This is a genomic window from Streptomyces sp. NPDC002537, assembly GCF_053594975.1.
In genome coordinates this window covers 1-54,675 of the sequence record NZ_JBSFWT010000005.1, presented here as the reverse complement: position 1 = coordinate 54,675, position 54,675 = coordinate 1, and the positions used below count along the sequence as shown (strand labels likewise).

Annotated in this window: 55 protein-coding genes (1 of these 55 only partly in view); 21 read left to right on the top strand and 34 right to left on the bottom strand. The window is 72.3% G+C overall.

Annotated features, from left to right (window positions below; translation table 11 throughout):
- From ACWD4A_RS03830 to ACWD4A_RS03815, 4 genes are all read right to left on the bottom strand, one after another.
- Positions 1–169, bottom strand: partial view of a YdcF family protein gene (locus tag ACWD4A_RS03830; protein WP_451189081.1) — the 5' portion only. It extends 845 nt beyond the left edge of the window; the window shows 169 of its 1,014 coding nt (coding positions 1–169); it begins with the start codon at positions 167–169; its stop codon lies beyond the left edge, outside the window.
- Between the two features lie 118 nt (positions 170–287).
- Positions 288–917 (bottom strand): MBL fold metallo-hydrolase, encoded by a 630-nt coding sequence (locus ACWD4A_RS03825; protein ID WP_451189078.1) that lies wholly within the window; start codon positions 915–917, stop codon positions 288–290.
- Complete coding sequence (locus ACWD4A_RS03820) at positions 917–2,002, bottom strand: S-(hydroxymethyl)mycothiol dehydrogenase (protein ID WP_451189075.1); 1,086 nt, start codon at positions 2,000–2,002, stop codon at positions 917–919. Before ACWD4A_RS03820 ends, ACWD4A_RS03825 begins: the two co-directional genes overlap by 1 nt.
- A 105-nt stretch (positions 2,003–2,107) precedes the next feature.
- The gene (locus ACWD4A_RS03815) at positions 2,108–2,992 is read right to left on the bottom strand and encodes a LysR family transcriptional regulator (protein ID WP_451189072.1); all 885 of its coding nucleotides are present in this window, start codon (positions 2,990–2,992) and stop codon (positions 2,108–2,110) included.
- Positions 2,993–3,250: 258 nt separating this feature from the next.
- On the opposite strand from ACWD4A_RS03815, the gene ACWD4A_RS03810 reads away from it, so the two are divergent.
- Entirely contained in the window at positions 3,251–3,871 is a 621-nt protein-coding gene (locus tag ACWD4A_RS03810; RefSeq protein ID WP_451189069.1) for a hypothetical protein, read from the top strand.
- 123 nt (positions 3,872–3,994) lie between these two features.
- On the opposite strand, the gene ACWD4A_RS03805 is transcribed toward ACWD4A_RS03810, so the two are convergent.
- The gene (locus ACWD4A_RS03805) at positions 3,995–4,237 is read right to left on the bottom strand and encodes a DUF6372 family protein (protein ID WP_451189066.1); all 243 of its coding nucleotides are present in this window, start codon (positions 4,235–4,237) and stop codon (positions 3,995–3,997) included.
- A 197-nt stretch (positions 4,238–4,434) separates the two neighbouring features.
- Between ACWD4A_RS03805 and ACWD4A_RS03800 the strand changes: the two genes are divergently transcribed.
- Entirely contained in the window at positions 4,435–4,641 is a 207-nt protein-coding gene (locus ACWD4A_RS03800; RefSeq protein ID WP_451189063.1) for a cold-shock protein, read from the top strand.
- 57 nt (positions 4,642–4,698) lie between these two features.
- Here the strand turns inward: ACWD4A_RS03800 and ACWD4A_RS03795 are convergent, their stop codons facing one another.
- Genes ACWD4A_RS03795 through ACWD4A_RS03785 form a run of 3 tightly spaced genes read right to left on the bottom strand, consistent with a single transcriptional unit; the run spans position 4,699 to position 9,039 of the window.
- Positions 4,699–5,868: a MalY/PatB family protein gene (locus tag ACWD4A_RS03795; RefSeq protein ID WP_451189060.1), complete on the bottom strand. Its 1,170-nt coding sequence runs from the start codon at positions 5,866–5,868 to the stop codon at positions 4,699–4,701.
- 49 nt (positions 5,869–5,917) lie between these two features.
- Positions 5,918–8,299, bottom strand: coding sequence for a glycoside hydrolase family 65 protein (locus tag ACWD4A_RS03790; protein ID WP_451189057.1), 2,382 nt, complete (start codon positions 8,297–8,299; stop codon positions 5,918–5,920).
- Positions 8,296–9,039, bottom strand: a complete 744-nt coding sequence (locus tag ACWD4A_RS03785; protein WP_451189055.1) for an HAD family hydrolase — start codon at positions 9,037–9,039, stop codon at positions 8,296–8,298. Before ACWD4A_RS03785 ends, ACWD4A_RS03790 begins: the two co-directional genes overlap by 4 nt.
- Before the next feature lie 99 nt (positions 9,040–9,138).
- Between ACWD4A_RS03785 and ACWD4A_RS03780 the strand changes: the two genes are divergently transcribed.
- Complete coding sequence (locus tag ACWD4A_RS03780; RefSeq protein WP_451189052.1) at positions 9,139–9,651, top strand: hypothetical protein; 513 nt, start codon at positions 9,139–9,141, stop codon at positions 9,649–9,651.
- A gap of 66 nt (positions 9,652–9,717) precedes the next feature.
- A complete protein-coding gene (locus ACWD4A_RS03775) occupies positions 9,718–10,191 on the top strand; it encodes a hemerythrin domain-containing protein (RefSeq protein ID WP_451189049.1) in 474 nt (157 codons plus the stop codon).
- On the opposite strand, the gene ACWD4A_RS03770 is transcribed toward ACWD4A_RS03775, so the two are convergent.
- Positions 10,164–11,897: a glycosyl hydrolase family 18 protein gene (locus ACWD4A_RS03770; RefSeq protein WP_451189047.1), complete on the bottom strand. Its 1,734-nt coding sequence runs from the start codon at positions 11,895–11,897 to the stop codon at positions 10,164–10,166. The genes ACWD4A_RS03775 and ACWD4A_RS03770 overlap by 28 nt on opposite strands.
- A gap of 148 nt (positions 11,898–12,045) precedes the next feature.
- Entirely contained in the window at positions 12,046–12,450 is a 405-nt protein-coding gene (locus ACWD4A_RS03765; RefSeq protein ID WP_451189044.1) for a hypothetical protein, read from the bottom strand.
- Between the two features lie 154 nt (positions 12,451–12,604).
- Between ACWD4A_RS03765 and ACWD4A_RS03760 the strand changes: the two genes are divergently transcribed.
- From ACWD4A_RS03760 to ACWD4A_RS03745, 4 genes are all read left to right on the top strand, one after another.
- The gene (locus tag ACWD4A_RS03760) at positions 12,605–13,186 is read left to right on the top strand and encodes a TerD family protein (RefSeq protein ID WP_451189041.1); all 582 of its coding nucleotides are present in this window, start codon (positions 12,605–12,607) and stop codon (positions 13,184–13,186) included.
- Between the two features lie 193 nt (positions 13,187–13,379).
- A complete protein-coding gene (locus ACWD4A_RS03755; protein ID WP_451189038.1) occupies positions 13,380–13,910 on the top strand; it encodes a DUF6542 domain-containing protein in 531 nt (176 codons plus the stop codon).
- Entirely contained in the window at positions 13,903–15,468 is a 1,566-nt protein-coding gene (locus ACWD4A_RS03750) for an LCP family protein (protein ID WP_451189036.1), read from the top strand. The genes ACWD4A_RS03755 and ACWD4A_RS03750 overlap by 8 nt, the downstream gene beginning before the upstream one ends.
- Positions 15,469–15,573: 105 nt before the next feature.
- Positions 15,574–16,227, top strand: a complete 654-nt coding sequence (locus ACWD4A_RS03745) for a transglycosylase SLT domain-containing protein (protein ID WP_451189033.1) — start codon at positions 15,574–15,576, stop codon at positions 16,225–16,227.
- Between the two features lie 54 nt (positions 16,228–16,281).
- On the opposite strand, the gene ACWD4A_RS03740 is transcribed toward ACWD4A_RS03745, so the two are convergent.
- Positions 16,282–17,916, bottom strand: a complete 1,635-nt coding sequence (locus tag ACWD4A_RS03740; RefSeq protein ID WP_451189030.1) for a M4 family metallopeptidase — start codon at positions 17,914–17,916, stop codon at positions 16,282–16,284.
- A 415-nt stretch (positions 17,917–18,331) separates the two neighbouring features.
- Here ACWD4A_RS03740 and ACWD4A_RS03735 point away from each other — a divergent pair, with 415 nt between their 5' ends.
- Positions 18,332–18,763, top strand: coding sequence for a hypothetical protein (locus tag ACWD4A_RS03735; RefSeq protein ID WP_451189028.1), 432 nt, complete (start codon positions 18,332–18,334; stop codon positions 18,761–18,763).
- 252 nt (positions 18,764–19,015) lie between these two features.
- On the opposite strand, the gene ACWD4A_RS03730 is transcribed toward ACWD4A_RS03735, so the two are convergent.
- The 8 genes from ACWD4A_RS03730 to ACWD4A_RS03695 form a co-directional block, all read right to left on the bottom strand.
- A complete protein-coding gene (locus tag ACWD4A_RS03730; RefSeq protein ID WP_451189025.1) occupies positions 19,016–20,221 on the bottom strand; it encodes a ferritin-like domain-containing protein in 1,206 nt (401 codons plus the stop codon).
- A 9-nt stretch (positions 20,222–20,230) separates the two neighbouring features.
- Positions 20,231–22,204: a GMC family oxidoreductase gene (locus ACWD4A_RS03725; protein ID WP_451189022.1), complete on the bottom strand. Its 1,974-nt coding sequence runs from the start codon at positions 22,202–22,204 to the stop codon at positions 20,231–20,233.
- The gene (locus tag ACWD4A_RS03720) at positions 22,201–22,707 is read right to left on the bottom strand and encodes a hypothetical protein (protein WP_451189019.1); all 507 of its coding nucleotides are present in this window, start codon (positions 22,705–22,707) and stop codon (positions 22,201–22,203) included. Before ACWD4A_RS03720 ends, ACWD4A_RS03725 begins: the two co-directional genes overlap by 4 nt.
- Before the next feature lie 187 nt (positions 22,708–22,894).
- On the bottom strand, positions 22,895–23,608 hold the full coding sequence (locus ACWD4A_RS03715) for a L,D-transpeptidase (protein WP_451189017.1): 714 nt from the start codon (positions 23,606–23,608) through the stop codon (positions 22,895–22,897).
- Positions 23,609–23,729: 121 nt separating this feature from the next.
- A complete protein-coding gene (locus tag ACWD4A_RS03710; RefSeq protein ID WP_451189015.1) occupies positions 23,730–24,233 on the bottom strand; it encodes a hypothetical protein in 504 nt (167 codons plus the stop codon).
- A 172-nt stretch (positions 24,234–24,405) separates the two neighbouring features.
- Positions 24,406–24,975, bottom strand: a complete 570-nt coding sequence (locus ACWD4A_RS03705) for a sugar O-acetyltransferase (RefSeq protein WP_451189012.1) — start codon at positions 24,973–24,975, stop codon at positions 24,406–24,408.
- A gap of 147 nt (positions 24,976–25,122) precedes the next feature.
- Complete coding sequence (locus tag ACWD4A_RS03700; protein ID WP_451189010.1) at positions 25,123–25,452, bottom strand: putative quinol monooxygenase; 330 nt, start codon at positions 25,450–25,452, stop codon at positions 25,123–25,125.
- Between the two features lie 171 nt (positions 25,453–25,623).
- Positions 25,624–26,445, bottom strand: coding sequence for an ATP nucleotide 3'-pyrophosphokinase (locus ACWD4A_RS03695; protein WP_451189008.1), 822 nt, complete (start codon positions 26,443–26,445; stop codon positions 25,624–25,626).
- Positions 26,446–26,981: 536 nt separating this feature from the next.
- Between ACWD4A_RS03695 and ACWD4A_RS03690 the strand changes: the two genes are divergently transcribed.
- Entirely contained in the window at positions 26,982–28,688 is a 1,707-nt protein-coding gene (locus tag ACWD4A_RS03690) for a glycosyltransferase family 2 protein (protein WP_451189346.1), read from the top strand.
- Between the two features lie 137 nt (positions 28,689–28,825).
- A complete protein-coding gene (locus ACWD4A_RS03685) occupies positions 28,826–29,485 on the top strand; it encodes an NADPH-dependent FMN reductase (protein ID WP_451189006.1) in 660 nt (219 codons plus the stop codon).
- On the opposite strand, the gene ACWD4A_RS03680 is transcribed toward ACWD4A_RS03685, so the two are convergent.
- Positions 29,463–30,545 carry an ATP-dependent DNA ligase gene (locus ACWD4A_RS03680; protein ID WP_451189004.1) on the bottom strand — a complete coding sequence of 361 codons (1,083 nt, stop codon included), beginning with the start codon at positions 30,543–30,545 and terminating at the stop codon, positions 29,463–29,465. The two genes, ACWD4A_RS03685 and ACWD4A_RS03680, sit on opposite strands and share 23 nt — an antisense overlap.
- A gap of 88 nt (positions 30,546–30,633) precedes the next feature.
- On the opposite strand from ACWD4A_RS03680, the gene ligD reads away from it, so the two are divergent.
- The 4 genes from ligD (at position 30,634) to iscX (ending at position 34,007) form a co-directional block, all read left to right on the top strand.
- Complete coding sequence (ligD, locus tag ACWD4A_RS03675) at positions 30,634–31,665, top strand: non-homologous end-joining DNA ligase (protein ID WP_451189002.1); 1,032 nt, start codon at positions 30,634–30,636, stop codon at positions 31,663–31,665.
- Between the two features lie 130 nt (positions 31,666–31,795).
- Positions 31,796–32,194 (top strand): SH3 domain-containing protein, encoded by a 399-nt coding sequence (locus tag ACWD4A_RS03670; protein WP_451188999.1) that lies wholly within the window; start codon positions 31,796–31,798, stop codon positions 32,192–32,194.
- Between the two features lie 266 nt (positions 32,195–32,460).
- Positions 32,461–33,720, top strand: coding sequence for a hypothetical protein (locus tag ACWD4A_RS03665; protein ID WP_451188996.1), 1,260 nt, complete (start codon positions 32,461–32,463; stop codon positions 33,718–33,720).
- A gap of 86 nt (positions 33,721–33,806) precedes the next feature.
- Positions 33,807–34,007 carry a Fe-S cluster assembly protein IscX gene (gene iscX / locus ACWD4A_RS03660; protein ID WP_451188993.1) on the top strand — a complete coding sequence of 67 codons (201 nt, stop codon included), beginning with the start codon at positions 33,807–33,809 and terminating at the stop codon, positions 34,005–34,007.
- Positions 34,008–34,095: 88 nt separating this feature from the next.
- Here the strand turns inward: iscX and ACWD4A_RS03655 are convergent, their stop codons facing one another.
- The 6 genes from ACWD4A_RS03655 to ACWD4A_RS03630 all read right to left on the bottom strand — a co-directional run bounded on the left by ACWD4A_RS03655 (position 34,096) and on the right by ACWD4A_RS03630 (position 39,141).
- Complete coding sequence (locus ACWD4A_RS03655; protein ID WP_451188990.1) at positions 34,096–34,746, bottom strand: hypothetical protein; 651 nt, start codon at positions 34,744–34,746, stop codon at positions 34,096–34,098.
- A 276-nt stretch (positions 34,747–35,022) separates the two neighbouring features.
- Positions 35,023–35,466, bottom strand: coding sequence for a CBS domain-containing protein (locus tag ACWD4A_RS03650; protein WP_451188987.1), 444 nt, complete (start codon positions 35,464–35,466; stop codon positions 35,023–35,025).
- A gap of 94 nt (positions 35,467–35,560) precedes the next feature.
- Positions 35,561–35,884, bottom strand: coding sequence for a thiamine-binding protein (locus ACWD4A_RS03645; protein WP_451188984.1), 324 nt, complete (start codon positions 35,882–35,884; stop codon positions 35,561–35,563).
- A gap of 64 nt (positions 35,885–35,948) precedes the next feature.
- Positions 35,949–37,097, bottom strand: coding sequence for an MAB_1171c family putative transporter (locus tag ACWD4A_RS03640; protein ID WP_451188981.1), 1,149 nt, complete (start codon positions 37,095–37,097; stop codon positions 35,949–35,951).
- Positions 37,082–37,615 (bottom strand): hypothetical protein, encoded by a 534-nt coding sequence (locus ACWD4A_RS03635; protein WP_451188979.1) that lies wholly within the window; start codon positions 37,613–37,615, stop codon positions 37,082–37,084. The genes ACWD4A_RS03640 and ACWD4A_RS03635 overlap by 16 nt, the downstream gene beginning before the upstream one ends.
- 299 nt (positions 37,616–37,914) lie before the next feature.
- Positions 37,915–39,141 (bottom strand): aromatic acid exporter family protein, encoded by a 1,227-nt coding sequence (locus tag ACWD4A_RS03630; RefSeq protein ID WP_451188977.1) that lies wholly within the window; start codon positions 39,139–39,141, stop codon positions 37,915–37,917.
- Positions 39,142–39,343: 202 nt separating this feature from the next.
- Between ACWD4A_RS03630 and ACWD4A_RS03625 the strand changes: the two genes are divergently transcribed.
- Positions 39,344–40,003, top strand: a complete 660-nt coding sequence (locus ACWD4A_RS03625; protein WP_451188974.1) for a ScbR family autoregulator-binding transcription factor — start codon at positions 39,344–39,346, stop codon at positions 40,001–40,003.
- A 231-nt stretch (positions 40,004–40,234) separates the two neighbouring features.
- On the top strand, positions 40,235–40,777 hold the full coding sequence (locus tag ACWD4A_RS03620) for a hypothetical protein (protein ID WP_451188971.1): 543 nt from the start codon (positions 40,235–40,237) through the stop codon (positions 40,775–40,777).
- 12 nt (positions 40,778–40,789) lie between these two features.
- Here ACWD4A_RS03620 and ACWD4A_RS03615 read toward each other — a convergent pair whose 3' ends face one another.
- Both ACWD4A_RS03615 and ACWD4A_RS03610 read right to left on the bottom strand, forming a co-directional pair.
- A complete protein-coding gene (locus ACWD4A_RS03615) occupies positions 40,790–41,290 on the bottom strand; it encodes a DM13 domain-containing protein (RefSeq protein WP_451188969.1) in 501 nt (166 codons plus the stop codon).
- 119 nt (positions 41,291–41,409) lie between these two features.
- The gene (locus ACWD4A_RS03610; protein ID WP_451188966.1) at positions 41,410–42,006 is read right to left on the bottom strand and encodes an AAA family ATPase; all 597 of its coding nucleotides are present in this window, start codon (positions 42,004–42,006) and stop codon (positions 41,410–41,412) included.
- A 236-nt stretch (positions 42,007–42,242) separates the two neighbouring features.
- On the opposite strand from ACWD4A_RS03610, the gene ACWD4A_RS03605 reads away from it, so the two are divergent.
- Positions 42,243–43,358: an alpha/beta hydrolase gene (locus ACWD4A_RS03605; RefSeq protein WP_451188963.1), complete on the top strand. Its 1,116-nt coding sequence runs from the start codon at positions 42,243–42,245 to the stop codon at positions 43,356–43,358.
- Between the two features lie 61 nt (positions 43,359–43,419).
- Here the strand turns inward: ACWD4A_RS03605 and ACWD4A_RS03600 are convergent, their stop codons facing one another.
- The gene (locus ACWD4A_RS03600; RefSeq protein WP_451188961.1) at positions 43,420–45,285 is read right to left on the bottom strand and encodes a protein kinase domain-containing protein; all 1,866 of its coding nucleotides are present in this window, start codon (positions 45,283–45,285) and stop codon (positions 43,420–43,422) included.
- A gap of 88 nt (positions 45,286–45,373) precedes the next feature.
- Between ACWD4A_RS03600 and ACWD4A_RS03595 the strand changes: the two genes are divergently transcribed.
- Positions 45,374–48,406: a BTAD domain-containing putative transcriptional regulator gene (locus ACWD4A_RS03595; RefSeq protein ID WP_451188958.1), complete on the top strand. Its 3,033-nt coding sequence runs from the start codon at positions 45,374–45,376 to the stop codon at positions 48,404–48,406.
- Here ACWD4A_RS03595 and ACWD4A_RS03590 read toward each other — a convergent pair.
- Both ACWD4A_RS03590 and ACWD4A_RS03585 read right to left on the bottom strand, forming a co-directional pair.
- Entirely contained in the window at positions 48,395–49,522 is a 1,128-nt protein-coding gene (locus ACWD4A_RS03590; RefSeq protein ID WP_451188956.1) for a DUF5005 domain-containing protein, read from the bottom strand. The genes ACWD4A_RS03595 and ACWD4A_RS03590 overlap by 12 nt on opposite strands.
- Positions 49,523–49,540: 18 nt before the next feature.
- Complete coding sequence (locus tag ACWD4A_RS03585; protein WP_451188953.1) at positions 49,541–50,449, bottom strand: LysR family transcriptional regulator; 909 nt, start codon at positions 50,447–50,449, stop codon at positions 49,541–49,543.
- A gap of 109 nt (positions 50,450–50,558) precedes the next feature.
- On the opposite strand from ACWD4A_RS03585, the gene ACWD4A_RS03580 reads away from it, so the two are divergent.
- Together ACWD4A_RS03580 and ACWD4A_RS03575 are read left to right on the top strand one after the other, a co-directional pair.
- The gene (locus ACWD4A_RS03580; protein ID WP_451188950.1) at positions 50,559–50,951 is read left to right on the top strand and encodes a YybH family protein; all 393 of its coding nucleotides are present in this window, start codon (positions 50,559–50,561) and stop codon (positions 50,949–50,951) included.
- Positions 50,948–52,135, top strand: a complete 1,188-nt coding sequence (locus ACWD4A_RS03575) for an FAD-dependent monooxygenase (RefSeq protein WP_451188948.1) — start codon at positions 50,948–50,950, stop codon at positions 52,133–52,135. Before ACWD4A_RS03580 ends, ACWD4A_RS03575 begins: the two co-directional genes overlap by 4 nt.
- A 19-nt stretch (positions 52,136–52,154) precedes the next feature.
- Here the strand turns inward: ACWD4A_RS03575 and ACWD4A_RS03570 are convergent, their stop codons facing one another.
- From ACWD4A_RS03570 to ACWD4A_RS03560, 3 genes are read right to left on the bottom strand one after another with little or no spacing between them, the layout of a single operon-like run.
- A complete protein-coding gene (locus ACWD4A_RS03570) occupies positions 52,155–52,268 on the bottom strand; it encodes an MFS transporter small subunit (protein WP_451188945.1) in 114 nt (37 codons plus the stop codon).
- Complete coding sequence (locus ACWD4A_RS03565) at positions 52,265–53,614, bottom strand: L-lactate MFS transporter (protein WP_451188942.1); 1,350 nt, start codon at positions 53,612–53,614, stop codon at positions 52,265–52,267. Before ACWD4A_RS03565 ends, ACWD4A_RS03570 begins: the two co-directional genes overlap by 4 nt.
- 42 nt (positions 53,615–53,656) lie before the next feature.
- On the bottom strand, positions 53,657–54,130 hold the full coding sequence (locus ACWD4A_RS03560; RefSeq protein WP_451188940.1) for a VOC family protein: 474 nt from the start codon (positions 54,128–54,130) through the stop codon (positions 53,657–53,659).
- Between the last annotated feature and the right edge of the window lie 545 nt (positions 54,131–54,675).

Below are 54,675 nucleotides of genomic sequence, written 5' to 3'. Positions count from 1 at the left end.
GGGTCTGCTGGCCGCGGTCGGTGGCGGTGTCGGCCGTCGCCGCCAGCCCGAACAGCAGGCAGACACAGGCGAGTCCGAGATGGACGGCGTTGCTGAAGCGCCGGCGGTCACGCAGCACGCCGATGCCGAAGAGAACGAGGAACAGGATTGCGGGGGCATAGGCGATCACGCCCGCATGGTACGCAATCGTATGACGGTGTGTCCGGCCGCGGTTTCCGGCGTCAAGGCGGCGACCTGCGGTTTCTCGCGCGAAGGCGCCCCGGGGCGAGCCGGGGCGCCCGTTGCCGTCAGTGTCCCCTGGCGATCCAGTCCCGCAGGGACGGGGCTTCCGCCCCGATCGTGGTGGTGTCGCCGTGGCCCGTGCGGACCACCGTCTCCGGGGGAAGGGACAGCAGCCGGTCCCGGATGGAGTCGATGATCGTGGGGAAGTCCGAGAAGGACCGGCCCGTCGCACCGGGGCCGCCCTGGAAGAGCGTGTCGCCGGTGAAGACCGTCCCCAGCGACGGGGCGTACAGGCAGACACCACCCGGGCTGTGGCCGGGGGTGTGCAGCACCGTCAGCCCGGCACCGGCCACCGACAGGACCTGACCATCCGTCAACTCCCGGCCGGGGGTGACGCCCGGGTGCGTCGCGTCCCACAGCTCACGGTCGGCCGGGTGCAGCAGGACGGGCGCGCCCGTACGCTCCGCGAGCGCGGGAGCCGCGTCGATGTGGTCGTTGTGGGCGTGGGTGCACACGATCGCGACCAGCCGGCGGCCGCCCACCGCCTTCTCGATCGCGGCGGCGTCGTGGGCCGCGTCGACGACGAGGACCTCCTCGTCGTCACCGATGAGCCAGACATTGTTGTCGACCTCCCAGACGCCGCCGTCGAGGGCGAAGGTGCCGGAGGTGACGAGGTGTTCGACGCGGGCCGCCATCACAGCATCACCACCGAACGCAGCACATCGCCCTTCTCCATCCGGTGGAAGGCCTCCTCCACCTCGTCCAGCGCGATGGTCTCGCTGACGAACGCGTCGAGGTCCAGCCGCCCCTGGAGGTAGAGGTCGATGAGCATCGGGAAGTCCCGGGACGGCAGGCAGTCCCCGTACCAGGACGACTTCAGCGAGCCACCGCGCCCGAAGACGTCCAGCAGCGGCAGCTCCAGCTTCATCTCCGGCGTCGGCACACCCACCAGGACGACCGTCCCGGCCAGGTCGCGGGCGTAGAAGGCCTGCTCGTACGTCTCCGGGCGGCCCACCGCGTCGATCACCACGTCCGCTCCGAAGCCGCCCGTGAGCGAGCGGATCGCCTCGACGCCGTCGACGGAACGGGAGTTGACGGTGTGCGTGGCGCCCAGGGACCTCGCCTTCTCCAGCTTGTTGTCGGCGATGTCCACCGCGATGATCTTCGAGGCGCCGGCCAGCCGGGCACCCGCGATCGCCGCGCCGCCCACGCCGCCGCAGCCGATGACCGCGACCGTGTCACCGCGCCCCACCGCACCGGTGTTGATCGCCGCGCCCAGACCGGCCATCACACCGCAGCCCAGCAGCCCGGCGGCGGCCGGGGAGGCGGCGGGGTCGACCTTGGTGCACTGCCCGGCGGCCACCAGCGTCTTCTCCGCGAAGGCGCCGATGCCCAGGGCGGGGGAGAGCTCGGTGCCGTCGGTGAGCGTCATCCTCTGCTTGGCGTTGTGGGTGTCGAAGCAGTACCAGGGGCGCCCGCGCAGGCAGGCCCGGCACTGCCCGCAGACCGCACGCCAGTTGAGGATCACGAAGTCCCCGGGGGCCACCTCGGTCACCCCGGCGCCGACCGACTCCACCACACCCGCGGCCTCGTGCCCGAGCAGGAAGGGGAACTCGTCGTTGATGCCGCCCTCCCGGTAGTGCAGATCGGTGTGGCACACCCCGCACGCCTGGATCTTCACCACGGCCTCGCCGGGCCCGGGGTCGGGCACCACGATCGTCTCGACCCGGACGGGTTCGCCCTTGCCTCGTGCGATGACACCGCGTACTTCTTGCGCCATGAGGGTGCAGCCTGCCTTTCTCGGAGAGTCAGCTGCCCCCACTCTGCGCCGGAAGTGACGCGGTGTCCAACATCCCGTAGCGATCACATTCAGCACCCTCGCCGATCAATCGCCCCCGTGTTCCCCGATCGTCGCCAGCAGGGCCCGCGCCGCCGCCGTCGGCTGCCCCGCGGCCGGGACCGCGACCCCCACCTTCCACCGCACCGGCCCTTCGAGCGGCACCGCGCTCAGCCCGCGCGCCTGCTCCTTGACCGTCACCGGCCGTGGCACCACGGCGGCGCCCAGGCCCCGTGACACCAGGTCGAGCAGCGTATAGACGTCATTGACCTGGAGTGCCACCTTCCGGGTCACCCCCGCGTCGGCGAACGCGAGATCCGCCGCCCGCCGGGCGCCCCAGTCCGGGTGCAGGTCCACGAACACCTCCCCGGCCAGCCGCGACAGGGGCACCGGACCGCTCAGTCCCGCCAGCGGATGGTCCGCCCGGCACAGCAGCATCAGCGGCTCCTCGGCGATCCGGCGCAGCCGCACCCCGTCGTGGACGTCGTCGTGCACGACGAAGGCCAGGTCGAGCTCGCCCCGCCGGACCTGTTCCAGCAACCGGCCGGAACCCGCCTGTTCCATGTGCATCTCCACCTGCGGATGGAGCGAGTGGAAGGCGGCCAGCAGCGCCCCGGCGTCGACCGTGCCCATGCACTGCTCCGTGCCGACCGACAGCGTCCCGCCCATCAGACCCTGGACGGCGGCGACGGCCTCCCGCGCCGCGGCCGCGCAGGCCAGGGTGCGCCGCGCCTCGACGAGCAGGGCCCGCCCGGCGTCCGTGAGCCCGACGCGGCGCGTGGTGCGGACGAACAACTCGGCGCCCAGCTCCCGTTCGAGGGCGCGGACCGAGGCCGACACTCCGGACTGGGCGACGCGCAGCCGCTCGGCGGCGTGGGTGAAGTGCTGCTCCTCGGCGACGGCCACGAAGTGCTCGAGGTGTCTGAGTTCCATGATTCAGCATGCTAGGTGCTGGATCGCCGTCGGTGCTCCTGGCGTGCGGCCGCTGCCCGGCCGTGGGCGGCACCCGACCGCCTCCACACACCCTCCACACCGGCCTCACCAATAATTCTCGGCCAACTCGCAACACCGCTGCAACAGTGTCACGTGGCTCACACCTGCTCCGGAAGTCACATTCCGGTTGTCGGGGCTGGCCGGTCCTGATCGGGCGGTGCAGCCAAGGGTGAGGGCCTCTGTCTAATCTCCGTCGCCATGCGCAGAACAACATTGGGACGGCTCAGCCTGTCCGCAGCCCTCGCGTCCGTCGTCGCCCTGCTCGGTACGGCCCAGTCGGCCTCCGCCGCACCGGTCGATCCCATGAGCATCACCGTGGACAAGGCGTCCGCGACTCCCGGCTCCACGGTGAACATCACCCTGAAGTTCACCAACGACCAGACGACGAACGCCCAGTTCGTCTACCAGTCGATCCAGCCGACGTACAACACCCAGCAGGACCCGGCCCTGAAGTACGCGTTCACCACCTGCACCGGTGACACGACCTCCTGCACGGTGCCGACCAAGCAGAGCGGCGCCGTCGTCTACAACGCCCCCGTCCTGCCGGGCGCCACCCGCACCGTGACCATGAGCTACCAGATCGCCGCCGACACGGCGTGCGGCCCGTCCCGGCGGATCGAGTTCTACACCTACCTCTACTACGAGTACCAGGGCGGCCAGGCCAAGAAGGACGGGCTGTACCCGGTGGGCGCCACCGACATCGCGTGCAAGACCACACCGAACGCGAAGCCCGCCGCCGCCCCGCAGCACGCGAAGCCCGCGGTCGCGCGGGCGGAGCTGGCCCAGGCGCGGCGCGAGCTGGCCCACGTGAAGCGCTGAGGCACCGGCCCGGAGCATCGTCCAGGCGCCGGACCGCGCCGCCCCGCCGAGCACGTCGGCGGTCACGCGCCACCCGGCACGGCGACAGCCGGAAGTTCGGTCCGGCTGTCGCCGTGCGGCAGGTCAGGCGGCGGACCACCGGTGCCACCGTGCCTGCGCCGCGTCGAAGCACGGGCCGCAGACCGGGAAGGACACCTCGCCCAGCACGGGGAGGTGAAAGGTGAGCCGCAGGTCGGGGCAGGCGTCCTCCGAGCACACCTGATGGCCGCGATGGGCGACCGCGCACAGACAGTGGCAGGCCTCGATCTGCTCCATCGAGGCGATCTGCTGGGAGGAAACTCTCCGTGGCCCCGCGAAGACGGCCATGGGCCGATTATAGGTCGAATACGCCTTTCCGGCCCGGCCGGAAAGGGGAGTCACGTTCACCGCTCGCCCCCGCATTCCCCCCGGAGGGTGAACGAACGGCTCCGGAGCGATTCCACCGCCCCTGAGCAGGGGAAAGTTCGGGGGCTGGAACCGGTGCGTCGAAGTCGTGCCGGCGGCAAGGAAGAAGGAAAGCGCACATGGCAACAGGCAAAGTGAAGTGGTTCAACGCGGAAAAGGGCTTCGGCTTCATCGCGCAGGATGACGGGGGCCCGGACGTGTTCGTCCACTTCTCCGCCATCCAGAGCGCCGGCTTCAAGGAACTGCGCGAGGACGACCTGGTGGAGTACGACGTCGTCCAGGGTGCCAAGGGACCCCAGGCGGAGAACGTCGTCGTCCAGGACTGACGGCCGGGAGCGGGTCGGGGCGGTCGCACGGTTCGACGTGCGGCCGCCCCGCCGGCGTCAGAGGCGTCGGTCCAAGGCCCGCCGCATCCTGCCGACCGCCTCCGTGAGGATCTCCGGCGAGGTGGCGAAGTTCAGCCGCACATGCCCCGCACCACCCGTACCGAACGGCACCCCGCTCGTCAGCGCTGTGCGCCCGCGTTCCAGGAAGACCGCGGCGGGGGAGTCCCCGAGCCCCAGCGAACGGCAGTCCAGCCAGGCCAGGTACGTCGCCTCCGGCGGCGCGTACCCCACCCCCGGCAGGTGCTCCGCCAGCAGTTCGGCGAGCAGCCGCCGGTTCTCGTCCAGCCCCGCCAGTACGGCGTCGAGCCACTCCCCGCCGTGCCGCAGGGCGGTGGTGTGGGCGATGACGCCGAGGTGGCTCGGGCCGTGGCTCACCTCCCCTGGCAGCCGGGCGAGATCCTCGGCGGCACCGGGGCCCGCCACGGCCAGCGCCGCCTTCAGCCCGGCCAGGTGCCAGCCCTTGGACGCCGACATCAAGGAGAACGCGCTCTCCGCCCCGGGCACCGACAGATAGGGCACGAAGCGCGCGCCCGGCAGCACCAGCGGCCCGTGTATCTCGTCGACGACGACCCGCACGCCATGACGGGCCGTCAGCTCCGCTACCGCCGCCAGCTCGTCCGCGGTGTGCACCGCCCCGGTCGGATTGTGCGGGCTGCACAGCAGGAACGCGGCCCGCCGCCCGCCCGCCACGGCCTCCCGGCACGCCGACTCCAGCGTGTCCGGGTCGATCCGGCCCGCCCCGCCCAGCGGCGCCTCGACGATCCGCCGGTCCATGTGCTCGACGAACGCGTAGAACGGCGGATAGACCGGGGAGTTCACCACCACGGCGTCCCCGGGCCGGGTGATCAGCTTGAGGACCTCCACGATCCCCAGCATCACGTCCGGCACGATCGCCGTGCGCTCCGCCACCACCCCGTCCCACGCCCACCGCTCGCGCGCGAAGGCGGCCAGCGCCTCCGCGTACCCCGCGCCGTCGGCATAGCCCGTGTCGCCCCGCTCCATCGCCTCCGTCACCGCCCGCACCACGGGCCCGGCGACCGGGGCGTCCATCTCGGCGACCCACAGGGGCAGCACGTCCGGCGGATGGGCCGTCCACTTCGCGCTCGTACGCAGCCGCAGCTCGTCCAGGGAGAACCGGCGCAGCGGGTTGGTCTCTTCACCAGGCATGGGAACCATTGTGCGCACCGCCGTCAACCCGCCCCGGGGGAACGGCGGATCAGGTCCGCCGCTCACCGTCGGGCCGGGCCGCCGCCCAGCCGCGGTGAGCGGGCCGCCGGCCCGCGGGCTGGCCCGGCTCGGGCCTGTCGGGCGTCGTCGGCACCTTCCTGGCCACCGGCTGCTCACGCGTCATCACCAGCCGCTCCGCGTAGTGCCCGACCTCCAGGGGCTCGCCCTCCAGCAGGGAGTACGTCACGGTCTCACCGGTGATCTCGACCCGCAGCCGGCGGCGCAGCACCTGCACCGTGAAGCAGATCCGCCCCAACTGCTCGGGCAGCCTGGGCGCGAACGAGACCGTGCCGTCCCGGTGCCGCATCCCGCCGAACCCCGCGACCAGCGCGATCCAGGTGCCCGCCAGCGAGGCGATGTGCACCCCGTCCCGCGTATTGCTCTCCAGGTCGGAGAGGTCCATCATCGCCGCCTCGCCGAGATAGTCGTACGCCAGCCGCAGATGCCCCACCTCCGCGGCCATCACGGCCTGTACGCACGAGGACAGCGAGGAGTCCCGGACGGTCAGCGGATCGTAGTACGCGAAATTCCGCGCCTTCTCCTCGTCCGTGAACGCATCGCTCCGCAAATACATCGCGAGCACCAGATCCGCCTGCTTGATCACCTGCTTGCGATAGATGTCGAAATACGGGAAGTGCAGCATCAGCGGATACTGGTCGGGGCGCGTCCCCGCGAAATCCCAGTGCTGATGACCGGTGAAGTCCGCCGACTGCTCGTGGACCCCCAGCGTCTCGTTGTACGGCAGCGTCATCCGCGACGCCGCGTCCCGCCAGGCCGCCGTCTCCTCGTCGTCCACGCCGAGGCCGGCCGCCAGATCGGGATGGCGCTCCGCCACATCCGCGGCCGCACGCAGGTTCTGCTGTGCCATCAGGTTGGTGTAGACGTTGTCGTCGGCGATCGCGCTGTACTCGTCCGGGCCCGTCACCCCGTCGATGTGGAACTGCCCCTGCGGATCGTGGTGCCCCAGCGAACGCCACAGCCGCGCCGTCTGCACCAGCAGCTCCAGCCCCACCTCACGCTCGAAGGTCTCGTCGTCCGTCGCGTGCAGATAGCGCACCACGGCGTCCGCGATGTCCGCGTTCACATGGAACGCCGCCGTCCCCGCGGGCCAGTACGCCGAGCACTCGTCACCGTCCAGCGTCCGCCACGGGAACGCCGCCCCCTCCAGCCCCAGCGTCTTCGCCCGGTTGAGCGCGGCGGGCAGCGTGGCGTGCCGCCACCGCAGCGGCTGCGCCGCCGCCAGCGGCGCCGTGCAGGTCAGCACCGGCAGCACGAAGGTCTCGGTGTCCCAGAAGCTGTGCCCGTCGTACCCCGGCCCGGTCAGCCCCTTCGCCGCGATGGCCCGGCACTCCGCCCGCGCCCCCGCCTGCAGGACGTGGAACAGCGCGAACCGCACCGCCTGCTGGATCTCCGCGTCCCCGTCCACCTCGACGTCGGCCCGGTCCCAGAACTCGTCCAGATACGCCCGCTGTTCGTCGCACAGCCCCTGCCAGCCCGTGCTGGTGGCACCCGCCAGCGCCGCGTCCACCTGGTCGTGCACCGCGGGCAGCGACCGCACCGCCGACCAGCCGTACGCGACCGTCTTCTCCAGCCGCAGCCGCTGCCCCGGCCGCACCACCGACGTCACCGTGAACCGGCTCAGGTTGTCGCTGCTCTGCGAGTACGTCCGGGGCTTCTCCGGCCCGTCCACCGTGTGGATCGCGGCCGCCGCCACCCGCAGCCCGCTGCGCTCGGTCCGGTGCACCAGCCGCAGCGTTCCTTCCTCGGCGAAGTGCTCCTCGGGCACCAGCGGCGACTCCAGCACCGCCGCCACCCGGGGGTCACCACCCGCCTTGGGCAGCTGCTCGTTGGCGACCAGCTCCGACTGCAGCACGATCCGCACCTCGGCGTCGACCGGCTCGACCTCGTAGGCGACGGCCGCGACCGCCCGCTGGGTGAAGGAGACCAGCCGTGTGGAGCGCACCCGCACCGTCCGGCCCGAGGGCGACGTCCACTCCACGGTGCGGGACAGCAGCCCCGAACGGAAGTCGAGCACCCGCTCGTGCCCGAGCAGCCGCCCGTACCGCAGGTCGAACGGCTCGTCGTCGACGAGCAGCCGGATCACCTTGCCGTTGGTGACGTCGATGACGGTCTGGCCCGACTCCGGATAGCCGTAGCCCGCCTCGGCGTACGGCAGCGGCCGCAGCTCGAACACCCCGTTGAGGTACGAGCCCGGCAGACCGTGCGGCTCCCCCTCGTCCAGGTTGCCGCGCCAGCCGATGTGCCCGTTGGCCAGGGCGAACACGGACTCGCTCTGCGGCAGCACCTCCAGGTTGAGCTCGGTCTCGCGCAGGCACCAGGGCTCGACCGCGTACGCCGGATGGGTGATCACGCGGAACCTCCCAGCAGTTGCCCCAGGTCCTCGACGACCACGTCCGCGCCATGGCTGCGCAGCGCGGCGGCCTGCCCGACGCGGTCCACGCCGACGACGAGGCCGAACGCGCCCGCCCGCCCGGCCTCCATGCCCGCCAGGGCGTCCTCGAAGACCGCCGCCTGCGCGGGCTCCACCCCGAGGTCCCGCGCCGCGGCCAGGAAGGTGTCCGGGTGGGGCTTGCCCGGCAGCCCCCGCTCGGCGGCCACCACACCGTCCACGCGGACCTCGAAGAGGTCGTCGATGCCCGCCGCGACCAGCACGTCGTGGCAGTTGGCGCTGGAGGAGACCACCGCCCGCCGCAGCCCGGCCGAACGGACCGCGTGCACATAGCGGACCGAGCCCTCGTACGCCTCCACGCCCATCTCTTTGATCTTCTGGAGGACGATCGCGTTCTTCCGCGTCCCGAGCCCCTGCACCGTGTCCCGCTCCGGCGGGTCGTCGGGGCCGCCCTCGGGCAGCGTGATGCCCCGCGACGCGAGGAAGGACCGGACGCCGTCCGCCCTGGGCATCCCGTCCACGTACTCGTCGTAGTCCGCGACCGCGTCGAACGGCCGGTAGTCCGGCCCGTCGCGCAACCGGAGGAACGCGTCGAACATCTCCTTCCACGCGGCGGCGTGCACCGTCGCCGTGCGGGTGAGCACGCCGTCGAGGTCGAACAGACAGGCGCGGATGCCGGAAGGAAGCCCGAGGCTCGTCACCCGGCCATGATGCCTCGTCGGGAGCGGAAGCGCGCGCGTTCCCTGCAGGACCGTGCAGGCCCGTGCGGAACGCGCGCATCCGCACCGTAAAGTGATCAAATGACCCGAGCCGTTGATGCCGTCGAGGCCGCCGCGATCGCCCTGGGCCAGGGCGTCTGGATCCCCCATGGTGAGGAACAGGCGCTGGGGAGCGCCCTCCTCGCCCACCGCGACGCTTTGGAACCGCGCCTGCTCCCGGACATGCCCGCGAGCCGTGACCCGCAGGGCTGGGTGTCCCAGCACGTGCTGTGGCTGGAGGACGTGGCCGCCCTCGCCGCCACGCTGCGCGACCAGTGGTACAGACGACTGCCCACCAGCCACATGACCGCGCTGGTCTCCGCCTACGCCGACCAGGCCGGCGCCGCGATACCGCTCGCGGACCGGCTGCGCGCCGCCTGGGACGCGGAGCCGCCCGGCACCCTCACCCAGGAACAGGTCGCCTGGTGGGAGGAGTGGCACGTGCCGGCCGCGGAGCGGCAGCAGCTCGACGCGGTGACGCACCGTCTGATCGTGATCGGGTCCGTGGTGGTCGCGGCGGTCACGGGGGCGTGGCAGGGGGGCGGCGGGTCCTGACCCGCGCCCCGTGGTGCGGGGCGGCCGGGAGGGCGCGAGAATACGGGTGACCGGAAGGGGCACCCGATGGCACGTACCGACATCATCACCGAGCTCGAGGCCGACCACCGGGTGCTCGAGGCGCTGTTCCAGTCGATCCACCGGACCCGCCTCGAGGACGTCGGCCGCGAGGACCTCCTGGAGGAGGTGGCCGCCGAGCTGGCCCGGCACTCGGCGGCGGAGGAGCAGTACCTCTACCCGGCCGTGCGCGCCCGGCTCGCCGAGGGCGACACCTTCGTCGAGAAGGAGTCCGGCGGCCAGGAGCGCCTGACGGCCATGCTGCGTGGGCTGGAGTCGAGCACGGTGTACGAGCCCGGCTTCGACGCGCGCGTCCGCGCCCTGGAGCGCGAGGTCGGCCAGCACGTCCGGCACGAGGAGCACGACGTCTTCCCCCTGATCCGCAAGGCCTTCCCGCCCGACACGCTGTGCCGCCTGGGCGAGGAGGTCCGCCAGGGCAGGGGCGGTGACGGCGGTCAGGTGAGCGAGAAGTCGTCCGCGTAGACGCTGCCCTGGCCGTACCAGCCGTGGACGTACACCGTGACCTTGCCCGTCGCGTCGGTCGTGAAGGGCACGGTCAGCCGGGTCCACGCGTCGGACGACGCCCACTGGCTCGCCGTCGCCCCGCCGGCGACCCCGATGTAGGCGTAGTCGCCCCGGACCCAGCCGGTCAGCGTGTGCGCGGAGTTGGGCGCGAGGGTCACCGTCTGCTCGCACTGGCCGGTACGGTCGGCGGCCGGCGCGACCTGGAGGGCGTGGGCGCCCCCGTGCACCGGTGAGCCGACGACCGTGCTCCCGGTCTGGCACGACCAGGGGCTCACGCTGCCGGTCTCGAAGTCACCGTTGACGAGCGGCCCGGTGCCGCCGGGACCGGTGACGGTCAGGGTGTACGTGGCGGTGTGCGTGCCCGACGGGGCGGTTCCGCGGACGGTGACGGGGTAGCTGCCGGGCGCCGCGGCCGCGGTGGTGGTGACGGTCAGGCGCGCGGAGGCGCCGGCCGTCACGGAGGCGGGGCTGAGCGAGACGGTCACACCGGCGGGCGCCCCGCTCGCCGACAGGTCCACGGTCTGGGCGGTCCCCGCGACCACGCCGGTGTTCACCGTCGCGCTCGCCCCGCCGCCCGGGGGAACGGACGCAGAGGAGGGGGAGACGGAGAGCGAGAAGTCGGGTGTCGTCGGGGCGCCGCCGCCGGTGAAGGGCGCGAAGGCGTGGCTGAAGTACCAGGTGTCCTGCGCGATCCCGGAGCAGGAGTCGGAGCCCTTGGTACCGGGGCAGCCGCCGTTGTCGCGCTGGAGGGCCCAGAAGGAAAGGGTGTTGATGCCCTGCGAGACCGCCCAGTCGTAGACCTTCGGCGCGTCCTGGGTGGTGAAGGTCTCGGCGGGGCCGTAGTCGTCGATGCCCGGCATCTCGGTGACCCCGGTCATGGCCCACAGCTCGGCGGACGACTTCGCCGGGTACAGCCCGGCCAGCTGCCCGTGCAGGCCCTCGGCGGCGCTCCGCGTGTCGGCGGCCATGTCGTGGGTCGCGCCGTCGTAGTAGTCGAACGTCATGATGTTGACGACGTCGACGCGGGCGCCGGCGGCCACGGCGCCGCGCAGCACGGCGAGCCCGCTGTCGGCCAGTCCGTGGGTCGTGGTGGGCAGGGTGTACGAGAACTGCAGGGGGCGCCCGGTGCTCGCCGCCCAGTCCTGCACGATTTTGATCGCCTGGTTCCGGCGGTCGATCCCGGCGCTGTTGGTCAGGGAGTTGTCCTCGATGTCGAGGTCCAGCCGGGTCACCCCGTAGGTGGTGACGAGGTTCTCGTACGCGGCGGCGATCTTCCCGACGTCCGTGCAGCTGTCGGCGAGTTCGGTGCCGCCGTTGTCCGCGGCGTAGCCGCCGAAGGACGGGATGACGTCGCCGCCGTTGTTCCGGATGGTGGTGAAGTCGGCGCCGAAGACGGACTGCGACACGGGCTTGCTCGTGTCGCCGTTCCAGTAGGGCGTGCAGGAGCCCTTCGCCTCGGTCTGGAGGAAGGCCATGGTCAGGTACTTCGCGCCCGACTGCGCGGACAGCGCGGCCGGGCTGCCGGACGTCCAGCTCTCGAAGTAGGGCGCGAAGACGTGGGCGGGCAGGGGTGCGGCGGCCGTCGTGCGCGCGGGCGGGGCGCTCGCGTGCGCCGTACCGCCACCGCTCAGCGCCAGCCCGGCGGCCGCCGTGGCGAATGCCATGAAAAGGGTGTGAAAGGTGGGTATTCGTCTCATCGATGCTCCCGGTGAGCCGGTCGTGCGTGACAGGTGGGGGACCGGTTGCGCGGTGAACATCGTTGGACTGGACCAGAGTTGCGTCAAGGGTTCGGACGCGACGGTCCCGCGGGGGTCAGTTCACACGGACCGTGGTCACGGGGGAACTCCGCAGTTCGTCCGGATGGGGGTCGTCCGTGGTGTCGAGGCCGTACAGCACCCCGCGGAGCTGGAGCACCCCGGGGTGCTGGGGGCGTACGGCCGTCTCGACCGTGGCCCAGGCGCCCGAGGCCGCCGTCCTGCCGCACCCCACCGTGTGCCACGCGCCGTGCCGGCCGCCGCGCTCCAGGACGCAGGCGCGCAGGAAGCGGGCCGCGTCGTCGCCCCCCTCCCCGCTGACGTGGACGGTCTGGCCGGTGCGCACGGGGTGCGCGGGCGCGGCGATGTCCATCACGCCCTTCGCGGACGCGGGGGTCGCGCCCAGTGCGAGCGCGGCGGCCGCGAGGATTCCGGCGGCGGTGTACGGAATTCGACGTTTCATGTCGGAGGTCACCCACCTCTGCGTTGACGTGAACTCGGGGGAGCGGACGGCGTGTTGCGGGCAAGGGGGACGGGAAAGGTCTGTCCGGACCCCGCCGCGTTACACTTTCATGGTTGCGCAACCATTTAAGTGACCCGATGCGTGGAGGTAATTCATGGGTGTGACCTTGGCCAAGGGCGGCAACGTCTCCCTGAGCAAGGAGGCCCCGGGGCTCACGGCCGTGGCGGTCGGCCTCGGCTGGCAGTCGCGCACCACCACCGGTGCGGACTACGACCTCGATGCCAGTGCGCTGCTGTGCGGCGCGTCCGGCAAGGTCGTCTCCGACCGTCATTTCGTGTTCTTCAACAATCTCGCCAGCCCCGACGGTTCCGTGCAGCACACCGGCGACGAATTGACCGGCGGCACCGGCGCCAGCGACGACGAGACCATTCACGTGGACTTGGCGCGCGTCCCCGCCGAGGTCGCCAAAATCGTCTTCCCCGTCTCCATCTACGAGGCCGAGCTCCGGGGCCAGGCGTTCGGGCACGTGCGCAACGCCTATATCCGCGTGGTCAACCGAGCGGACGACCGGGAGCTGGCCCGCTACGACCTCACCGAGGATGCCTCGACCGAGACGGCGATGATTTTCGGCGAGCTCTACCGCCACGCTAACGAGTGGAAGTTCCGTGCCGTCGGCCAGGGTTACGCCTCCGGCCTGCGCGGCATCGCAACGGATTTCGGGGTCAACGTCGGCTGACGGCCGATCAGCGCGGGTGCGCGAGTACCCGTACGGTGTCGTGTCTGTTCGCGGGTTTCCGGTACGCCCATCCTGTTGTCGGGTCGGATGAGCACTCTCGGCTGACCTATGACCAACACTTGCTATATTGCGCAACTGAGCAAGTAGAGCGGCCGTCGTGCGCGGCGGCCGCCCGAACGGATGGGGAGCGCGCATGGCCGGCAGGCGGATCGAGACCCGGGGGGAGAGGGCGGGGCGGCAGGCCACGCGGCCCCGCACCGCACCCCATGCGCCCGCGCGGGTCCCGGGGCCGAGAACCGGCCGGAAGCCCGCGCGGAGCGCCGCCGGCCCCCGGGGGCACGGACCCCGGCCCGCGCTGCTCGTCTCGGCGGCGCTGCTGGCGGTGGGGGCCGTGCTGGACGAGGCGTTCGGCAGCGGGCTGGGCTGGATCTTCGCGCTGGCGGCGGCCGCCTCCGCCGCGCTCGCCGCCGTGGCCTGCACCGGCGCGCAGACCTGGTGGGCGTTCGCGCTGCCCCCGCTGGCCATCGCCGTGGTGGCCTTCACCGCACGGCTCCTGCTGGACTCGTCCGCCACCGGCGCCGACACGACCACAGCGATGGCCACGGCGCTGCACTGGGCCATCGATTCCTTCCCCGCCATGGCCGCCGCCGAGCTCTCGGCGCTCGCGGTCCTGACGCTGCGTACCGTACGGTCCAGGCGATACAGGAGGGCCGTCCATGCGTGACCGACACCGTTCCGCCGACCGGGCGCCGAGCCGCCGTGACACCCACGGCCGCGGCCGCGCCGGGCGCCCTGTGCGCGCCGCGGCCGCCGCCCGGCTCGCCGTCTGCCTGACCTCGGCGGCCGTCATGCTGACCAGCGGCGTCGGCTGGTTCGCGTACCACTGGCTGAACAACGGGCTCATCACCTCCAGCGCGCTGGACGCGCTCCGCAAGGGCGCGCCGCCGAAGCTGGACGACTCGGTGAACCTCCTGCTGATCGGCCTGGACAGCCGCAAGGACATGGACGGCAACGACCTCCCCAAGGAGTTCGTCCAGCAGGAACTGCACGCCGGATCCAGCGAGATCGGCGGCTACAACACCAACACGCTGATCCTGATGCACATCCCAGCGGACGGTGGCAAGGTCACCGCCTTCTCGATCCCCCGCGACGACTACGTCGAGATCGCGGGCGGCCGCGGGGAGCACAAGATCAAGGAGGCGTACGGCATCGCCAAGGCGGAGGCGGAGGACAAGCTCACCGCCCAGGGGGTCAAGGGCGCCGAGCTGGAGCACCGGAGCCGGGAGGCGGGCCGGGAGGCCACCCTGGCCACCGTGCAGCAGTTCCTCGGGGTGCCGATCGACCACTTCGCCGAGGTCAACCTGCTGGGCTTCTACGACATCGCCAAGGTGGTGCAGCCGGTGCAGGTGTGCCTGAAGAAGCCGGTCCACGACCGCTACTCCGGCGCCGACTTCCCCGCCGGGCTCCAGGAGCTGAACGCCCGCCAGGCCCTCGCCTTCGTACGGCAGCGGCACGGTCTGACCGGCGGCGACCTCGACCGGACCCACCGTCAGCAGGCTTTCATCTCGTCCGTCACGCACAAGCTCAAGTCCCAGGGGGTGTGGGGCGACCTCGGCAAGCTCCAGGGGCTGTTCGACGTCGTGAAGAAGGACGTCGTCATCGACGACCGATGGAACATTCTGGACTTCGCCCAGCAGGCCCCCAACCTCACGGGCGGCAACGCCGAGTTCCACACGCTGCCGATCGCCGGATTCGCCACCCGAAAGGGGGAGGCCGTCAACCTCGTGGATCCCGTGAAGGTGAGATCCCTCGTTCAGGCGATGATCGGCCATCAGGTGCCGGCCCCCGACGCGCCGTCCGTGCCGGAGAAGAGCGTGGCGCCCGTGGACGCGGCGTCGACCACCGTGGACGTGCGGAACGCCTCGGGCACGCCGGGCGCCGCCGCGGGCGAGTCCAAGGCGCTGGCGGCGCTGGGCTACCGCACGGGCCAGGTCGCCAACGCGCCGTCCTCCCGTACGACCTCCGTCGTGTACGGCAAGGGCTCCGAGGCGGCGGCCCAGCGGATCGCGGCGCAGCACGGGGTGAGCGCCACCCCGGACCTGACGCTCTCCGCCGGACGCGTCGTCGTGACCCTCGGCGTGGGCTTCACCTCGTCGCCCCCGCCCTCCCCCTCGCCCCACCCCTCCGGCGGTGACGCGAAGGCGGGCGAGCCCTCGCCCGTGCCGTCGGACGCCTTCCAGGGCGAGGCCGTCAAGATGGGCGGAGTGCCCTGCGTCGAGTGAGGGCGCGCGGCCGCCGTGGAAGGCGGCGGTGGCGCGGCCGGGAGTCCGGGGGACAATCGGTGGGGACGGCCACCCGGAGCGGTGGCGCGGGCGGAAGGAGCGAGCGTGCGGCACCCCTGGAAGCGACGGATACGGCTCGTCGCCGTGGCCACCGTGACGGTCGCCGCGGCGGTGGCGTGCGGCGGGCACGGAACGGCCGCGGACCCCACGCGAGGCCCGTCGCCCGCGGCCAGTGGCACACCCGGCCCGAACGCGTCGAAGGCCGCCGGGAACCAGGACGTCGCGCAGTGGGCCCCGCAGGTCACCACGTACGCGAAGAAGGCGGCCGTCGACCCCCGGCTGCTGATGGCGATCCTCTACAACGAGTCCTACAAGCCGCACGACCCCGAGCTGGAGCGTGCCTGGCAGCGGCTCAAGCCGGACTCCGCCTTCGGCATCGCGAACATGCACAAGGCGGCGTTCGACGACACGAAGTCCGGCCGCTTCGCCGACCGGGACTGGCAGGAGCTGCCCGACGACCCGAAGCTGGCCGTCGAGGCCGCCGCGTGGTACCTGCACGACCTGGCCGCCCAGCTGCCGTCGTCGCGCTCCGGCACGTACACCGAGAACGAACTGCTGGCCCTGGGGTACAACGCCGGCGCCGGGAACATGCTGGCGTTCGCGCGGGGCGCCGAGCCCGGCTCGATGGCCCGGTCCTATCTGGACCGCCTGCACCAGAACTGGGGCAAGGCGGGCGAGGCCGTCGGACAGCGGGAATGACGGCGAGCCGCCGGACCCGCATCCGGCGGCTCATCGTCGTACCCCCGCCGGACGTCAGTTGACGTTGACGGCCGTCCAGGTGGCGGCGACGGCCTGGTACTCGCTGCCACCGGTGCCGTAGAGGTCGCCCGCGGCCTGGAGCGTGGCCTGGCGGGCCGCCGCGTAGTCCGTGGTCGACGTCATGTACGTGGTCAGCGCCTTGTACCAGATGGCGAGGGCCTTGTCGCGGCCGATGCCCGACAGGGTCGACCCGTCGTAGGTCGGGCTGTTGTACGTGAAGCCGTTGATCGTCTTCGAGCCGCTGCCCTCGGACAGCAGGTAGAAGAAGTGGTTGGCGATGCCGGACGAGTAGTGCACGTCCACGGTGCCCGCGTCCGCGCTCCAGTAGTCGAGCGAGGAGCCGTCCTTGCTGGGCTGGTCCATGTAGCGCAGCGGCGTGCCGTTGCCGTTGATGTTGATCTGCTCGCCGATGAGGTAATTGGCGGGCACGTTGGGGTTGTTGGCGAAGAACTCGACGCCGGTGCCCATGATGTCGCTGGTGGCCTCGTTGAGGCCGCCGGACTCGCCCGCGTACTCCAGGCCGGCCGTGGCGGAGGTGACGCCGTGCGTCATCTCGTGACCGGCCACGTCGAGCGCGGTCAGCGGGTTGCTGTTGCCCTGGCCGTCCCCGTACGTCATGCAGAAACAGGAGTCGTCCCAGAACGCGTTCACATAGCCGTTGCCGTAGTGGACGCGGGACGAGGACGCGACGCCGTCGTTGCGGATGCCGCTGCGGCCGAAGGTCTGCTTGTAGAAGTCCCAGGTCTCCTGCGCGCCGTAGTGGGCGTCGACGCCGGCCGTCTGCCGGTTGCTCTGGCTGCCGTTGCCCCACGTGTCGGTGGAGTTGGTGAACAGCGTGCCGCTGCCGGACGTGCCCTGCTTCATGTCGGTGGTGCGGTGGCCGCCCCGGGTGTTGTCGAGCATCTGGTACGAACTGCCGCTCTTCGTCGTGCCGATCGTGACGCGGCCGTTGTACTGCCCGGTGCCCGTGCCGGTCTCGATGCCGTCGAAGGAGTACAGCTTCTTGCCGGTGTTGGCGTCGGTGATGATGTGCAGCTGGCTGGGGGTGCCGTCCTTCTGGACGCCGCGCACGATCGACTCCCAGGCCAGCACGGGGGTCCCCTTGGCCGCCCAGACGACCTTGCGCGAGCTGCTCGGGTCGGCCTGCGCGGACTTGACGTCCGAGGGGGTGGCGCGCAGGGCGCTCTTCTGTGCCGTGGCGGCCGGGATCTTCGGGGTGGTGCTCGGCACGGCGATCGACTTCGACGTGGCCTTGGTGACGCTCTTGTGCGCGCCCTTGACGTGGACGACCAAGTCGCCACCGAGCACGGGCAGTCCGTCGTACGTCCGCTCGTAGCGGGTGTGCACGGTGCCGTCGGCGTCCCTGACGACGTCCCGGACGACCAGCTTCTCCTTCGCCCCGAGCCCCAGCGAGCGCGCGGTGTCGGTGCTGCCGTGCTGCGCGGCGGCTATGAGCGCGGTGCGCTGCGGCACGGACAGGGCGGCGGCGGAGGCCGGGTGCTCCGCGGTGGGTGCGGCTCCGGCGGTGCTCACCTGGACGCCCGCCGCCACCAGGGCGGCGAGGGCGACGAAGGCGGCGCTGTTCCGCGTGCGGCGCGAGGGACAGGCGATGCGGGGGGTTGATCTCACGCGAACTCCTTCGGCTTGGCTGCTGGTGACAGCCCGCTGTTCGGCGACACGGATGCGTCGCCGAGTATGGCGTGGGTGCGGTGGTACACACGGCGCTCTCCGATGCAGGCCGTGTTGGAACCGAGGCGAGCGTGCCACCGAATCCCCGAACTTGGCAGGTTCACGGCGAAGAGTTGGCCGTGAGTTGACCGATGGGCGTACATCCGCGTCCGGAATGCGGAATCCGGCCCGGGTGGCCGGATGTGGACCCTTGCGCTCCGATCTCCCGGTGTCCCGTGCTCGCCCGTGCGGGTGATATCTCGTCACCCGGTGACGCCGGACAGCGGCCGCCGCCCCCCGGCGCGCGACCATGCCCGAGTGGGGGTTCGTACGCATCGGCCCCAGCCCAGACCGTTTCCCCTTGCGTGGAGGTGCCGTGTACACCACCGAGCCAGTCGCCGTGCCACTTCATCCCTCGCCCCAGGAGGACCAGCTGGCGGAGGACTACGCCAGCCTCCTCGGCACCGTCTCCCGCATCGACCAGGCCGTACGCGACGGTGCCTGGGAAGCCGTACGCGACGAGCTCGACCAGCTCATCAGCGCCGCCGAGGACATGTGGGCCACGCTCTCCGACACCGACGACGAGGAGGAAGTCGACCGCTACCAGGCGCCCGTCACCGTCTCCGCCGACCCGGCCACGGTCCGCAGGCTGGTCGCCCTCTACGCCGAGCCCCACTTGGTCGGACGGCTCCTCCACCCGGCCGCACCCGAGACTCTCGCGGGCGACGCCCCGCGCGCCGCCGCCGCGGACGGGGCACGCCTCGACGAGGGCGTCCCGGCCGGGGGGTTGTCGGCCGTCACCCCCTGACCCGGAGCGTTCCCGCCGGGCCTCCGGGCCCGCCGCCGGGGCCGGAGGGCGGCCTCCCCTCCGGCCCCTTTCCCGAAGCCCCCGGAGCGGAATCGCTCCGTTCTTTGCCTTCTTTGTCTCTTTGCCTGCTTGAACTCATCTGAGTCATGCTTCGCCGGGCCCGGCTTCGCCACCTACCACTGGACGCGGCCCGTCATCGCGCTGAAGCTCTGCGTCTTCCCCGGACCTGTGGGTCACCCGGCTGCCCGGCGGCTACGAGGGGTCGATCCCGGCGGTCCTCGACGCGGCGGTCGGGGACGCGCCGGGCCGGGAGGAGGAACCGGCCCGCACCCGCGCGAACAGATCATCCGTCAGCTCGTACGTCGCGCCGGCATGCAGCCCCCGCTCCCGCTTCACCGGGTCCGGATGGGGGTTGCGATAGAGCCGCTCGGCGAGCCCACGCAGGCTCCGCATCACCGGGACGGTGTCTCCCAGGGCCTCCGGTTCGCCGGTGAAGGCCCTTTCCAGAAGGCACAGAAGCCCCGCGTATGTCTCGTTGAAGCCGTCGGCGGCCCGCCGCACCGCACCACCGGCCGGGAAATCCACCGCCCTGGCCGCGGGATCGATGCGATAAACGGCGTCCAGGTCCACCTCGATGGACGGACCGGTCGGCCCCGACGCGGGTGTGTCGTACGGCCCGTAGCCGCGCTGCCGGTAGATCTCGTCGAACCGGAAGTAGTGGGCGGGCTCCCGGGCCTCGCCGAAGATCCGGTCGTCGGGGTTGTAGATCGTCCGGTCCACGCCTTCGCCCTGCTCGGTGATGACCCGCAGCGCTTCCAGCGCCGAGGCCGGACCGGTGACCCGGAAGATCTCGCCGCCCGAGTTGTAGAAGTGCTCGGGACCGAGCTGCCGCCGGGGGTCGCCGCGGAAGAGCTCCGCCTCGCCCAGTTCCTCCGCCAGCCGGACCAGGCCCGTGCCGATGGTGTTGTAGAACTGGCCGATGGAGGTCCAGCCGTCGTCGTCCGCGACCGAGGGGTGGCCCGGCGGTTCGGCCACGTACTCCGGGCGCTCGATGTGGAGGAAGGTCTCCAGGGCCTCCACGCCGAAGTGCCGCAGGGCGACGGGGAAATGGTCCTTGCTGTACGGCAGCCGGGCGGGATACCCGGTGACGAAACGGGAATGGGCCACCAGCGGCTGTCCGTCGACCGCGTTGAGCACATTGGCGACCAGCGCCATATGGAGCATCTCTTCGAGCACGATGGCCCGGATGGCATAGAAAGCGGCCCTGTTGGTGCCGGGGCGCAGCGTGTACATCGCCGTGAGGTAGGGCGGGATGGTGAGGTGCTCCAGCGTCAGCGCGGCCTGGAGGAAGACATGCAGGTCGGCGCGGTCGCGCGGGACCCGGAACGGCGGCTCCTCGACCAGCGCGAGCTCGCCCGGGAGATCGGTGTGCGCGACAGGCGGACGGGCGGTCGTCACGGCGCCCTCCTAACTCGGCCGAGGGGTGACGGGGGAGGGGACGGCGGCCGGGCCGGGGGCGGCGGCGGGCCCGGGGAGCACGGTGACGACGGTGGGATCCCGCCCGGTCCGTACGGCCACCGGCCGGTGGAGCTCCGTCAGGTCGCGATGGATCCGCTCGCTGCTGCGCAGGGCGAGCGCCGCCAGGGTCAGCGACGGATTGGAGGTGCCCACTGACGGCATGCTGCCGCAGCCGACGGCGTAGAGATTGGGGTGGTCCCAGCAGCGCTGCCACGAGTCGACCACCGAGGTGTCGCGCGAGTCGCCCATGAGGTGCGTGCCCGCTCCGTGCCCGGCGCCGTGGAAGTCCCAGTCGCGGTCGTCGAAGCGGAAGTGGCCGGGGGAGAACGGCCCGGGGCCGTACGCCGTGCGGTCCTCGGCGCCGAGCAGACCGAAGATCCGGTCGGAGACGGCCTTCGCCGCGACCATGCCGCGCTTCACCCGGTCGGACAGGTCGTAGGTGAGGAGCGGCCGGGGGATGCCCAGCCGGTCGCGGTGGGCCGGGTCGAGGGTGACCCTGTTGCGGCTCTCGGCCTCCTGCTCCAGCGCGAACTGGAGGGAGAACTGCCGGCTGATCCACGCGCCCAGCCCGGCCCGCAGCTCGGCCCCGAACACGCCCTTGCCGCGCGGTTGTCCGGAGTCGCCGGTGATGCCGAGCAGCCGGGCCACGTCGCTCGCCGGGGCGCCCGTGGGCCAGCTCCACCCCCAGTTGCTGATCTCGATGCGGAACGGGGCGCGGGTCCGCCGGGCGGGGCCGGTGCGGAAGTTCTCCAGGCCGGAGGTCGACCCGGGGCCGCGGAAGGGCCCCACCGGCCGGTCCAGCAGCCCCCACGTGAGGAGCACCGGATGGTCCATGAGATTGCGGCCCACCTGCCCGCTGCGGTCGGCGAGCCCGGAGAGCAGGAGCAGCTTGGCGTTCTCGACGGCGTGCGCCGCGAGGACGACGATGTCGGCCTCGGCGGTGCGGACGGTGTGCGCCGGGGCGGCGGGGTCGTCGTAGGCGAGGTACTCGACGCCGAGGACACGGCCGTCGCCCCGGGCCAGGACGCGGCTGACGACGGCGTGGGTGACGAGCTCGACCCGGCGGTCCCAGCGGGCCTGGGTCTTGAGCGGGGTGTATTTGGCCTGCACGGGGCAGATCGGCACGCAGGAGGCGTTGCCCACGCACCGCTCGCCGTAGTTGGGCAGCCCGACCGCGCCGACCGGGCGGTACCCCCGCCCGCCGTCGTACCGCGGGTCCGGGGTGCTGTTCCGGGCGTGCGGCGTGGTGACCACGCGGAGGGTGGTGTCCCGGCCGTCCTCGGACTCCTTGACGCTGACGCCGTCGAGGGCCGTGGCGACGATGCGGTCGACGTAGCTGCGGGGGATCTCCCGCATCGGATAGACGTAGCCCTCGGGGAAGGGCAGGCCGATGGCCGCGGCCTGCTCGGCGGCGTCGCCCGCGACGCCCAACTCCCGCTCGGCCGCGCGGTAGTGGCCCTCCAGGTCCTCGTAGCCGATCGGCCAGTCCCTGCCGTATCCGTAGGCGCGGCGGACCGCGAAGTCCTCCGGGTGCATCCGTGGTGTCAGCCCGAGCCAGTGCAGGGTGGTGCCGCCGTTGGCCCGCAGATAGTCGGTGCCGTAGGGCAGGGGGCCGTTCTGGAGGAGGTAGCCGTGCGTGCGGAAGCCGCCACCGGGCAGCCCTTCGAGATCGAGGAGGTCGGGGGAGGGGGCGTCGGGGTTGGGCCGGTAGGGGGAGTTGGGGACCTTGGCCGAGGCCGAGTAGAAGGCGTCGAGCGCGTCGAGGTGGCCGGGCCAGGTGCTCAGGGTGTCGGTGCCCGCCTCCAGGACGAGGACGCGCCAGCCCTGGTCGCCCAGTTCCTTGGCGACGAGCGTGCCGGCCAGCCCGGCGCCGACCACGATCACGTCGTACCGGCGCGGGGCCGGGTGCGGTGCGGTGGTCATGAGCGGCCGTCCTCCCCCGCGCCGGGGCGCACCACGGCGGCGTCGGGCGGTGGGTCCGCCCAGGTGCCGAAGCCGGGGGGCTTGGCGCCCGCGGGGTGGCCGTGGAAGGTCCGCCACACCAGGCCCTCCGCGTAGGCCTCGGGAGAGACGGTGAAGGCGGTGTTCGCCCGCTCCCGGCCGAGCGCGGAGTGGACCGGGCGGGCGAGCTGCGGCCAGACCCCCAGGTACCACAGGTGGGTGATGGCGCGGGCGATGTCGCGCGCGGTCTCGTCGGTGAGCCGGTCCGGGTCGCCTCCGGCGGCAGCCATGGCGTCGAGGAACCGGCCGACCGCTTCCCGGCCGATCTGGTCGAGCACGGTGTCGTGATACAGGCGCACCATTCCGGTCGCGCGCAGGTCGAAGGCGTCGAAGCCCGTCAGCCGGGCGGAGAGGTCGACGAAGCCCCGCAGGGCCGGACCCGGCTCGGCGGAATCCTGCGGGGACCCTGGGACGTGCGCTGTCATTCCGCGACCACCCGTTCGACGAGGACGTGACGCCTTTCCCTCCGATTTGTATCCGAGAGGCCGGGCCGACGAGAAGGGGAATGAATTCACTTCACTCGTAAGGGTGTTCGCAGAATCGATTTGTCGAAATGGGGCCCCCGGTGGCGGGGGCCCGCTCTCGTCACAGTGTGCCGTCGCACCCCCTCACTCAGGTGCCGGGTTTCCGGCCGTAGACGAAGACGTCGTCACCGTTGTGGAGCATGGACCAGTACTCCTTCGCATCGGTGCTGCGCATATTGACGCAGCCGTGCGAGCCTGGCGGCGACCAGACGCTGCCCTCGATGGCGTGGAACGCCTGCCCGCCGTCGAAGAACTGGGCATAGGGCATGCGGATGTTGTAGAGGGTCGACCAGTGGTCGGCCGAGCGCCAGTAGATCTTCTTCGCACCCGTCCGGGTCCCGTAGCCGTCGCGTCCGGTGCGCACGGGCACCGGGCCGAACTTGACGGACTTGCCGTCCTGGATCCAGCTGATCTGCCGGGTGAGGTCGACGCAGGCGGTGCGCCCCTTGTCCACGGGGCACTTCCCCGCCGCGTTGGGGTCCCGGCGGGTGATCTCCTCCTGTACGGAGCCCCAGGTCACCGGTCCCGCGTAACCGATGTTCGGACGGATGCCGTGCTTCGTCTGGTACTCCTGGATCGCGCGGCAGTCGTCCGCCGACTGCCGGCCGTCGACAGGTCTGCCCAGGAACTTCTCGATCTCCTTCTGATACGGGCCGGTCCGCGTCGTGCACGTCGGCGTCGTCGCCTGTGCCGTGCCGCCGACGGCGAGCGTCAGCGGGGCCGCGACACCCACCGCGCCGAGGAGCACGCCCAGTCGGCGCGCCAGGGCCGAGGCTGTTCTCTTCTTCGCTTCCGCAGTCATAACAAGTATGACAATGAAGGTTGTTGAGAGGTTGCAGACCCGTGCCCGCCGGTCCGGAATCGCCCGTTCGGCAGCCGGATGGGTCCGCCCGTGTGCGGACGGACCCCGGAGCGCGCGCCCGTCAGGAGATGGAAGGGCCGTTGCGCATGGCGTCGATGGCGACCTGCGAGAGGCCGCGGATCTTGTTCCAGGCGAAGTCGTACTTGTCCATCGCGGCGGGGCTGGTGATCCAGCGCTTCTCGCCGTTGCTGATCAGGTAGACCTCGGGCGCGTCGGGGGACTTGCCGAGGAAGGCGCCGTTCGACAACTGGCCGCCGTTGTCGATGCTGTTGATGTCGACGACGGACTGGATGCCGTCCCAGCCGCGGAACAGGTTGTCGTACGTGGCCGGGTTGGGGATCCAGCGGCGCTTGCCGTCGAGGATGAGATAGACGGCGTCCTCGCCCAGGCCCTTGAGCCGCCGGCCGTTGAGATCCGGGCGCGTCCCGGAGAGCTTGGCGTTCGCCTGATGGGCGGCGGTGGCGCTGTGCGTCGGAGCGGTGGCGTGTGCCACGGGCCCGGCCGTGAGAACGGCCAGCGGGGCAATGGTGAGCGACAGTGCAGTGAACCACGGGCGTCTTGTCACGGGTTCCTCCGCGGAATCGAGAAAGGCGGCGGAACTCCTTGAATCCCCAAGGAAGTCCACCGCCTTCACGGTCGCTTCACGGTCCACGGTATGCGGCTTTATTGTCAATGCTCCTGCCGGGAGCCCCGGAAGCGGCTCGGCGATTCCGAGCCAATCCGTACCGGGCTCTTGCTCAGCCGGATTCCGGTCCGGCCAGTACCCGTACGACACGGGCCGGATTGCCGACAGCCAGCACCCCGGACGGCAGGTCCTTCGTGACCACCGCGCCCGCCCCGACCACCGTGTCCGCCCCGATGGTCACCCCGGGACAGACGATCACCCCGCCGCCCAGCCAGACGTTGTCCCCGATCGTGACGGGCAGGGCCTTTTCCCAGCCCTCCCGCCGACGCTCCGCGTCCATTTCATGAATCGGCGTCAGAAGCTGCACATTCGGGCCGATCTGTGCGTACGCGCCGATGGTGATGGGCGCGGCATCGAGAAACACCGCACCGAAATTGACGAACGCACCCGCGCCGATGGTGATGTACGAGCCGAAGTCGCAGTGGAACGGCGCACGGATACGGGCCCCTTCCCCCACCGACCCGAGCAACTGCTCCAGCAGCTCCCGGCGCTCCTCCGGAGACCGTACGCCCGTGTTGTAGGCGGCGCACAGCTCCTCCCGGCGGCGCGAGGCCGCCCGCAGCTCCTCGTCGGCCGGGATATACCAGTCACCGGCCAGCATCCGGTCCTTGTTCTCGCCCATGGGTGTCCCCTCCTCGGATCAGCACACGCTTCCGGAGCGCCGGAGCGATCGTCAAGGAGGTTTACCGCGGTGGGAGCGAAGGGGCCGGCCGACGGCGATGCGGACATCGTCGTCGGCCGGCCCCGAACGCGCGGTACCGGCCGCCGGCTAGGCGTGCCGGGGCGTGAGCTCCGCCATGGCGGACCAGCCGCTGCCCGGCGCCTCGGTGCTGATGATCTGCGGGGTGGTCGCGATGGCATCGGCCATCTTGTCCATGGCGGCCTTGAAGTGCGCCGAGTTCACGTGCGCGTCACCGGCCTCGCGCGAGGCGAAGCCCTCGACCAGCACGAACTGGTGCGGATTGTCGACACTGCGGGACCAGTCGAAGAAGAGGTTGCCCGGCTCGTCACGCGTTGCCCGGGTGAACTCACCGACGAGGTCGAGCCACTTGTCGCTGTGCTCGGGGCGTACGTTCATCTTCACGACGATGAAGATCATCGATGTCTCCTGCGATATCGGACGGCAGGGCCGTGGGTACGGTGCCGAAGGGTGGTGGGCGCGGGCGGTGCGCCCGTGTCGTTGTCCACGGTGAGGCAGACGGCGCCCATTACCGAAGCGGACACGGGCCCGATTCCGGCCCTGCCGGAAAATTGAGCCGGGCGGAGACCTTTACGCGGCGGCCGGCGGGGACAGGGCGACCGCGGGCCGCCGCGCGGCCGGGGCGCCGAGGGCCTCCGCGCCGTCGGGGACGGGCACCGAGGAGAAGATCGCGTCCTGCTGTTCCTGGAGTTCCTTCGCCCGCTCCGCGGGGGTCCGCGGAAGCCGCTGCTCCTCGTACAGCTTGTGGGTCACCTCCTGCGCCCACTTGCTCGACGGGGTGTGGAACTGCACCTCGAAGAGCTGGCCGGACTGGGAGTCGCGCCAGGCCGAGTTGATGCCCTTGTAGCCGTTCTTGCGGCCCCAGGCGTTGGACCACTTGACGCCGTCGTTGCCCCAGGTCGCCAGCATCGAGGAAGCCGCGGCGACGCCCTTGGTGTACTTGCCGTCCGGCCACTCCAGCGTGTAGCGGACCGCGTCACTGATCCTGGCGAGCGTGGCGTCCACGGTCTGGCCCGGCGCGGCCCTCAGTGACGTGGCGACCTTGCGCTTGAGCGAGTCCGCGGACTTCAGCCGCTGGTCGAAGCCGATCAGGGTGGCGTGGGAGGCCATGGCGACGGCCCTCATCTCGGGGCTGATCGACTGCTCGGCCTCCCGGGCGTGGTCGAGGAAGTCGTCGACCCTCTTGTTGTCCGCGGCGTTGAGCGACAGGCCGTCCCCCCGCCAACCGCCGCCGCCGTCCGCCCGCCGCTCGGTCTTGGTGACCTTGCCGGAGGGGGCCGGGTACGGGCCAGCCGTCCCCTGGGCGAAGGCGCCGGAGACGGAGGCGGCACCGAGGGCGGCGGCCAGCGCGGCGGCGGCCGCTAGGCGGTTGACAGTGCGATTGATGGACATTCGTGTGCTTCATCCTTCTCTCGACGGTCGCCGCCCGTGCCGGGACGGCCGGTGAGCGGCATACAGGCGAGAGATACAACAGGAGAAGGCGTCCGTAGGTGACCGAAACGCCCAAGACGCGGGGCGCTTTGACCTGATCGCCACGGTTGTGGCCCTGCTCGTTCCGCGCCGGTGCGCGGTGCCCGCCACCCCTGGAAGCGGGTGAGTCGGCGAGTCTCGTCAGTCCTTTTATATGAGTACATGCAGCCGTGTGAGTGATTTACCGGGGCGTGTTGGGCTTAATGGTCATATGAGCGTTCTGCCGGGTTGTTACGTTTTTCGGGCTGAACCTGGTGGTCGCTTCGACGGCGGGGGAGTGGGTGGTGGTTGCGGTGGGTGGAGTGCGGGTGTCGGGGTGCGGGGTCGTGGGCGGCGGGGTGCCGGGACCGGCGGGCGAGGTATCCCGGGGCGGGGCGTCCGAGGAGCCGACGGAGGCCGCGGACACCCTCTTGAGCGGCGATTACGACTATGCGCGGTTCAGCGAGCTGGCGGGGGCGATGGGGGAGGTGTCGAAGGGGGTGCACCGGGTGGGGTTCCGGCGTCTGTGGGGTGACGGGGTGGACGGGGGCCGGTGGGTGGGGGCATTGGTGTGCGGGGCGCCTTTGCTGTCACTGGGTCTGCTGGTGTGGCTGTTGTGGCCGGTGCACTGGGTGGTGCGGGGTGGGTGGTTGGGGTGGGCGGACGGGCTGATGCTGGTGTCGGTGGGACTGGTTGAGGCCTTTCGTGTGGTGAACGTGGTGTCGGTGGCGCATGCCTCGTGGGTGGCGCGGGATCCGGTGCCGGTACGGGCGGCGCCGGGGTGGCGGGTGGCGTTCTGCACGAGCTTCGTACCGGGGAAGGAGCCGCTGTCGATGGTGGCGGCGACCCTGGAGGGGGCGGTGCGGGTGGGCTACGAGGGGGCGGTGGACGTATGGCTGCTGGACGAGGGGGACGACCCCGGGGCGCGGGAACTGTGCGCGCGGCTGGGGGTACGGCACTTCTCGCGCAAGGGGGTGGCGCGGTGGAACAGGCCGTCGGGGCGCTTCCGGGCACGGACGAAGCACGGGAACTACAACGCGTGGCTGGACGCGCACGGCGATGCCTACGACTTCCTGGCGTGCGTGGACACGGATCACGTGCCGTTGCCGAATTTCCTGGAGCGGATGCTGGGATATTTCCGGGACCCGGATGTGGCGTTCGTGGTGGGGCCGCAGGTCTACGGCAATTATTCGGGGGTGACGAAGGGGGCGGAGTCGCAGCAGTTCCTGTTTCACGCGCTGGTGCAGCGGGCGGGGAACCGGTACGGCTCGGCGATGTTCGTGGGAACGTCGAACTGTGTGCGGATCGGGGTGCTGCGGCAGATCGGCGGTTTCTACGACTCGATCACGGAGGACATGGCCACGGGCCTGGAGATCCACTGCCGCAGGAATCCGGTGACGGGCGGGCGGTGGCGATCCGTGTACACGCCGGACGTGCTGGCGGTGGGGGAGGGCCCGTCGTCCTGGACGGATTTCTTCTCGCAGCAGCTGCGGTGGTCACGGGGCACGTTCGAGACGTTGCTGTGCCAGTTCGGCGGGGTGGTGTGGGGGTTGTCGTGGGGGCGGCTGCTGAACTACGGGCTGCTGGTGGCGTATTACCCGTTGGCGGCGCTGACATGGGTGCTGGGCGGGGTGTCGTGCGTGCTGTTCCTGGTGCTGGGGGCCGCGGGGCTGGGCGTGTCGTGGCCGGTGTGGCTGATGCTGTACGGGGACGCCGCCGTCCTGCAGGTGACGCTGTATGTGGTGAACCGTCGTCACAACGTGTCGCCGCACGAGCCGGTGGGGTCGGCCGGGGTGCTGGGGATGGTGATGTCGGCGGTCGCGGCGCCGCTGTACGCGCGGGCGTTGGGGCAGGCACTGCTGCGGCGGCGGTCGGGCTTCGTGGTGACACCGAAAGGCGACTCCGTGTCGGGGGACTGCGTGGGGACCTTCCGCACGCACATGAGATGGGCGTCCGTGTTCGGTGTGTGCCTGGTGGCGTCGGTGGTGTGGGGCCATGACTTCGTGGTGATGCGCCTGTGGGCGCTGCTGGCGCTGGTGACGGCCCTGGGGCCGCTGGGCGTGTGGTGGTGGGGGCAGGAGCGCGAACGCCGGGCCGGCGGCAGCGGTGGCGGTGGCGGCGCGGTGGGTTCGGTGGTGGCCCCCGGCACGGAGAGCGCGGGGATGGGCCAACGGAGCCCGGCTTGACGTCCCGTCGGTGCTGCACCCGGGGGGCCGGGGGGTACCCCGGTTTCATGGTGGGGCGGCACGGGGAGATGAGGAGACCCGCGCGTTCCGCGCACCGGAAGCCCCGGCCGAGGCCGGATCACCGTGAGGAGGGCCGTATGGCCGCCGATGCTCCGCTCCCGCCGATGCGCGTGCTGACCCTCGGCGCGTCGCTCCGCGGCGACTCGCTCAACGCCCGCCTCGCCGTACTCGTGGCCCGGCTGGTCGAGGAGGCGGGCGCCACCGTGGACCTCGCCCATCTGGGGGACTTCGCGATGCCGGTGTACGACGGGGACACCGAGGCCGCCGAGGGCCTGCCCGAGGGCGCGCTGGCCCTGCGCGACCGGCTGGAGGGCAGCGACGCGTTCGTGATCGCCTCCCCGGAGTACAACGCCTCGCTCCCGGGCGGGCTGAAGAACGCCGTCGACTGGGTCTCCCGTGTCCGGCCGCAGCCGTTCAAGGACAAGCACGCCCTGCTGGTCTCGGCGTCGCCCTCGCTGGTCGGCGGCAACCGCGGCCTGTGGGCGCTGCGCGTCCCGCTCGAACACCTCGGCACGCGCGTCTACCCGGACATGTTCAGCCTCGCCCGCGCGCACGAGGGCTTCACCGAGAGCGGGGACCTGGCCGACAGCGGGCTCCAGGACCGGCTGGCGGAGGCCGTGGGCTCGTTCCTCCGGCTGGTCGAGGCGGACACCCGGTACGTGTGCCTCCAGCGTCGCTGGTACGAGTTCCTCGGCGACCGCACGGACGCCCCGGTCACCCAGCGCGCCCAGGACTGACCTCGCCGAGGACGTCGGCGAGGTCGAAGCGGACCGTCTCCTCCAGCTGCGCGTAGGTGCACTGCGCGGGGTCCCGGTCGGGCCGCCAGCGGCGGAACTGGGTGGTGTGCCGGAAACGGTCGCCCTGGAGGTGGTCGTAGGCGACCTCGCAGACCCGCTCCGGGCGCAGCGGGAGCCACGAGAGGTCCTTCGCCCCGGTCCACCGGGACGGGCCGCCGGGCAGCCGGCCGGTGGCCTGCGCCCGGGGGTCGGTCCACTCCTGCCAGGGGTGTCCCTCGGCGCTGTCCACGCGCAGCGGCTCCAGTTCCGCCATCAGCTCCTGGCGGCGGCGCATGGGGAACGACGCGCACACGCCGACGTGCTGGAGCCGGCCCGTCGCGTCGTACAGCCCCAGCAGCAGGGAGCCGACGACGGGGCCGCTCTTGTGCAGGCGCAGGCCGGCGACCACGCAGTCGGCGGTCCGCTCGTGCTTGACCTTGACCATGACGCGTTCGCCGGGCCGGTACGGGAGGTCCGGGGGCTTGGCGACCACACCGTCCAGACCGGCCCCCTCGAACTGCTCGAACCAGGTGCGCGCGGTGGCCGTGTCGAGGGTCGCGGGCGCGAGGTGAAGGGGTGCCGAGGCGTCCTGGAGCGCGGTCGCCAGTGCCTCGCGGCGGGCGTGCTGCGGGGTGTCCAGGAGGGACTCGTCGCCGAGGGCGAGCAGGTCGAACGCGACGAAGCTCGCGGGTGTGACCTCCGCCAGATGGGTGACGCGGGACGCGGCCGGGTGGATGCGTTCGAGCAGGGCGCCGAAGTCCAGGCGGCCTTCGCGGGCGATGACGATCTCGCCGTCCAGGACACAGCGCGGCGGGAGCTGCGCCAGCAGCGTGCGCACGACTTCCGGGAAGTACCGGGTCAGCGGTTTGGTGGTGCGGCTGCCCAGTTCGACGGTGTCGCCGTCGCGGAAGACGACGGCCCGGAAGCCGTCCCACTTCGCCTCGTACTGCATGCCGGGCGGGATCGCCGACGCGGGCCTGGCCAGCATCGGCCGCAGCGGCGGCATGACGGGGAGGTCCATGACCGCGATTGTGCGGGCTCGCGGGACTCCGCGCCCGTCGGCCTTTTCGCGTGTTGTGGCGTGTCACGGGTGCGCTTAGCGTGAATGCATGGGCGAGGCAGTGGAACTCACCATCGGCGAGCGGGTGGTCCGGCTCTCGCACCCGGACAAGGTGTATTTCCCGGAGCGGGGATTCACCAAGTACGACGTCGCCCGGTATTACCTCGGCGTGGGGGACGGCATCGTCCGCGCGCTCCGGGACCGGCCGACGACGCTGGAACGCTATCCGGACGGCGTCGGCGGGGAGTCGTTCTTCCAGAAGCGCGCGCCGAAGAACCTCCCCGACTGGATCCCGACGGGCCGGATCTCCTTCCCCAGCGGACGGTACGCCGACGAACTCTGCCCCGGGGAGATCGCGGCGGTGGTGTGGGCCGCGAACCTGGGGTGCCTGACCTTCCACCCATGGCCGGTGCGGCGTGCCGACACCGACCACCCCGACGAACTGCGCATCGACCTCGACCCGCAGCCCGGCACGTCGTACGCCGACGCCGTGCGGGCCGCCCTCGACCTGCGCGGTGTGCTGGAGGAACTCGGGCTCGTCGGCTGGCCGAAGACCTCCGGCGGGCGCGGCCTGCACGTGTTCGTGCCGATCCGGCCCCGGTGGACGTTCGTCCAGGTGCGGCGCGCGGCCATCGCCGTGGCCCGGGAGCTGGAGCGGCGCGCGCCCCGGAGCGTCACCACGAAGTGGTGGAAGGAGGAGCGCGGCGAGAAGGTCTTCGTGGACTACAACCAGACCGCGCGCGACCGCACCATCGCCAGCGCCTATTCCGTGCGGCCCCGCCCGCACGCCCCGGTGTCCGCGCCCCTGCGGTGGGACGAGGTGCCCAGCGCCGTCCCCGAGGACTTCGACCTGGCCACCATGCCGGTCCGCTACGCCGAGGTGGGGGACGTGCACGCGGGGATGGAGGACCGGCCGTGCGACCTGGACGCGGCCCTGGAACTCGCCGACCGGGACGAGCGCGAACACGGCCTGGGCGATCTGCCCTACCCGCCCGAGCACCCCAAGATGAAGGGCGAGCCGAAGCGGGTCCAGCCCAGCCGCGCCCGCGGGGAGAAGCCCCCGGCCGGGACCGACAGCTGACGGTCCGTCCAACTGTCGACACATCGGTATGACTCTAGATGGGTCTATGTCGATTTATTCCGGTTTACGGGCGCTGGGGGAGTGGAACCTCGGCAATGCGTTATCCACTCCGGACAACAGGGAGCTGTTTATGACCCAGACACTCAGGGCTCGTGGCGTGGCATTCTCGGTGGCCGTGCTGGCCGGGGGGATGCTGGTGGCCACACCCGTTCAGGCGGCGGCCCCGGTCCCGGTCCCGCCGGGCCAGCCGTACGGCACGATCACCAGCACCACCGGCCTCAACGAGCGCGTCTACCCCAGCACGGACGCCGCGGTGCGGTCCACACTCACCCACGGGACCAAGGCCGGGCTGCGCTGCAAGGTCCGCGCACAGCAGGTCGGCGGCAACGAGACCTGGTACCTGCTGCGGGACCGCCCGACCTGGGTGAGTGCCGCGCACGTCTCCAGCACCGGCAACATCCCGCTCTGCCGGGACGTCAGTCGCACCACGCTGGAGACGACCCCCACGGTCCGGGCCGCGATGGGCTGACCCGGACCGGCGGCGGCGCCCCGGTGCCGCGCCGCCGCCCCTCACGCAGCGGCCGCCTGAAGGCGGCCGCTGCGTCCGGATCGCACCGATTCCGGTGGCGGGGGCCGGATTTACGCGCGTACCGGGGGCGTCGGCAGTGGGGCATCCCGCCCCCGAAGGGGGCCGTGGCCTCTACAGTTGCTGTTGCCTCCCCGTACCGCAGGGGTGGCGGGGGTGAGGCTGGGGGAGGGCGGTTGTTGCGCTTGCAGGCCGGAGGGATGAGTACGGTGAATCACCCGAGTCGGGGCTGCGTGCTGTTGCTCGACGGCACGCCCGACAGGCGTCGTGGCGCGGTGCCGAATCCGACGCTGCACGCCGTGGCGGGCGCGGACCCGCGGGGGTTCGTCGCGGCCGACGCGGTCGACGTGGTCCAACTGCCCGGCGCGGCCGGGCAGCAGAACGTGCTCGCCTATCTCCAGAACGCCGCCGCCGGACCCGGACCGCTGCTGGTCTGGGTGACCGGACGGCTGATGGCGTCGTCCTCGCGCCGAGGGGGCGGAGAGGTCCATCTGGCACTGTCGGGAAGCACTCCGGGAACGGTGCGCTACACGGGACTGCCCTGGTCGTGGCTGACGCGCACGCTCGCCGAGCGCGCGGGCCCCGTACTGCTGCTGGTCGACGTCGAGGCCGACGCGGCCACGTGGCCGAAGGCGGTGGCGGCCGCGGAGGCCGGGCAACTCGCCGGGGGCGTCCCGCTGTTCGGCGTGATCACGCCGGCCCCGCCCGCGCCCGCGCAGGAGGCGGGCCCGTACAGCCGCGCCTTCCTCGCCACGCTGCGGAACGGCGTCCCCGGCGCCGGGCCCACCGTGGACGCGGAGGCGGTGCACCACTGGGCGCTGGCCGAGGCGGGGCCGGCCGGGCAGGCGCTGGCCCTCGCCCACGGCACGGCCGGAGCCGTCCTGAACAACGCGGCTCACCCGGCCCGTACGGAGCGGCCCGCCTTCGCGCCCACCGCCGTCCCGCCGCAGAGCGCGTCGCCGGCGCCCGCGCCCGAACCCGTGCCGGTGCCGGCCGACGCGGTGCCCGCCCCGGCGCACTCCGGCCCGGCCGCGCCGCTCCAGGACGATCTGCTGCCCGGCATCCTCGCCGCCGCCCGCGCCGGGCGGCACAACGAAGCGGCGGCGATGGCCGCCGCGTGGGAACAGCAGGCGCTGCGCCAGTACGGTCCGCACAGCCCGGAAGCCGGTCTCTGGACCGAGGTGCGGGCCGACCTCGCCCGGCTGGCGGGCGATCTCGCCCGCGCCGCCGAGCTGTGGATGTCGGCCGCCCGCGCCCGGCTGGAGCGCGGCGGGCCCGGTGACACGGAGGCGGTCGCCGCGGTGAAGCGGGCGCACTACTGCTGGCAGCACAGCGGGGACCAGGCGCCCGGCCTGGCCGCCGAACTGCTGGCCCTGTGGGAGCGGGTGCCCGGTGGCGAGGGGCCCGCCGGACACGTCCGTACGCACCTGCGCGCCCTCCAGGACGTCCCGCCCGCGGCCGCACTCTGACACATATGCTCGCCCGTCCCCGTGAGGCGGGAAGTGTGGCGGGTGGCGGCCTGGACCGCGCGGGCCGGGTGGGACACACTCGGCCCATGCAGTGGACTGACATCGACCGGATCGCGGCGGGTCTCGCCGCGCAGCACCCGGACACGGAGCCCCTCAAGGTCGACTTCCTGGACATCAGGGACCGGGTCGCCGATCTGAACGGCTTCAGCGGCGACCCGACCCGGGTCAATCTGCGCATCCTCGAATCGATCCAGCTCGCCTGGCTCGACCGGACGGGCAGAGGCTGACCGTCGGACGGCACCGACCGCCGGACGGCCCGGAACGCGGCCCGCCCGGCGGTCGACTGCTGCCTCGACTGCTGCCTCGGATACCGCCTCAAAAGCCGACGAGGAATCCGACCAGCCTGCCGAGGAGGCTGCCCAGACCGACCAGGGCTCCGCCCGCGAGACCGCCGAGGGCGCCGACGGCACCCCGGAGGATGTTGGTCACGGTGCCCAGCAGACCGCCGTGGGCGAACCCGTCGATGCCGCGGTTCGGGTCGACGACGCTGCGGGTCGTCGGGCCGGCCGCGTCGGTCTTCGGGACGATCGCGTCCTTCTTGGCGAGCGTGACCGTCGCCGCGACGGCGTTGGTGGTCGCCGCGGTGATGGCGTTCACGTCGGGGGCCGCGGCCGTCGACTGCTGCAGGAGGGTGGCCCGCGCCGTGGTGAGCGCCCCGAGGTGCTCCTTGACGGAGGTGCACGCCTGGGCGTTCTGCTGAGCGGGCGCCTGCACCGCGTCGCACGCCTTCGCGGCTCCCGCGGCCAGCTTGGTGATGTCGCTGGTGTCGATGGCCGACATCCCGTCGACGGCTGCCCGGCGCAGTGCCTCGGGCGTGGGTGCGGCCGGGACCGTGACGTTGGTCCTGGCGACGGCGTGCGGGGGAGCCGCCGGAGCGGGCGTGGCGAAAGAGCCTGTCAGGGCGAGCGCGACGGTGCCGCACGCGGCTCCCGCGAGGACGAGGCCGGTGGTGCGGGGAGCGTTCATCAACGTACTCCTAGGGGCGGAGGGATCTTCACGCTCACCTTCCGTCCGCCTCTCGGAGCTCGCAATCGGACAGCGGCCAAGAGGGTCACCGACCGGTCCCCGGCACCGTCTTTCCCCCCGTCAGAAAGCCGTCCGGACACCTGCCGGAAGCAATCAACTCACTTGCGATAAGCGGACCTTGATGGGCCGACAGCCCCGGCCGCCGGGAGCTGATGACCCGTACGGTACGGGGGTGACGCCCTGTCGGCCGAACAGCCGAAAGCCCGTCAGGGAAGGTCAGCGGGCGGCCGCGTAGACCCGGGAGGCGAACTCGGCGATCTCCTCGTCGCTGAGGTTCTTCGCGAGGTTGGCCTCGGTGATCATGCCGACCAGGCGGTGGTCGCCGCGGACGTCGATGACCGGGAGACGCTTGATCTGGTGCCGCTCCATGCTCTCCAGGGCCTCGGAGGCGGCCGCGTCGGCGTCGATCCAGTGCAGCGCCGAGGCCAGCTCACCGGCCTTCATGCCCGCCGGGTCGCGGCCTTCGGCGACGCACTTGACGACGATGTCGCGGTCGGTGATCAGGCCCTTGAGCCGGTCGTCGGAGCCACAGATCGGCAGGCAGCCGACCTCCTGGTCGCGCATCATCTCCGCCGCGGCGGCCAGCGACTGCTGCTCGCCGACGCACCGCACCCCCGCGGACATGATGTCGCGGGCCTTGAGCTGCTTCTTCGTAGCCATGAGTCACTCCTGTCTCGCGCGCATGACGATGTGCTGGGTCACCTCCATCGCAACACGGATGGCCCAACGCCGCCACGCGCCCGGGGACGGGACGTCACCCGGCCGGCGGCCGTGGGCTCGCGGCCGGGTCCGGCATGTGCCGCTCCAGGAGTTCGATCTTGCCGTCGAGCGGGCGGTCCATACCCGGCCACAGATCGGCCTTGAGGACGAGCTGGACGCGGGGCGCCTTCGCGGCGACGGCCTCCGTGGCGCGCTTGACGACGTCCATCACCTCGTCCCACTCGCCCTCGATCATCGTGTACATGGAGTCGGAGCGGTTCGGCAGCCCCGACGCACGGATGATCTTCACTGCCTCGGCGATGTGTTCCGGGAACGACTCCCCGACGCCCAGCGGCGTCAGAGTGAAGGCGATGAGCACGGTCTCTGTTTCCTTTCGGCAGGGGGACTGCGGCGAGGGGACTGCGGCGGAGAAAGGGCCGCGGTCAGGTGAGCGAGGCGCGATAGGCGTGGACGGCGGGCGACCGGTAGGCCGCCGCGACCCGCAGCAGGCTGCCGATCTCCTCGGTGAGGTCCTGCGCCCCCGGACCCGCCAGATTCGCGGTCTGCGCCTGCGGGGCCCGGCCGGAGCGCTTGGCGTGCAGCGCGGCCGCCAGCCAGCACGCCGTCACGTGCGCGTCGACCAGGTGCCCGGGGACCTCCTGCCCCGCGACGTGCGCGCGGACCGTGCCGAGGGTCGCCGGGGACACATAGTTCCGCAGCACGATCATCGCGTCCCTGATCTCGATGACCCTGCGGTAGAGCAGCAACTGGAGCGGGACCGCCGCCGCCCCCAGCCGGTTCCCGGGCCGCAGCACCACATCCGGGGTGGTCGCCGTCAGGTCCTGCCACAGCCGGTCCAGCCCGCGGTACTGCCTGCGGTCGCGCAGGTGGTTCCGGATCCGCGCCAGGACGGGCAGTGCCGCGCCGACCGCCATGAACGCCGCCTCCACACCGGTCACCGGTGAGAACAGCGGGGCGAACACCGTCGACCTCGTCCGCAGGTAGAACAGCTTCAGGACCCACAGCAGCGACGCCAGCAGAATGCCCGTGCCGAACAGCCGCAGCCCGTACCGCAGCAGCCGCGGCGTGCCCGTCCCGCGCCCGTAGCTCCAGCACACGAGGCCGCACGTGGTGTCCGCCACCAGGTGGAACGCGAAGAACACCCACCAATAGGCCTCCGGCACGCCGGGCACGTCCCGGGACGGCGCGATCTGGTTGCGGGTGTGCGCGGGCCCGGTGAGGTCCAGCAGCACCAGCGCCACCATCACCGCGAGCGCGGCCCCGAACACCGGAGCCGTACGCCGCTCCCGGCCCGCCGCCCCGAAGATGAACCACAGCACCGCCGCGGCGTCCACGATGCTGAAGAGATGTGTCGACAGATCGATCCAATGGGCGTCCGCGATCAGCCGCGACAACACCGCGGTCACCGGCTCCAGATGCATCGACATCGCCAGCGCGATCATCACGATCGCGAACCACAACGGCCGCTGCTCCCGGTGCCGGACGCCCTGCGGGGCCCGGACGACGGCCACCGTCCACAGCGCGACGATGCCGCCGTTCTCCACCCACGGCTGGTCTAGCCCGCCGAACACGACGCACCCGTACGGTGTCCGGCCCGCAGACCCATGGCCGATTCCAGCCCGCCCAGCATCCCCGACAGCAGCGTCGGCGCGGGCACCCGGCCCGCCGCCTCCAGGATGAGGGTGGCGATCATCTCCGCCTCCTGCTCCTGCTCGTCGCCGTAGCGGATACGGGTCAGCACCCGCCGCACGGACTGCGGGTCCGTGATGTCGAGGTGGCGGTAGAGCTCCTGATCCTCGACCGCCGAACGGTGATTGCAGACCAGGTGCCCGATCTCGTGCACGATGATGTGCTCCTGGTGCAACGGGCTGGTCTGCGCGTCGTACAGCACGAAGTCCTCCGTCTCCACCGACAGCAGCAGTCCCGACGGGGTGCCGGGCACCGTCGGCGTCGGCAGCGCGAGCAGCCGCAGCGGCCGGTCGCGCTCCACCGCCAGCCGGGCGCACAGCGCCTGCGCGGAGAACGGGTCGGGTACGGGGATCCCGCCGATCACCTTCTGGCATCGGCGGCGCAGGCGCCTCCAGCGCATCTCGGCAGGCTCTCCAGGAATGGTCGGGACAGGGGGACACAGGACCCGGTAGCCCCGGCGCGTCACGGTGCCACCGCGGGGCCGCCGCGGCCGGGCGCGCGCACGGTACGGACCCCTGGCCGCACCTTCCCCCGGACAGTCACCGGCAGCATCACGGGCCCCCTCGCACTTCAGCCTCGGCCGGGTGCGATCGTAGATCGTCGGGACGCCTCCCGCCAGGGCCCCGGCCGCACTTGACACGGCGGTACGTCCCGTACAGGCCAACTGTCGGCCGCGCCCGCGGACTTGCCCCTAGGTGGTCATCCCGGGGTGCCGCGGCGGCCGGAACGGCTGCCGCGCAGACGGCGTTTGACGCCGTCCAGTACGGGGTGGCGCTCCCGTTGCTCCCGCGAACGCCGGTCGAGTTCCTCCACCAGGCGCTGCGACCGCTTCGCCACGTCCAGCTCGTCCAGGATCCGGTCGATCTCCGCCAGCAGCGCGCCGTGCAGCTGCCACTGGCGCGGGTGCTCCAGGACCTTGTCGAGCAGCAGGTCGGCGGCGCGGTCGCGGGCGGACCGCCCGGCGGCCAGCGCGGCGCCGAGCCGCGCCTCGGCGTCCTCCGCGTTCGTGGACACCTGGGTGGTGATGACCACCGCGAAACTCTCCACCGCCCGCGCGAGCCGCTCGAACACCTCCTCCAGCGCGGCCGCCACGTCCTCCGGGAACAGCGGCTCGTCGGTGCGCTTCTTGGCCAGGTCGGTCAGCGTCCGGGCCGTCACCCGCAGCACCACCGCCGAGATCTCCAGCGCGTCCAGCCCCGTCCGCAGCACCACCCTGAACAGCATCCCCTCCCGCACCCGGGGGTTGAGCCGGAGGCTGTCCTCCGCCTGTCGCAGGGAGGCGTCCACCTCGACGATGTCGTGGTCCAGCCGCCGGGCCTCGTGCAGCCGGGCCGCCGCCTCGGCGACGGTGGTGTGGCCGCTGATCTCCCGCCCGATGTCCCGCAGGAGACGGCTCATCCGGCGTGCGAGCTCCTCGATGGCCTCCCCGGCGGGCTGTACCCACACCGGCGGGACGAACAGGACGTTGAACAGCAGCCCGACCACCGCGCCGATCAGCGTCTCCAGCACCCGGTCCCAGGAGGTCTCCGCGACCCGGGTCACCCCGAGCACCAGCATGGCGCTGATCGCGACCTCGGGGACGAACTCGCCCACCTTGACGAAGCGGCCGATGACCAGCGAGGCCAGGATGATCAGCCCCAGGCTCCACCAGGTCAGCCCCACCAGCACGCTGAAGCCGATGGCGATCAGCACCCCCGCCACCACCGAGTTCACCCTGCGGATGCCGGTCGTCAGTGTGGCGTACAGGGTCACCTGCACCACCAGCAGCGCCGTCAGGGGCGCGGTGAGCGGCGCGGGTTCCCTGCTGAGCCACAGGGCCACCACGTAGGAGATCACCGCGGCCAGCGTGGAACGCACCGTCTGGACGACCGCCGGCTCCCGGCCGCGCCGCACCAGCGTCGACAGGGGATCGGAGAGCACAGGCACCCTGTGCCCCTTCCCGCCCGGCACCGCACCGGACACCCGCCCGCCCGCCGCGCCACCCGGGCGGTCGCCCGTCACCGGCCCGATTCCCGTACGAGGTAGCGTCCATGGCGAAGCCGGGCGGCAAGCCGCCCGATGATAAGATACAAACTATCCGGTTTGATTTTTGCGTGCAACGCAGGTGTGAACACAGGAGGTGCCCTTCGTGGCGAAGCAGGCGCGGGCGATCCAGACGCGGCGCACGATCCTGGAAGCGGCCGGCGCGGTCTTCGACGAGTTCGGGTACGAGTCCGCGACGATCGCCGAGATCCTCTCGCGCGCCGGCGTGACCAAGGGCGCCCTCTATTTCCACTTCGCCTCCAAGGAGGAGCTGGCGCGCGGCGTGCTCGAGGCCGCGCTCACCACGGAAGGGGTCATCCCGCAGGAGTCCAGGCTCCAGGAGTTCGTGGACATCGGCATGGTCCTCGCCCACCGGCTGCCCCAGGAGCCGCTGCTCAGCGCCCCCATCAGGCTGTCCGCCGACCGCAGGGCGCGTGAGCTGTTCGGCACCTCGTGGGCGGGCTGGATCGACTTCGTCACCGAGATGCTGGGCGTGGCCAAGGGGCAGGGTGAGCTGCTGCCGCACGTGGACCCGGCGCAGGTGGCGATGCTGTTCGTGAGCGCGTGGACGGGCGTGGAGATCGTCGCCACGGCCGCCGTCGAGGACGGCTGCACCCTGGAGCAGCGGATCGCCGTGCTCTACGACCACCTCCTGCCGAGCATCGCCGTGCCCGCGCTGCTGCGCACGCTGGACACCGCGCCGGACCGTGGTGGCCGGATCTGGGCCGTGCACCGGGCCGCCGCGGAGGCGGCCGCGGCGTCGTAGACGCCGCCCGGGAACGGACCGATCCCTTCCGGGACGGTCGGGCGCCGGGCCGTCGGGGGGCGGCTCGGCGCCATTTTCTCCTCAATTAAAACCGTCCAGTCGGTTTTCTTGTGCCGGTCTGCATTCGCCGGTCGGTATTGACTTCTCCGGCACCCCATGTCACTCATGACGCGTACACGTCACTACCTGCTTCCCCGGCAACCCCCACCCCGGACAGGAAGGAAGCACACGATGCGTACGTCGAAGAGACCCCCCGACCGCAAGCGGCTGATGACCGGAGCGGCCCTGGCCGCCGTACTGGCGACCGCCGGTGTCGGGCTGGCCGCGCCCCCGGCCCTGGCGGACACCGTCGCCGTCCAGTACACCTGCACCGGACCGGGCGCCCCCAGCGGCGTCCAGTCCCTGCAGATCGCGGTGACGGCTCCGGCCAGCGTCCAGCAGGGCACCGCCGCGGACCTCACCGTCGACGTCATCACGACCCTCACCGCGCCGATCGGTATTCCGGCGGGCAGCGTGAGCGGCGAGCTGTCCATCGATCTCGGCGGCGCGGCGACGGGCAGCGTGACCGCGACCGGCTTCACCAACCCCGACGCGATACCCAGCGGCACCCCGGTCACGGTGACGGGCGGCAAGGTGTCGGCCCAGCTCGACAACGCGGGCTCCACGACCTTCTCGCCCGGCAGTGCCACCGTCCATGTCTTCGGTGTCACCGTCAACTGCTCGATATCGGGCACCGCTCCGGTCGCCGCGACGACGGAGGTCCTGGCCTCCTGACTGGGGCCCGGGTCAGACGCGGGTGAGCCCGGCGGCGCCGAACGAGACGTCGAACCGGTCGCACCAGATGCTCACGCTCGTGTACCGGCCGAGATCCAGACCGGCGGGCAGGGTGTAGTTCTGGTCGCCCTTGTTGCCCTTCAGGGACCCCAGGCTCCGATGGGCACCGTCGTCGAACACGTGCCAGCCGGCCCGGCCCTCCTTCACCGGAGCGTCGGTGATCAGGACCCGGAGGTCCGGGCCGTTGCTGGTGTCGAGGTTCTCCAGCCGCAGCGTCCGGGTGCCGTCCGGCAGTTCGAGGATACGGACGGTGCCGCTGGTGCGGTGTTCGTGACTGATCAGCTCACCGGTGGCCAGCGTTCTCGGGGTGCGCCCCTGGGCATCGGCCGCGGCCGCGGGGACGGATTCCCGCACGGTGGTGTCGATCCAGAGCTTCCAGGGCTGGAACCAGACGGCTCCCACGGCGAGAGCGGCCAGGGTGGCCGTCAGCAGTATTTCCCGGGTGCGGCGCATGGTGGCCTCCTTGTGTCGGCTGCGTTCCCTGTCGAGTGGTCCAACGGGCCGGAGGAGGCGTATCGATCCGGGGGAGAGGTGACGAAAGTCTTACGTGGCAGGGCCACGGACCCCTTTGTTCACCGGTCGGTGCGCGGCATCGCCAACTGCGCTGTGAAATCCAGGGATTGCACTCGCTCGCGGGATATTCGGTCGAGCAGCACTATGGACGTCGTCTCCGGTATCGCGTCCGCCCCCTCGGTGGAGAGGCGCCGCAGGAGGTGGGCGAGGCGGCGGTCGTGGCGGGTGAAGACGCGGCGGGGGGACCAGCGGCCCCGGGCGTCCTGGCCTGCCAGGGCCTCGGCGGTTCCGACGGCCAGCAGGACGAGGTGGAGTTCGCGGCCCCGGCGCCCGGCGGCTCGGGCGAGGTAGCGGCGCATCCAGGGCCGGCTGCCGCAGTCGTGGACGAGCAGGGGTTCACCGGTGCGCACCCCCGTACGCAGCCGGTGGAAGTGCCGCAGGCGGGCCCACGGCCGGTATGCCGCGTACGGCAGCCGGGCGGGCATCACTGCCGCGCACGCCTCGTGGACGTCCCGCGGGTCCACCATGGCGGCGGTTTCGGAGCAGCGGCGCAGCAGAGTGCTCTTGCCGCTGCCCGGCAGACCCGAAACGACGACCACGGAGCCCGGGGGATAGGAGAGGACGGCGGGCGCGTCGCGCCTCCCCCGGAGATCCACCAGTCCGCACGGTTTCACCGCTGCCCCCCGTTCGAAAGTTTGCCCACAGCTTCGCACGGGCTCGGGGGCGAGGGTCACCACCAGTAGTGCGGGTGGCGCGGCGCCGGTGACGGTACGCTCACCGCTTGAACAAGATCACGGCCCCTGGCGGGAACCGGGACCGGTGTTCTCCCATCCAGCAGGACGGAACCGACCATCATGTCCTTCGGGGCAGCAGCATCATCCGGAGCGACGCGATGACGCACACACCAGCCGGGGCCTACCAGTCCCGGGGGCACCGCCGTGCCTCCCGCGCCAAACGATGGACCATCGTCGTGGCATCCATAGCCGTACTCGGGCTGATCACCGGGGGAGTCCTCGACTACCTCAAGATCGGTCCGTTCTCGGACAAGGGCGAGAAGGTCAGCTTCGGCCAGCCGCCCGCCGGGAACGGGGGCCAGGCCGGCGGGAACAGCGGTGCGCAGCCCGCGGCGGACTCCAAGGTCCTGATGCCGACCGGCCCTTCGGCGGAGTTCAAGAACGTCGACACCCTGGGTGACGGCACGCACATCGCCGTGACCACCCTGGAGGGCAAGAAGTCCGGCTTCACCGGCAAGGTGTGGGTGTGGGCGCCCAAGCAGTACGCGGACCCGAAGTTCGCCAACAGCGGCTTCCCGGTCCTGATCGCCCTGCCCGGCGGCCCCGGCTTCCCGGACAACTACTGGATGGGCACCAACCTCAAGCTCCAGTCGTCCATCTCCAAGTGGTACGCCGAGGGCAAGAGCAAGCCGTTCCTGCTCGCCATGCCGGTGCTCAACCCCAAGAACAACGGCACCTACTGGGACGGCAGCGACATCCCCGGCCAGCCCAAGATGGGCACCTGGCTCACCGACGACGTCCCGGACCTGATGAAGCAGAACTTCCGGACCATCAAGTCGCGTGACGGCTGGGCATTCATGGGCTCCTCCTCCGGCGGCTTCGCGGGGATGAAGGCCGTGCTCAAGCACCCCGACCGGTTCAAGGCCGCGATCGCCTCCGGCCCGGACATCGTCCCGGACTCCCCGCTGTGGAAGGGCCACAAGACGGAGATGGACGAGAACAACCCCGAGCTGCTCGCCAACAGCCTGATCGCCAAGGGCGGCCCGGACGTCTACATCGCGTTCCAGTACGGCACGCGGGAGGACCCCATCACGATCAACGGGGTCAAGAAGTTCGTGGCCACCTACGGCAAGGGACCGGTGCACACCGACGTCAAGGTGATCGAGGGCGGTAAGCACGACGCCTACACCTACGTCCCGAGCATGGGCCAGGGCTCGCCGAGCCCGATCCAGTGGATCAGCGAGCAGATGTCGGACCCGATCCCCGCCTCCTGACCCCGCCCCCCGCACCACGTACGAAGCCGCGAGACCCGCCCGGTCCCGCGGCTTCACCGTTTCAGGACACCGTCCAGACCTGTCCCGGGGAGCCCGTGCACGCCTCCATGGCCACCTGCCCGGTTCCGGGCCGCGCGGTCAGGCACTCGTTCGTCGCCCGGTTGACCATGCGCTTGCCGCCCGACGGGTCCGGCTGGAAGAGCCACACCTGGTTGGGGGTGTAGTACGCCGACCCCCACACGATCAGCCGCTGGCTCCCGAGGTCGAGGTCGAGCCGCCTGCCCGTGGTGGACAGGTTCCGCACCAGGTACGTGCCGTCGTGCAGGTCGTCCAGGCACCACTGCTGCGCGGGGGAGTTCTGGAAGGGGGCGATGACCACGCTGTTGCCGTCGGAGTCCCGCTGCCCCTCGTTCTCCAGGGCCACGAACCCGTTGCGCAGCGTCACTTGCGCGGACGGCTTCCCGTCACCGGTGGGGGGCGCCGTCGTCGGCGGCGCGGGCGGACCGACCGAGGGCGACGCGGGCGGCGCCGTGACTCCCGAGGACGGCCGGGACGGCGGCGGCCCCGGCCGCTCCTGCCCGGTGCCGTGGGACGGCGCCGCGACGATCCCGCCGCGGAGCGGCCCGTCCTTGCCGTCGGTCTGGGGCCGGATCTGGGGCGCCTGCACGCCTCCCCGGCTCGGCTCCGCGCCGGGGGCGCTCGGCGAACCGGTGGGCGGACGGCTGGTGGACGGTGCGGTTCCGGGGGACTCCGCGACGGTCACGGTCGCCGCGGGCGCGTTCGGCCGCGCGCCGTCGGCCGACTCCCCGCGCTGATGCAGACCGGAGGTCAGGACCGCCGCAGTGAGGGCGAGCGCGACCACCGAGCCCGCCGCCGCCAACAGGCCCGCCCTGCGGCGGACGGCCGCCGCGAGCGTCCCCGCCCCGTGGCCCCCCGGCCCGCGCCCGGCCGCCGTGCCCGCGGCCGTCGCGCCCCGGGCCGCGGTGTTCCCGGCCGGGCCACCGGCCACCATGCCCTCGGCCACCGTGTCACCGACTGCCGTGTCACCGGCCGCCGCGCCCTCGACCACTGCGCCCTCGGCCACCGGGCCTCCGGCACCTTCCGGCAGTGCCACGAGGGCCACCCGCAGCGCCGAGGCCATCGCGGCCGCGTCCGCCCAGCGCGCGCCCGGCTCCTTCGCCAGGGCCCGCTCGACCACGGCCCGAACCGCCGGAGGGACTTCCTCCGGAAGGGGCGGCGGCGGGGTCGTGAGGTGCTTCAGGGTGATCTCGAACGCCGTCACCCCGTCGAAGGGCAGACAGCCCGTCAGGCACTCGTACAGCACGACCCCGACCGCGTACACGTCCGCGGCGGCCGTGACCTCGCCCCGCGCGGCCTGTTCCGGTGCCTGGTAGGGCACGGTGCCGAGCTGTGTGCCCGTGGACGTCAGCCGCGCGTTGTAGTCCTGCCAGGCGATGCCGAAGTCCGTGACCAGCACCGTGTCCTGGCGCACCAGCAGGTTCGCGGGCTTCACGTCGCGGTGCACGATCCCCGCGTCGTGCGCCGCCTGCAGCGCGTCCAGCACCTGGGCGCCGTCCCGGAGCACGCGCTCCACCGGCAGCGGACCCGACCGCTCCAGCACCGCGCTCAGCGGCTCGCCCTCGATCAGCTCCATGACCAGGAAGGACAGCGGAGCCCCGGCCGACGTCGTGCTCTGCCCGTAGTCGTACACCGCGACGATCCCGGGGTGGCTCACGCTCGCCATGGCGCGGGCCTCGGTACGGAACCGCTCGGCGAACGCCGGGTCGTCACCGAGCGGCGCCCGCAGCAGCTTGACCGCGACGCGCCGTTCCAGCACCCGGTCCAGCGCGAGCCACACCTCACCCATCGAGCCGTTGCCCAACGGCTCGGAAAGCTCGTAACGGTCAGCCAGGACCACCTGCTGCATGTGTCCCCCACTCCCCTGAACCCGACCAGACTTTACCCTGTGACCAGGGAATGTTTGTTCGGTTGCCATCGGAGAAGGGGCTTTTGGCATGGGTGGGGAAGAACCCCGGAATCCGTTGCGCTTCACCGTCCTGGGGCCGGTGCGGGCCTGGCGCGGCACCACTGAGCTGCCGCTCGGTGCCCGCCAGCAGCGCTGTGTCCTGGCCGTACTGCTGCTGCGCGGCGGCGCGACCGTCTCGGCGGAGGAACTCGTCGGCGCCCTGTGGGGCGAGCGGCCCCCGCAGTCGGCGCTCGGCACGGTGCGCACCTACGCCTACCGGCTGCGCCGGGTTCTCGGGCACCACACCCTCGGGCCCGACGCCGGCGGCTACCGCATCGACACCGTCCCCGGCCACGTCGACGCCGCCGAGTGCGAACGCCTCGCCACCGAAGCGGCCCGCCACCGCTCCCAGGGCCGCCCCGAGGAGTCCCTGGGAGCGCTGGAACAGGCCCTCGCGCTGTGGCGCGGCGAGGCGCTGCCCGGCCTCCCCGGCCCGTATGCGGAACGCCAGCGCGCCCGCTGGTCCGAGCGCCGCCTGGAACTCCTCGAAGCCCGCATGGAGACCGAGCTCGAACTCGGGCGGCACGACCGGATCACCGGCGAGCTCGCCGAACTCGCCGACGAACACCCCATGCGCGAGCGCTTCTCCCAACTGCGGATGCTCGCCCTCTACCGCGCCGGACGCCAGGCCGAGGCCCTGGAGGCGTACGCCTCCGCGCGCCGCGCCCTCGTCTCCGAACTCGGCGTCGAACCGGGCCCGGAGCTGCGCGAGCTGCACTGCCGGATCCTCGCCGCCGACCCCGCCCTCACCCTGCCGCCGACCCCCGGCCCCAAGGCCGCGCACGCCCCCGCGGCCGTACGGACCGACCGCCCCGGCACCGGCCTGCAGCACCCCGCCGCCGCGCCGCCGCCCGAGCCCGCACCGCCGCTCCCGCAGCCCACCCCGCCACCCGTACCCCGGCAACTCCCCGCGGGCGCCGCCGACTTCATCGGCCGCAGTACGGAGGTCGCCGCGCTGCACGACGCCCTCCTGGCCCCCGACAGCATGCCCGTGGTGGCCGTCAGCGGTCTCGGCGGCATCGGCAAGACCGAGCTCGCGATCCACCTCGGCCACTCCCTCGCCCCGCACTTCCCCGACGGCCAGCTCTACGCCGACCTGCACGGCGAGTACGGCCAGCCCGCCCTGCCCGAGGAGGTCCTCGGCTCCTTCCTGCGCGCCTTCGGCCTGTCGCGCGAGGCCCTCCCCACCGGGCTCGCCGAACGGTCCGTCCTGCTGCGCTCGGTGCTCACCGGCCGCCGCGTCCTGCTCGTCCTCGACAACGCCCTCGACGCCCGCCAGGTGCGGCCCCTGCTGCCGGGCGGACCCGGCTGCGCCGTCCTGGTCACCAGCCGCGCCCGGCTCTCCGCCCTGACCACCGCCCGCTCCGCCGAACTGGGCGTCTTCACCCCCGACGAGGCCCTGCGGCTCTTCACCGGCATCGTCGGGGACCACCGCGTGCGCGCCGAACAGGCCGCGGCGCGGGAGCTGATGGCCGCCTGCGGCCACCTCCCGCTGGCCATCCGCATCATCGCCGCCCGGCTCGTCAACCGGCCCCAGTGGTCCATCGCCGGGATCCTCGACCGGCTCGCCGACGACCGTCGCCGCCTCGACGTGCTGCGCACCGGCGACCTCGCCGTCGAGAGCACCTTCCGCTTCGGCTACGACCAGCTGGAGCCCGCGCAGGCCCGCGCCTTCCGGCTGCTCGCCGTCCCGGCCGTCCCCGACCTGCCGCTCGCCGCCGTCGCCGCCGTGCTCGACCTGCCCCGCCACGAGGCCGAGGACCTCGTCGAGTCCCTCGCGGACGCCTCCATGCTGGAGACCCCGGCACCCGAGCGCTACCGGTACCACGACCTGCTGCGCGACTTCGCACGCGGCCTGGAGGACGACGACCGCGCCGAGGTGCTGGACCGGCTCGTCCGCCACTACCGCGCGGCGACCGTCGCCGCGCTCGGACCGGCCGCCCGCCGGGCGGGCCTGACCCCGTGCGAGGAACTCGCCGCGCCCATGCCCGCGCGGACGGAGCACCAGGGCATCGCCAAGCTCGTCGCACAGTGCGCGGGGGAACCGGGCCCCCGCCCCGACCTGCGCCCGGCTGTCGAACTCCTGCTGGGCGCCACCCTGCTCTACGAATCCGGTCAGGCCACCCGCGAGCTCGGCCGCGCCGCGAACGCGCTGCTGCGCGCCGTCCGGCAGCGCGGGGAACCCGCCGACGAGGCCCGCGTCCGCTTCGTCCTTGGCAAGCTCCTCCTCGAAGTCGGCTCCGCGGCCGCCGCGCTCGCCGAACTGCTGCGCGCCCGCGAACTGGGCGCGTCGCACGACCTGCCCCGCGCGCTCCAGGCCCACGTCCACTCCGCGCTCGGCGCCTGCTACTACCACGCGGGGCGGCACGACGACGCCATCAACTGCTTCACGACCGCCGCGGCACTGCGCCACGGCCTCGGCGACCCCGCCGGTGCCGCCGTCGAGAGCCTCGGCATCGCCGGAGCCCTCGCCGGACTCGGCCGCTTCGACGACGCCACGCGCGTCGCCGCCTCCGCCCGCGCCATCTGCCACGAACACGCCGCCGCCGACACCGACAGCCAGGCACTCGCCGAGAACGCCCTCGGGCGCATCGCGCAGGAACACGGCGCCTACGCGCGGGCCGCCGAGCACTACCGCGCCTCCATCGCCCTGCTCCGCCCGGACGACCAGCGCCGCACGGGCCGCAACCTCCGCCGGCTCGCCGAGACCCTGCGCGCGGCGGGCCGCCCCGGCGAGGCGGTCGAGGCCGCCGTGCGGGCCGTCGACATCCTCTCCGCGGACGGCGACCACCGCGGCCGCGGGCTGGCCATGGCCGCGCTCGGGCGCGCCCTGGCGGAGCGCGGTGCGCCCGGTGACGACGACGAGGGGCGGCGCTGCCGGTCCGAGGCCCACGGCGTCCTCGCCATGATCGGCGACCCCGAGGCCGACTCCCTGCGCCGGGACGCCCGCGTCCCGCAGGGCGGCGCCCGCCCGCCGTGGCCCTCCTGGACCCCCACCAGCATGGAGCGCTCAGGAAGGTGACGACAGCACCACCCGCAGGAAGCGCGGCCGGTAGATGTCCACGTGACGGTAGACGTCGTCCGGGACGAGGCTGTTGACGTTGTACGAGACGACGAGCTCGCCGTTCCGTTCGAGCTCCGGGTGCTCGTGGGGGTTGTAGGCGATGACGTTCCGGTCGCGGTAGGTGCCGTACGGCCCGGCCTCCGGCGCGGTGAACACCGTCCGCGGCCGGGTGAACGGCCCGCTCGGCGTCCGGGACCAGGCGAGCTGGACCTCCGCGCTGAACGGCTGGTCCACGCGCTGGCTGCACAGCGCGTACCAGCCGCCGTGCCGTACGACACTGAGCTCGTCCGAGACGCGCAGCGCCGTGCCGCCGGGCCCGGACAGCCGGGCGGAGCGCGCCTCGTCGGGCGACCAGGTGCCCTGAGCGGTCCGGTACCGCCAGGGGCGGCGCAGATCGGAGCCGGTGACACGGGCCAGGTGGAGGTAGTTGCCGCCGCCGGGCGCCTTCTCGGTGCCGTAGACGTAGGTGCCGCCGTCCCGCTGCCGGGCCAGCCACGCGCCCCACGCGACGTGGGCCGACGACGGCAGCGGGGTGAACGACCGCGGCCGGGAGGGGAGTCCGGGGCGGAACCGCGCCAGCGCGTTGCCCCGCCAGGCCACGTCCAGCGGACCGGTACCGGTCCGCGCGTAGTGCGCGTAGACGACGGCCACCCCGTCGCCGTCGGGCACGCCCGCCCGTGCCCAGTACCAGTCGTCGGGCCCGGAGCCGGACACGACGGGTGCGACGGTGCGCGCGCCGGCGGCGTTCCGCAGGACGAAGCTGTTGTGCACGAAGGGCGCGGTGGCCGGGCGGGAGCCGTCGGGCCGCACGCTGCCGAGGAAGCTGTCGGAGAACACCCACAGCTCACCGGCGGCCGTCGGCACGGAGTACGTGCTGTCGCCGCCGGTCCAGTGGTCCGGCGAGCGCGCGTGCTCGGCGTAGTCGGTGAACGCCCTGCCGAGTGCCGTGGCCGGGCGCACGGCGACGACCCGCGGCGGGTCCGCCACCGGCGGCAGGAACCCGCAGGTCGCGAGGAGGGCGGCGAGGAGCAGGGCGGGGGCGCGGAGCGCGGTCCGCCAACGGGGCTGCGGCATCGTCTTCATGACGCGTGGTCAACGAGCGGCGGGCCCTGGGGGTGCCGGTTCCGCCAGGGCGGCGCGGGCACGGGCCAGCAGCGCCCGGCCCGCCGGGCCGGTCGGGCCCTCCGCGCGCCAGGCGAGGGCGAGGCGGCCGCGGAGCGCCGGGCGCTCGATGGCGACCGTCCGCAGCCGGTCCGACCGCGACTCGGCGTACGCGCCCGGCAGGATCGCCGCGCCCAGGCCGTGGGCGGCGAGCTCGGCGAGCGCCCTGGGGTCACCGGCCTCGAAGGCGATCCGCGGGGTGAACCCGGCGGCCGCGCAGGCGTCGTCGAGCCGGGCGCGCAGGCCGGTACCCCTGGGCAGGCTGATGAGGGCGTGGCCGCGCAGCGCGTCGAGCGGGACGCTCCGGTGGACGGCGAGCTCGTGGCCGTGGGCGACCGCGGCGACGATCGGCTGGTCGTCGACGACCTGGATGTCGAGCCCGGCCGGGGCGGTGTCGCCGATGCTGATGATCGCCGCGTCCAGCACGCCCGCCCGCACGCTCTCCACGAGCCGGTCCGTGTCCGCCGCGGTGAGCGTGATCTCCACCGCCGGGTGGTCGTCGTGGAACCCCGCCAGCAGGCCGGGCAGGTCGAAGTTGTGCGAGGTCACCGTGCCCACGGCGGCATGGCCGCGGAGCAGCCCGGTGAGTTCGTCGACGGCGAGCCGGGCGCCCTCCACCGCGGCCAGCGCGGCACGGGCGTACGGCAGGACGGCCTCGCCCGCCTCGGTCAGCCGCACCGAACGGCCGGAGCGGTCGAGCAGCTCCTGCCCGAGCTCCCGCTCCAGCTTGCGGATCTGTGCGCTGACCCCGGGCTGGGCCACGTGCACCCGCTCCGCGGCCCGGGTGAAGTTCCGCTCCTCGGCGACCGCCACGAAATAGGCGAGCTGACGCAGTTCCATAACTGATGATTCTAGCAATCAGATTTACCATCTCTTGGACTTCTGATCATGACTGCCGGAGAGTGGAGACATCAGGGCAGCAGCACAGCGACGGAAGAAGGAAGCCGCCATGACCGAGACCCGTGAACGCGCCAACACCCCCGAGGACCTGACCCGGTTGTTCGTCGAGCGGGCCAACGCCGGGGACGCCGAAGGGCTCGCCGAGCTCTACGCGCCCGACGCCGTGCTCGCCTTCCCGCCCGGGTCCACGACGGTCGGCCGGGACGCGATCCGCGTCGTCTGCGAGCAGATGATCGCCCACGCGAAGGGCCCCTTCGTGCAGGAGGAGCCCCTCCCGACGGTCCACTACGGCGACCTCGCCCTGACCTCCACCCCGTCCTCCGACAACACGGGCGGCCGGGTGCAGGTGGTGCGCCGCCAGCCGGACGGCACCTGGCTGCGGATCCTCGACCGGCCCGAGACCCGGGCCGGGGTCCAGGCCGAGATCCGGGCCGCCCGATGACCGCGATCATCGCCGGGGCGGGCATCGGCGGTCTCACCGCCGCGCTGAGCCTGCACGCCGCGGGCCTCGACGCCGCCGTGGTGGAGAGCGCCCACGAGATCCGGCCGCTCGGCGTCGGCATCAACCTCCTCCCGCACGCCGTACGGGAGTTGACCGAACTCGGCCTCGGCGAGGACCTCGCCGCCCTCGGCGTGGTTACTGCCGAGATCGTGTACAGCGACCGGCACGGCCGGAAGCTCTTCACCGACCCGTGCGGCACCGCCCAGGGCTACCGCTGGCCGCAGTACTCCGTCCACCGCGGCGAGCTCCAGATGCTGCTCCTGGCGGCGGTCCGGGAACGGCTGGGCGCCCGTGCGGTCCGTACCGGGACGCGGCTGACGGACTTCGAGGGGCAGGGGGACGGCGTCCGCGCCCGCCTCCTCGACCGGGCGACCGGGGCCGTCGGGGAAGCCGCCGCCGACGTCCTCGTCGGCGCGGACGGGCTGCACTCGGCGGTCCGCGCCCGGCTGCACCCGGACGGCGGGCCGCTGCTGTGGTCCGGCGTCCGGATGTGGCGGGGCACGGCGGAGGCCGCCCCGTTCCTCACCGGCCGCTCGATGGTGATCGTGCGCGACGGCGACACGGAACTCGTCGCCTACCCGATCGGCCGGAACAGGGTCAACTGGGTCTGCATGGTACGGGCGTCCGGGCCGGGACCCCTGGCGGAGGAGGCGGGCTGGAACCGCGCCGCCCGCGCCGAGGACGTGCTTCCGTACGTCGAGGACTGGGCGCTCGGCTGGCTCGACGTGCCCCGCCTGGTGGCGGACAGCCGCGAGATCCTCGCCTACCCGATGGCCGACCGGGACCCGCTGCCGTCCTGGGGCGGCGGCCGGGTGACGCTGCTGGGCGACGCCGCGCACCCCATGTACCCCGTGGGCGCCAACGGCGCCTCCCAGGCCGTCGTCGACGCGCGGGTCCTCGCGTACGAACTCGCCCGCTCCGACGGAGACTTGACCACCGGTCTGGCTCGCTACGAGGCCGCCCGCCGGGACGCGACCTCGGCCGTCGTCCTGGCCAACCGGCGGATGTACGCGACCGAGGGGCGCACCGCGCAGGAACTGGCCGACATCATGCGCACCTACCGGCGGGCCACGGGCGGCGACGTCCACGTGCTCAACGCGCGCGCTTCCCTCACCCCTGCCTGAGCGCGGACGCGCTCCCCTCTCATCCGGTGAACAACTGCCGCAATTTGAGGACGAGTTCGTAGACGCCGTACGCGAAGGGAGCCCCCACCCACAGCCAGCCGAACACGAGCAGCGCCTTGCGGGCGGGGGTCATGGCGTCACGTCCTTCTCGGGCTCGGCGCTCGCGCGCTTCTCCTCGGCGGGCGGCTCGTGGTGGCGCGGGTGGACGGGCCGTACGCACTCGTTCGCCGCGAAGCCCACGGCCAGCAGCCCGATCATCACGAAGAAGGACGTCGTATAGAGGTCGGCACCGGTCCGTCCCGCGGACTTCCGCGCGTCGGCGATGGCGTTGACGATCAGCGGGCCGAGAATGCCCGCCGTGGACCACGCGGTCAGCAGGCGTCCGTGGATCGCGCCCACCTGGAAGGGCCCGAAGAGATCCTTCAGATAGGCGGGCACGGTGGCGAAGCCGCCGCCGTAGAAGGAGAGGATCACCGCGGCGCAGACGATGAACACCGGCTTCGACGCGTCGCCGGCCAGCGCGAGCAGCAGATACATCAGCGCACCCGCGCCGAGGTAGAGCCGGTAGACGTTCTTGCGCCCCACCAGGTCGGAGGCGGAGGACCAGCCGATCCGCCCCAGCATGTTGGCGAGCGACAACAGCCCCACGAAGCCCGCCGCGGCGGAGGCGCCCACCGGCGAGGACGAGCGCGCGAAGAAGTCCGTGATCATCGGTGCGGCCTTCTCCAGGACGCCGATGCCCGCGGTGACGTTCGTGCAGAGGACCACCCACAGGCACCAGAACTGCGGAGTGCGCAGGGCACTGCGGGCGGACACCCGTACGGGTGTGACGAGAGGACCCCGCACGGTGCCCGGCGGCCGCCAGCCGTCGGGCGGGACGCGGACGAGCAGCACGCCGAGCGTCATGAAGACCCCGTACGCGGCCCCCATCACCAGAAACGTCCGCGCGATCCCGGAACTGTCCGGGCCGAAGCCCGACAGCAGCTCCGCCGACCACGGCGAGGCGATCAGCGCGCCCCCGCCGAAGCCCATGATGGCGATGCCGGTGGCCATGCCCGGCCGGTCGGGGAACCACTTGATGAGCGTGGACACCGGCGAGATGTAGCCGATGCCGAGCCCGACGCCGCCGATGAGGCCGTAGCCCGCCACGACCAGCCAGTACTGGCGCGTACCCGCCCCGAGGGCGGCCACCAGGAACCCGCACGAGAAGCACACGGCCGACACGGCCATCGCCCAGCGCGGGCCGTTCCGCTCCACCAGGGTGCCGCCGAAGGCGGCCGACAGCCCGAGCATGACGATGGCCACTTGGAAGGGGAGCGCCGACGCCGTGCCGGACAGCCCCAGCGAGGACTCCAGCGGGGGTTTGAAGACGCTCCAGGCGTAGACCTGGCCGATGGCGAGATGAATGGACAGCGCGGCGGGAGGTACGAGCCAGCGGCTCCATCCCGGAGGCGCGACGACGCGCGCGGGGGCAGGCATGAGGGGAAGCTACCGCCCCCGCGGGCCCCTCAGAAGACCACGTCAGTTCCCGTCGGCCGCGGCCTTGAGCGCCGCCAGATCGATCTTCTTCATCCCGAGCATCGCCTTCATGGCCCGCTGCCCGCGCGCCGTGTCCGCGTCCCCCAGCAGGCTCGGCAATGCGGCCGGGACGACCTGCCAGGACAGCCCGTACCTGTCCTTCAGCCACCCGCAGGGCCCCTCCTCGCCGCCGTCGGACAGCTTCGACCAGTAGTAGTCGACCTCTTCCTGCCCCTCGCAATTGATCAGCAGCGAGATCGCCTCGTCGAAGCTGAACTGGGGGCCGCCGTTGATCGCGATGAAGTCCTGGCCGTCGAGCACGAACTCCACGGTCATGACCGTCCCGGCCGGCCGCGGCCCGGCTTCGCCGTAGTGCTGGACGCTCTTGATCTCCGAGTTCGGGAACACCGAGACGTAGAACTCGGCGGCCTCCTTGCCCTCGGTGTCGAACCAGAGGTTGGGCGTGATCCGTGGCATGACACCCTCCTGTCCGTCGTGACCTCTACCGACCGTCCCATGCGTTGTCGCTGCCGCGCATCCCCGGGTCTGTGGCTGCGGTCCGATTCGCCGCCTGCGGCGGGGGCGGCCTGCGGCCGCGTCCTCAAACTCCCCCAGCTACCGCTGGGAGGTGCCCCCAGGACGGGCTGGATTTCCGGACCGTGGTCCGTCGCCTGCGGGCCGAGCCCGCGAAATCCAGCCCGTCCGGCGTTTGAGGACACCGCGCGGAGCGCGGTCGGGGGTCCGGGGGTCTCCCCCGGTTCCGGGAAGGGGCGGGGCTGGGGAACAGGCCCGCCGCAGGCGTACGCGTCCCGTCACCCGGGGTGACGCGGGAGCCCCGCGGATGTGAGGCCGGGCATAGGACGTGGGTCACGTACGAACCCACCTCGTACCCCACTGTGGGGCAAATCGGACACTTCGGGGTGGTGTCACCCGCCCCCGCACTACGACACGGCTTCGTACGTCACACCTTTGCCACCCCGTTTTCCCGCCGCTAACAATTGCCGAGTCGCAACGGCGCCGTC

Excerpts from the sequence above, each read along its gene's own strand:
- ACWD4A_RS03620 (WP_451188971.1), top strand. The coding sequence starts at position 40,235 with ATGCGTACGTCGAAGAGACCCCCCGACCGCAAGCGGCTGATGACCGGA.
- ACWD4A_RS03780 (WP_451189052.1), top strand. The coding sequence starts at position 9,139 with ATGACCCGAGCCGTTGATGCCGTCGAGGCCGCCGCGATCGCCCTGGGC.
- ACWD4A_RS03670 (WP_451188999.1), top strand. The coding sequence starts at position 31,796 with ATGACCCAGACACTCAGGGCTCGTGGCGTGGCATTCTCGGTGGCCGTG.
- ACWD4A_RS03705 (WP_451189012.1), bottom strand. The coding sequence starts at position 24,975 with ATGGGCGAGAACAAGGACCGGATGCTGGCCGGTGACTGGTATATCCCG.
- ACWD4A_RS03755 (WP_451189038.1), top strand. The coding sequence starts at position 13,380 with ATGGCCGGCAGGCGGATCGAGACCCGGGGGGAGAGGGCGGGGCGGCAG.
- ACWD4A_RS03680 (WP_451189004.1), bottom strand. The coding sequence starts at position 30,545 with ATGGACCTCCCCGTCATGCCGCCGCTGCGGCCGATGCTGGCCAGGCCC.
- ACWD4A_RS03600 (WP_451188961.1), bottom strand. The coding sequence starts at position 45,285 with ATGCAGCAGGTGGTCCTGGCTGACCGTTACGAGCTTTCCGAGCCGTTG.
- ACWD4A_RS03565 (WP_451188942.1), bottom strand. The coding sequence starts at position 53,614 with ATGCCTGCCCCCGCGCGCGTCGTCGCGCCTCCGGGATGGAGCCGCTGG.
- ACWD4A_RS03810 (WP_451189069.1), top strand. The coding sequence starts at position 3,251 with ATGCGCAGAACAACATTGGGACGGCTCAGCCTGTCCGCAGCCCTCGCG.
- ACWD4A_RS03820 (WP_451189075.1), bottom strand. The coding sequence starts at position 2,002 with ATGGCGCAAGAAGTACGCGGTGTCATCGCACGAGGCAAGGGCGAACCC.
- ACWD4A_RS03695 (WP_451189008.1), bottom strand. The coding sequence starts at position 26,445 with ATGTCCATCAATCGCACTGTCAACCGCCTAGCGGCCGCCGCCGCGCTG.
- ACWD4A_RS03765 (WP_451189044.1), bottom strand. The coding sequence starts at position 12,450 with ATGAAACGTCGAATTCCGTACACCGCCGCCGGAATCCTCGCGGCCGCC.
- ACWD4A_RS03655 (WP_451188990.1), bottom strand. The coding sequence starts at position 34,746 with ATGAACGCTCCCCGCACCACCGGCCTCGTCCTCGCGGGAGCCGCGTGC.
- ACWD4A_RS03605 (WP_451188963.1), top strand. The coding sequence starts at position 42,243 with ATGACGCACACACCAGCCGGGGCCTACCAGTCCCGGGGGCACCGCCGT.
- ACWD4A_RS03800 (WP_451189063.1), top strand. The coding sequence starts at position 4,435 with ATGGCAACAGGCAAAGTGAAGTGGTTCAACGCGGAAAAGGGCTTCGGC.
- ACWD4A_RS03760 (WP_451189041.1), top strand. The coding sequence starts at position 12,605 with ATGGGTGTGACCTTGGCCAAGGGCGGCAACGTCTCCCTGAGCAAGGAG.
- ACWD4A_RS03615 (WP_451188969.1), bottom strand. The coding sequence starts at position 41,290 with ATGCGCCGCACCCGGGAAATACTGCTGACGGCCACCCTGGCCGCTCTC.
- ACWD4A_RS03725 (WP_451189022.1), bottom strand. The coding sequence starts at position 22,204 with ATGACCACCGCACCGCACCCGGCCCCGCGCCGGTACGACGTGATCGTG.
- ACWD4A_RS03700 (WP_451189010.1), bottom strand. The coding sequence starts at position 25,452 with ATGATCTTCATCGTCGTGAAGATGAACGTACGCCCCGAGCACAGCGAC.
- ACWD4A_RS03770 (WP_451189047.1), bottom strand. The coding sequence starts at position 11,897 with ATGGCATTCGCCACGGCGGCCGCCGGGCTGGCGCTGAGCGGTGGCGGT.
- iscX (WP_451188993.1), top strand. The coding sequence starts at position 33,807 with ATGCAGTGGACTGACATCGACCGGATCGCGGCGGGTCTCGCCGCGCAG.
- ACWD4A_RS03585 (WP_451188953.1), bottom strand. The coding sequence starts at position 50,449 with ATGGAACTGCGTCAGCTCGCCTATTTCGTGGCGGTCGCCGAGGAGCGG.
- ACWD4A_RS03795 (WP_451189060.1), bottom strand. The coding sequence starts at position 5,868 with ATGCCTGGTGAAGAGACCAACCCGCTGCGCCGGTTCTCCCTGGACGAG.
- ACWD4A_RS03635 (WP_451188979.1), bottom strand. The coding sequence starts at position 37,615 with ATGCGCTGGAGGCGCCTGCGCCGCCGATGCCAGAAGGTGATCGGCGGG.
- ACWD4A_RS03815 (WP_451189072.1), bottom strand. The coding sequence starts at position 2,992 with ATGGAACTCAGACACCTCGAGCACTTCGTGGCCGTCGCCGAGGAGCAG.
- ACWD4A_RS03570 (WP_451188945.1), bottom strand. The coding sequence starts at position 52,268 with ATGACCCCCGCCCGCAAGGCGCTGCTCGTGTTCGGCTGGCTGTGGGTG.
- ACWD4A_RS03560 (WP_451188940.1), bottom strand. The coding sequence starts at position 54,130 with ATGCCACGGATCACGCCCAACCTCTGGTTCGACACCGAGGGCAAGGAG.
- ACWD4A_RS03575 (WP_451188948.1), top strand. The coding sequence starts at position 50,948 with ATGACCGCGATCATCGCCGGGGCGGGCATCGGCGGTCTCACCGCCGCG.
- ligD (WP_451189002.1), top strand. The coding sequence starts at position 30,634 with ATGGGCGAGGCAGTGGAACTCACCATCGGCGAGCGGGTGGTCCGGCTC.
- ACWD4A_RS03775 (WP_451189049.1), top strand. The coding sequence starts at position 9,718 with ATGGCACGTACCGACATCATCACCGAGCTCGAGGCCGACCACCGGGTG.
- ACWD4A_RS03595 (WP_451188958.1), top strand. The coding sequence starts at position 45,374 with ATGGGTGGGGAAGAACCCCGGAATCCGTTGCGCTTCACCGTCCTGGGG.
- ACWD4A_RS03715 (WP_451189017.1), bottom strand. The coding sequence starts at position 23,608 with ATGACTGCGGAAGCGAAGAAGAGAACAGCCTCGGCCCTGGCGCGCCGA.
- ACWD4A_RS03580 (WP_451188950.1), top strand. The coding sequence starts at position 50,559 with ATGACCGAGACCCGTGAACGCGCCAACACCCCCGAGGACCTGACCCGG.
- ACWD4A_RS03650 (WP_451188987.1), bottom strand. The coding sequence starts at position 35,466 with ATGGCTACGAAGAAGCAGCTCAAGGCCCGCGACATCATGTCCGCGGGG.
- ACWD4A_RS03805 (WP_451189066.1), bottom strand. The coding sequence starts at position 4,237 with ATGGCCGTCTTCGCGGGGCCACGGAGAGTTTCCTCCCAGCAGATCGCC.
- ACWD4A_RS03590 (WP_451188956.1), bottom strand. The coding sequence starts at position 49,522 with ATGCCGCAGCCCCGTTGGCGGACCGCGCTCCGCGCCCCCGCCCTGCTC.
- ACWD4A_RS03750 (WP_451189036.1), top strand. The coding sequence starts at position 13,903 with ATGCGTGACCGACACCGTTCCGCCGACCGGGCGCCGAGCCGCCGTGAC.
- ACWD4A_RS03720 (WP_451189019.1), bottom strand. The coding sequence starts at position 22,707 with ATGACAGCGCACGTCCCAGGGTCCCCGCAGGATTCCGCCGAGCCGGGT.
- ACWD4A_RS03690 (WP_451189346.1), top strand. The coding sequence starts at position 26,982 with ATGGGGGAGGTGTCGAAGGGGGTGCACCGGGTGGGGTTCCGGCGTCTG.
- ACWD4A_RS03825 (WP_451189078.1), bottom strand. The coding sequence starts at position 917 with ATGGCGGCCCGCGTCGAACACCTCGTCACCTCCGGCACCTTCGCCCTC.
- ACWD4A_RS03685 (WP_451189006.1), top strand. The coding sequence starts at position 28,826 with ATGGCCGCCGATGCTCCGCTCCCGCCGATGCGCGTGCTGACCCTCGGC.